This window comes from Kosakonia sp. H7A, from assembly GCF_003028445.1.
Lineage (GTDB): Bacteria > Pseudomonadota > Gammaproteobacteria > Enterobacterales > Enterobacteriaceae > Kosakonia > Kosakonia radicincitans.
This window is the reverse complement of the sequence record NZ_PYTZ01000008.1, coordinates 1-56,041: the sequence shown is the minus strand read 5'-3', so window position 1 is coordinate 56,041 and position 56,041 is coordinate 1. Positions and strand designations below refer to the sequence as shown.

At 53.0% G+C, this 56,041-nt stretch carries 58 protein-coding genes and 1 pseudogene (1 of these 59 cut by a window edge); 34 read left to right on the top strand and 25 right to left on the bottom strand.

The annotated features are described in order from the left end of the window. From CWM66_RS21775 to CWM66_RS21765, 3 genes are all read right to left on the bottom strand, one after another. On the bottom strand, positions 1 to 647 hold the 5' portion of the coding sequence (locus tag CWM66_RS21775; protein WP_035890193.1) for a CmpA/NrtA family ABC transporter substrate-binding protein. 610 nt of this gene lie to the left of the window's left edge; only the first 647 of its 1,257 coding nucleotides appear in the window; the start codon lies at positions 645 to 647; its stop codon lies off the left edge, out of view. Positions 648 to 931: 284 nt separating this feature from the next. After that, positions 932 to 2,194 carry a nitrate regulatory protein gene (locus tag CWM66_RS21770; RefSeq protein ID WP_007370485.1) on the bottom strand — a complete coding sequence of 421 codons (1,263 nt, stop codon included), beginning with the start codon at positions 2,192 to 2,194 and terminating at the stop codon, positions 932 to 934. Positions 2,195 to 2,258: 64 nt separating this feature from the next. Next, positions 2,259 to 2,846 carry a TetR/AcrR family transcriptional regulator gene (locus tag CWM66_RS21765; RefSeq protein ID WP_090398564.1) on the bottom strand — a complete coding sequence of 196 codons (588 nt, stop codon included), beginning with the start codon at positions 2,844 to 2,846 and terminating at the stop codon, positions 2,259 to 2,261. A 113-nt stretch (positions 2,847 to 2,959) separates the two neighbouring features. Between CWM66_RS21765 and CWM66_RS21760 the strand changes: the two genes are divergently transcribed. The 12 genes from CWM66_RS21760 to CWM66_RS21705 all read left to right on the top strand — a co-directional run bounded on the left by CWM66_RS21760 (position 2,960) and on the right by CWM66_RS21705 (position 17,223). Beyond that, positions 2,960 to 3,547, top strand: a complete 588-nt coding sequence (locus CWM66_RS21760) for an NAD(P)H-dependent oxidoreductase (RefSeq protein WP_107147284.1) — start codon at positions 2,960 to 2,962, stop codon at positions 3,545 to 3,547. 454 nt (positions 3,548 to 4,001) lie between these two features. Then, entirely contained in the window at positions 4,002 to 5,147 is a 1,146-nt protein-coding gene (locus CWM66_RS21755; protein WP_007370481.1) for a porin, read from the top strand. A 291-nt stretch (positions 5,148 to 5,438) separates the two neighbouring features. Further along, a complete protein-coding gene (locus tag CWM66_RS21750; RefSeq protein WP_007370480.1) occupies positions 5,439 to 5,762 on the top strand; it encodes a PTS sugar transporter subunit IIB in 324 nt (107 codons plus the stop codon). Positions 5,763 to 5,835: 73 nt separating this feature from the next. Then, entirely contained in the window at positions 5,836 to 7,059 is a 1,224-nt protein-coding gene (chbC, locus tag CWM66_RS21745) for a PTS N,N'-diacetylchitobiose transporter subunit IIC (protein WP_107147283.1), read from the top strand. Between the two features lie 76 nt (positions 7,060 to 7,135). Continuing rightward, complete coding sequence (gene chbR, locus CWM66_RS21740; protein ID WP_107147282.1) at positions 7,136 to 7,975, top strand: transcriptional regulator ChbR; 840 nt, start codon at positions 7,136 to 7,138, stop codon at positions 7,973 to 7,975. A gap of 58 nt (positions 7,976 to 8,033) precedes the next feature. Beyond that, positions 8,034 to 9,389: a 6-phospho-beta-glucosidase gene (locus CWM66_RS21735; protein ID WP_072439100.1), complete on the top strand. Its 1,356-nt coding sequence runs from the start codon at positions 8,034 to 8,036 to the stop codon at positions 9,387 to 9,389. A 9-nt stretch (positions 9,390 to 9,398) separates the two neighbouring features. Continuing rightward, a complete protein-coding gene (gene chbG / locus CWM66_RS21730) occupies positions 9,399 to 10,160 on the top strand; it encodes a chitin disaccharide deacetylase (protein ID WP_072439098.1) in 762 nt (253 codons plus the stop codon). 222 nt (positions 10,161 to 10,382) lie between these two features. Then, on the top strand, positions 10,383 to 11,522 hold the full coding sequence (locus CWM66_RS21725; RefSeq protein ID WP_107147281.1) for an efflux RND transporter periplasmic adaptor subunit: 1,140 nt from the start codon (positions 10,383 to 10,385) through the stop codon (positions 11,520 to 11,522). 2 nt (positions 11,523 to 11,524) lie between these two features. After that, positions 11,525 to 14,689 carry an efflux RND transporter permease subunit gene (locus CWM66_RS21720; protein ID WP_035887757.1) on the top strand — a complete coding sequence of 1,055 codons (3,165 nt, stop codon included), beginning with the start codon at positions 11,525 to 11,527 and terminating at the stop codon, positions 14,687 to 14,689. 1 nt (position 14,690) lies between these two features. Continuing rightward, on the top strand, positions 14,691 to 16,127 hold the full coding sequence (locus CWM66_RS21715; protein WP_007370473.1) for an efflux transporter outer membrane subunit: 1,437 nt from the start codon (positions 14,691 to 14,693) through the stop codon (positions 16,125 to 16,127). 88 nt (positions 16,128 to 16,215) lie between these two features. Continuing rightward, on the top strand, positions 16,216 to 16,572 hold the full coding sequence (locus CWM66_RS21710; protein ID WP_007370472.1) for a DUF6515 family protein: 357 nt from the start codon (positions 16,216 to 16,218) through the stop codon (positions 16,570 to 16,572). 69 nt (positions 16,573 to 16,641) lie between these two features. Next, the gene (locus tag CWM66_RS21705; RefSeq protein WP_158262964.1) at positions 16,642 to 17,223 is read left to right on the top strand and encodes a TetR/AcrR family transcriptional regulator; all 582 of its coding nucleotides are present in this window, start codon (positions 16,642 to 16,644) and stop codon (positions 17,221 to 17,223) included. Between the two features lie 11 nt (positions 17,224 to 17,234). On the opposite strand, the gene CWM66_RS21700 is transcribed toward CWM66_RS21705, so the two are convergent. Together CWM66_RS21700 and hxlB are read right to left on the bottom strand one after the other, a co-directional pair. Next, positions 17,235 to 17,789: a TetR/AcrR family transcriptional regulator gene (locus CWM66_RS21700; protein WP_035887750.1), complete on the bottom strand. Its 555-nt coding sequence runs from the start codon at positions 17,787 to 17,789 to the stop codon at positions 17,235 to 17,237. A 149-nt stretch (positions 17,790 to 17,938) separates the two neighbouring features. Continuing rightward, entirely contained in the window at positions 17,939 to 18,499 is a 561-nt protein-coding gene (hxlB, locus tag CWM66_RS21695) for a 6-phospho-3-hexuloisomerase (protein ID WP_007370469.1), read from the bottom strand. 494 nt (positions 18,500 to 18,993) lie between these two features. Here hxlB and CWM66_RS21690 point away from each other — a divergent pair, with 494 nt between their 5' ends. The 4 genes from CWM66_RS21690 to CWM66_RS21675 all read left to right on the top strand — a co-directional run bounded on the left by CWM66_RS21690 (position 18,994) and on the right by CWM66_RS21675 (position 25,097). Then, the gene (locus CWM66_RS21690) at positions 18,994 to 21,747 is read left to right on the top strand and encodes an inverse autotransporter beta domain-containing protein (RefSeq protein WP_158262963.1); all 2,754 of its coding nucleotides are present in this window, start codon (positions 18,994 to 18,996) and stop codon (positions 21,745 to 21,747) included. Between the two features lie 208 nt (positions 21,748 to 21,955). After that, complete coding sequence (locus CWM66_RS21685) at positions 21,956 to 22,585, top strand: YbhB/YbcL family Raf kinase inhibitor-like protein (RefSeq protein WP_007370466.1); 630 nt, start codon at positions 21,956 to 21,958, stop codon at positions 22,583 to 22,585. Positions 22,586 to 22,598: 13 nt separating this feature from the next. After that, entirely contained in the window at positions 22,599 to 23,477 is an 879-nt protein-coding gene (locus tag CWM66_RS21680) for an AraC family transcriptional regulator (protein ID WP_107147278.1), read from the top strand. 279 nt (positions 23,478 to 23,756) lie between these two features. Further along, on the top strand, positions 23,757 to 25,097 hold the full coding sequence (locus tag CWM66_RS21675) for a carbohydrate porin (protein ID WP_107147277.1): 1,341 nt from the start codon (positions 23,757 to 23,759) through the stop codon (positions 25,095 to 25,097). 47 nt (positions 25,098 to 25,144) lie between these two features. On the opposite strand, the gene CWM66_RS21670 is transcribed toward CWM66_RS21675, so the two are convergent. Further along, positions 25,145 to 25,588: an ester cyclase gene (locus CWM66_RS21670; protein WP_071921318.1), complete on the bottom strand. Its 444-nt coding sequence runs from the start codon at positions 25,586 to 25,588 to the stop codon at positions 25,145 to 25,147. Between the two features lie 118 nt (positions 25,589 to 25,706). On the opposite strand from CWM66_RS21670, the gene CWM66_RS21665 reads away from it, so the two are divergent. From CWM66_RS21665 to CWM66_RS21650, 4 genes are all read left to right on the top strand, one after another. Further along, complete coding sequence (locus CWM66_RS21665; protein ID WP_107147276.1) at positions 25,707 to 26,624, top strand: LysR family transcriptional regulator; 918 nt, start codon at positions 25,707 to 25,709, stop codon at positions 26,622 to 26,624. Positions 26,625 to 26,962: 338 nt separating this feature from the next. Next, entirely contained in the window at positions 26,963 to 27,160 is a 198-nt protein-coding gene (locus tag CWM66_RS21660) for a hypothetical protein (protein WP_186298767.1), read from the top strand. Between the two features lie 3 nt (positions 27,161 to 27,163). Beyond that, positions 27,164 to 28,090 carry an AEC family transporter gene (locus CWM66_RS21655; protein WP_071921320.1) on the top strand — a complete coding sequence of 309 codons (927 nt, stop codon included), beginning with the start codon at positions 27,164 to 27,166 and terminating at the stop codon, positions 28,088 to 28,090. Positions 28,091 to 28,343: 253 nt separating this feature from the next. Continuing rightward, complete coding sequence (locus CWM66_RS21650) at positions 28,344 to 29,609, top strand: MFS transporter (RefSeq protein ID WP_107147275.1); 1,266 nt, start codon at positions 28,344 to 28,346, stop codon at positions 29,607 to 29,609. Positions 29,610 to 29,673: 64 nt separating this feature from the next. On the opposite strand, the gene CWM66_RS21645 is transcribed toward CWM66_RS21650, so the two are convergent. The 6 genes from CWM66_RS21645 to CWM66_RS21620 all read right to left on the bottom strand — a co-directional run bounded on the left by CWM66_RS21645 (position 29,674) and on the right by CWM66_RS21620 (position 33,645). After that, positions 29,674 to 30,186: a GNAT family N-acetyltransferase gene (locus tag CWM66_RS21645; RefSeq protein WP_107147274.1), complete on the bottom strand. Its 513-nt coding sequence runs from the start codon at positions 30,184 to 30,186 to the stop codon at positions 29,674 to 29,676. Between the two features lie 250 nt (positions 30,187 to 30,436). Further along, a complete protein-coding gene (locus CWM66_RS21640) occupies positions 30,437 to 30,748 on the bottom strand; it encodes a hypothetical protein (RefSeq protein WP_035887746.1) in 312 nt (103 codons plus the stop codon). Positions 30,749 to 30,872: 124 nt separating this feature from the next. Further along, positions 30,873 to 31,415, bottom strand: a complete 543-nt coding sequence (locus CWM66_RS21635) for a GNAT family N-acetyltransferase (protein ID WP_107147273.1) — start codon at positions 31,413 to 31,415, stop codon at positions 30,873 to 30,875. A gap of 151 nt (positions 31,416 to 31,566) precedes the next feature. Beyond that, entirely contained in the window at positions 31,567 to 32,322 is a 756-nt protein-coding gene (locus CWM66_RS21630; RefSeq protein WP_072439084.1) for a trans-aconitate 2-methyltransferase, read from the bottom strand. Positions 32,323 to 32,557: 235 nt separating this feature from the next. After that, a complete protein-coding gene (locus CWM66_RS21625) occupies positions 32,558 to 33,085 on the bottom strand; it encodes a GNAT family N-acetyltransferase (RefSeq protein WP_107147272.1) in 528 nt (175 codons plus the stop codon). Continuing rightward, on the bottom strand, positions 33,082 to 33,645 hold the full coding sequence (locus CWM66_RS21620; protein ID WP_071921324.1) for a helix-turn-helix domain-containing protein: 564 nt from the start codon (positions 33,643 to 33,645) through the stop codon (positions 33,082 to 33,084). Before CWM66_RS21620 ends, CWM66_RS21625 begins: the two co-directional genes overlap by 4 nt. Positions 33,646 to 33,942: 297 nt before the next feature. On the opposite strand from CWM66_RS21620, the gene CWM66_RS21615 reads away from it, so the two are divergent. The 4 genes from CWM66_RS21615 (at position 33,943) to CWM66_RS21600 (ending at position 36,282) form a co-directional block, all read left to right on the top strand. Continuing rightward, the gene (locus CWM66_RS21615) at positions 33,943 to 34,503 is read left to right on the top strand and encodes a cupin domain-containing protein (protein ID WP_199200060.1); all 561 of its coding nucleotides are present in this window, start codon (positions 33,943 to 33,945) and stop codon (positions 34,501 to 34,503) included. Positions 34,504 to 34,640: 137 nt separating this feature from the next. Continuing rightward, positions 34,641 to 35,069 (top strand): RidA family protein, encoded by a 429-nt coding sequence (locus CWM66_RS21610; RefSeq protein ID WP_071921326.1) that lies wholly within the window; start codon positions 34,641 to 34,643, stop codon positions 35,067 to 35,069. 118 nt (positions 35,070 to 35,187) lie between these two features. After that, a complete protein-coding gene (locus CWM66_RS21605; protein WP_197685249.1) occupies positions 35,188 to 35,679 on the top strand; it encodes a PaaI family thioesterase in 492 nt (163 codons plus the stop codon). Positions 35,680 to 35,847: 168 nt separating this feature from the next. Continuing rightward, on the top strand, positions 35,848 to 36,282 hold the full coding sequence (locus tag CWM66_RS21600) for an NUDIX hydrolase (RefSeq protein ID WP_007370446.1): 435 nt from the start codon (positions 35,848 to 35,850) through the stop codon (positions 36,280 to 36,282). 80 nt (positions 36,283 to 36,362) lie between these two features. Here the strand turns inward: CWM66_RS21600 and CWM66_RS21595 are convergent, their stop codons facing one another. Both CWM66_RS21595 and CWM66_RS21590 read right to left on the bottom strand, forming a co-directional pair. Further along, positions 36,363 to 36,797 (bottom strand): carboxymuconolactone decarboxylase family protein, encoded by a 435-nt coding sequence (locus CWM66_RS21595; RefSeq protein WP_007370445.1) that lies wholly within the window; start codon positions 36,795 to 36,797, stop codon positions 36,363 to 36,365. Between the two features lie 27 nt (positions 36,798 to 36,824). Then, positions 36,825 to 37,259: a GNAT family N-acetyltransferase gene (locus tag CWM66_RS21590; RefSeq protein WP_007370444.1), complete on the bottom strand. Its 435-nt coding sequence runs from the start codon at positions 37,257 to 37,259 to the stop codon at positions 36,825 to 36,827. Positions 37,260 to 37,348: 89 nt separating this feature from the next. On the opposite strand from CWM66_RS21590, the gene CWM66_RS21585 reads away from it, so the two are divergent. After that, positions 37,349 to 38,767, top strand: a complete 1,419-nt coding sequence (locus tag CWM66_RS21585; protein ID WP_199200059.1) for a PLP-dependent aminotransferase family protein — start codon at positions 37,349 to 37,351, stop codon at positions 38,765 to 38,767. A 61-nt stretch (positions 38,768 to 38,828) separates the two neighbouring features. On the opposite strand, the gene CWM66_RS21580 is transcribed toward CWM66_RS21585, so the two are convergent. After that, positions 38,829 to 39,704: a LysR family transcriptional regulator gene (locus CWM66_RS21580; RefSeq protein ID WP_107147271.1), complete on the bottom strand. Its 876-nt coding sequence runs from the start codon at positions 39,702 to 39,704 to the stop codon at positions 38,829 to 38,831. A 131-nt stretch (positions 39,705 to 39,835) separates the two neighbouring features. Between CWM66_RS21580 and gstA the strand changes: the two genes are divergently transcribed. After that, on the top strand, positions 39,836 to 40,441 hold the full coding sequence (gene gstA, locus CWM66_RS21575) for a glutathione transferase GstA (protein ID WP_107147270.1): 606 nt from the start codon (positions 39,836 to 39,838) through the stop codon (positions 40,439 to 40,441). A 37-nt stretch (positions 40,442 to 40,478) separates the two neighbouring features. Here gstA and CWM66_RS21570 read toward each other — a convergent pair whose 3' ends face one another. Both CWM66_RS21570 and CWM66_RS21565 read right to left on the bottom strand, forming a co-directional pair. After that, positions 40,479 to 41,384: an NADP-dependent oxidoreductase gene (locus CWM66_RS21570; RefSeq protein ID WP_107147269.1), complete on the bottom strand. Its 906-nt coding sequence runs from the start codon at positions 41,382 to 41,384 to the stop codon at positions 40,479 to 40,481. 454 nt (positions 41,385 to 41,838) lie between these two features. Next, positions 41,839 to 42,297, bottom strand: coding sequence for a helix-turn-helix domain-containing protein (locus tag CWM66_RS21565; protein WP_035887737.1), 459 nt, complete (start codon positions 42,295 to 42,297; stop codon positions 41,839 to 41,841). A gap of 61 nt (positions 42,298 to 42,358) precedes the next feature. Between CWM66_RS21565 and CWM66_RS21560 the strand changes: the two genes are divergently transcribed. Together CWM66_RS21560 and CWM66_RS21555 are read left to right on the top strand one after the other, a co-directional pair. Further along, positions 42,359 to 42,595, top strand: a complete 237-nt coding sequence (locus tag CWM66_RS21560; RefSeq protein WP_007370438.1) for a tautomerase family protein — start codon at positions 42,359 to 42,361, stop codon at positions 42,593 to 42,595. A 195-nt stretch (positions 42,596 to 42,790) separates the two neighbouring features. Then, a complete protein-coding gene (locus CWM66_RS21555) occupies positions 42,791 to 43,030 on the top strand; it encodes a hypothetical protein (RefSeq protein ID WP_035887735.1) in 240 nt (79 codons plus the stop codon). A gap of 105 nt (positions 43,031 to 43,135) precedes the next feature. Here CWM66_RS21555 and CWM66_RS21550 read toward each other — a convergent pair whose 3' ends face one another. The 3 genes from CWM66_RS21550 to CWM66_RS21540 all read right to left on the bottom strand — a co-directional run bounded on the left by CWM66_RS21550 (position 43,136) and on the right by CWM66_RS21540 (position 45,188). Next, positions 43,136 to 43,432 carry a hypothetical protein gene (locus CWM66_RS21550; RefSeq protein ID WP_107147268.1) on the bottom strand — a complete coding sequence of 99 codons (297 nt, stop codon included), beginning with the start codon at positions 43,430 to 43,432 and terminating at the stop codon, positions 43,136 to 43,138. 277 nt (positions 43,433 to 43,709) lie between these two features. Next, complete coding sequence (locus CWM66_RS21545; RefSeq protein WP_007370434.1) at positions 43,710 to 44,093, bottom strand: RidA family protein; 384 nt, start codon at positions 44,091 to 44,093, stop codon at positions 43,710 to 43,712. A gap of 207 nt (positions 44,094 to 44,300) precedes the next feature. Then, positions 44,301 to 45,188 carry a LysR family transcriptional regulator gene (locus tag CWM66_RS21540; RefSeq protein WP_107147267.1) on the bottom strand — a complete coding sequence of 296 codons (888 nt, stop codon included), beginning with the start codon at positions 45,186 to 45,188 and terminating at the stop codon, positions 44,301 to 44,303. 95 nt (positions 45,189 to 45,283) lie between these two features. Between CWM66_RS21540 and CWM66_RS21535 the strand changes: the two genes are divergently transcribed. Beyond that, positions 45,284 to 46,342: an SDR family oxidoreductase gene (locus CWM66_RS21535; protein ID WP_107147266.1), complete on the top strand. Its 1,059-nt coding sequence runs from the start codon at positions 45,284 to 45,286 to the stop codon at positions 46,340 to 46,342. A 264-nt stretch (positions 46,343 to 46,606) separates the two neighbouring features. Here the strand turns inward: CWM66_RS21535 and CWM66_RS21530 are convergent, their stop codons facing one another. Continuing rightward, a complete protein-coding gene (locus tag CWM66_RS21530) occupies positions 46,607 to 47,560 on the bottom strand; it encodes an alpha/beta hydrolase (RefSeq protein ID WP_035887727.1) in 954 nt (317 codons plus the stop codon). Between the two features lie 71 nt (positions 47,561 to 47,631). Between CWM66_RS21530 and CWM66_RS21525 the strand changes: the two genes are divergently transcribed. Continuing rightward, positions 47,632 to 48,573, top strand: a complete 942-nt coding sequence (locus tag CWM66_RS21525; protein WP_007370429.1) for a LysR family transcriptional regulator — start codon at positions 47,632 to 47,634, stop codon at positions 48,571 to 48,573. Positions 48,574 to 48,778: 205 nt separating this feature from the next. Here the strand turns inward: CWM66_RS21525 and CWM66_RS21520 are convergent, their stop codons facing one another. Then, positions 48,779 to 49,351: a TetR/AcrR family transcriptional regulator gene (locus CWM66_RS21520; protein WP_007370428.1), complete on the bottom strand. Its 573-nt coding sequence runs from the start codon at positions 49,349 to 49,351 to the stop codon at positions 48,779 to 48,781. A 131-nt stretch (positions 49,352 to 49,482) separates the two neighbouring features. Here CWM66_RS21520 and CWM66_RS21515 point away from each other — a divergent pair, with 131 nt between their 5' ends. Next, on the top strand, positions 49,483 to 50,892 hold the full coding sequence (locus tag CWM66_RS21515; RefSeq protein WP_007370427.1) for an amidase: 1,410 nt from the start codon (positions 49,483 to 49,485) through the stop codon (positions 50,890 to 50,892). Positions 50,893 to 51,183: 291 nt separating this feature from the next. On the opposite strand, the gene CWM66_RS21510 is transcribed toward CWM66_RS21515, so the two are convergent. Both CWM66_RS21510 and CWM66_RS21505 read right to left on the bottom strand, forming a co-directional pair. Then, the gene (locus CWM66_RS21510; protein WP_035887723.1) at positions 51,184 to 51,561 is read right to left on the bottom strand and encodes a hypothetical protein; all 378 of its coding nucleotides are present in this window, start codon (positions 51,559 to 51,561) and stop codon (positions 51,184 to 51,186) included. A 297-nt stretch (positions 51,562 to 51,858) separates the two neighbouring features. Then, positions 51,859 to 52,452, bottom strand: coding sequence for a TetR/AcrR family transcriptional regulator (locus CWM66_RS21505; RefSeq protein ID WP_158262962.1), 594 nt, complete (start codon positions 52,450 to 52,452; stop codon positions 51,859 to 51,861). A 171-nt stretch (positions 52,453 to 52,623) separates the two neighbouring features. Between CWM66_RS21505 and CWM66_RS21500 the strand changes: the two genes are divergently transcribed. From CWM66_RS21500 to CWM66_RS21490, 3 genes are all read left to right on the top strand, one after another. Further along, positions 52,624 to 53,400 carry a cyclase family protein gene (locus tag CWM66_RS21500; RefSeq protein ID WP_107147265.1) on the top strand — a complete coding sequence of 259 codons (777 nt, stop codon included), beginning with the start codon at positions 52,624 to 52,626 and terminating at the stop codon, positions 53,398 to 53,400. A gap of 72 nt (positions 53,401 to 53,472) precedes the next feature. Further along, complete coding sequence (locus CWM66_RS21495; RefSeq protein ID WP_107147264.1) at positions 53,473 to 55,143, top strand: carboxylesterase/lipase family protein; 1,671 nt, start codon at positions 53,473 to 53,475, stop codon at positions 55,141 to 55,143. 51 nt (positions 55,144 to 55,194) lie between these two features. Then, positions 55,195 to 55,722, top strand: coding sequence for a carboxymuconolactone decarboxylase family protein (locus CWM66_RS21490; RefSeq protein ID WP_035887716.1), 528 nt, complete (start codon positions 55,195 to 55,197; stop codon positions 55,720 to 55,722). A 199-nt stretch (positions 55,723 to 55,921) separates the two neighbouring features. Here CWM66_RS21490 and CWM66_RS21485 read toward each other — a convergent pair. Beyond that, a pseudogene (locus CWM66_RS21485) lies at positions 55,922 to 56,041 on the bottom strand (IS30 family transposase); the annotation flags it as partial.

The window sequence follows — 56,041 nt, the reverse complement described above, 5'->3', positions numbered from 1 at the left end:
CAGTAGCCGACCATGTTGCCGATCTTCATGTTCATCACCATTTGCGGCGGCGGCACCACCACGCTGCGAATGTCAGTGAGCGGGTTGATGCCTGCGCTTGCCAGCCAGTAGTTGAGCCACATGGCGTGCGTGCCGGTGGGAAAGGTCTGGGCAAAGGTATAAGTGCCTGCCGGGCTGGCGGCGATATGTTTTTGCAGCGAGGCTAAGTCATTAACGCCCGCCTCGTGCAACTGGTTCGCCAGCGTGATCCCCTGCCCGTTCTGGTTGATGGTCATCAGCGCCGCCATCTCGGTTTGCGGCCCGGAAAGCCCCATTTGCAGGCCGTAAAGCTGGCCGTAGAGAATGTGCGACGCGTTCAGTTCGCCGGAAACCAGCTTGTCGCGCACCGCGGCCCAACTGGCTTCTTTGCTCGGCACAATGGTGATGCCATATTTTTTGTCGAAGCCTTTAACAGCGGCCATCACCACCGAGGCGCAATCCGTCAGCGGGATAAAACCGACGCGGATTTCGCTCAGTTCCGGCGCATCCGAGCCTGCGGCCCATGCGCGATTGATCACCCCTGGCAATAGCAGGCTGCTGCCCAGCGCCGCGCTGCCCAGTAAAAACTGCCGACGGGAAACCGTCATACCTTTGTTGCCATCGCTCATTGCCACCCTCTTGCTCACCGTTGCGGATGCAAAAAAAAAAACGGCGTCCATAAGCCTGTGCAAAGCTGCACGCTTATGGACGCCGTTGTCCGGTTGACGCAGCACCGACCGCCATTGGCCGATAGTGCGTCTTAATTAATTTCTCAATGGATAAAGCAAGGGCTGTGCCAGAATGCGTGATCACGCTGCAACAGGCGAAATTTCACGCGTTGCGCAAAATTCACCCGTTTGCCGGGCACGTTTTCGCACTGCCGGAGAGCACATTTCGCACCCCGGATGTGCAGCTACTCCTTAGGGGGTAGAGGAAAAACATCCGCGACCGCCAGCATCGCGCCGGCGATCTCCACCAGCTTTTTGTTCTGATTCATCGCCATGCTGCGCAGGGTTTTATAGGCCTCTTCTTCGCTGAGCTGGCGATGCTGCATCAGCAGACTTTTGGCGCGCTCAATCTGTTTGCGTTCGTTGAGCGTTTCCCGCAGCGCCGCCAGTTCGGTATCCAGCGCCTGTAAGCGGCGTGACTGCTGCTGCACCAGCGTTAACAGTGAACGCCCGAGCTGTGGGCGCACGCCGCCGCTCTCCAGCCAGCCGTGATTGTCGATAAACACCGAATAGCGGCTCTCCTCCTCTTCCGGCTGCGGCATCAGGCTTTCGATATCGGCCTGCTGCTGATGGCTGGCCTGTTCAGCGGCGGCAATGCGCGCGCGGCAGTGCGCCATCAGCGTTTGTGCCAGCGCATCTTCCTCGATTTTCATCGCATCAATGCGCTGCGTGGCGAGCGCGAACCAGCGCAAACCGCTGTCCGCCGCAAATCCTTCACGCCCGGTACAGGCAATACGCCGCAGTCGCTCAAACTGGCTGTCGGTCTGCATCTGCTGCCAGCGCAGCCGGTGCGGCTCATCAGCAAAATCGGCAAAGGTGGCGAAGCAGCGCTCCTGTCGCTCAATCAGATCGAGCAGCTTTTGCCGGGTTTCTTCGCTGAATTGCCCGGCGGCAAAGGCGGCAGCGGCAATGGCCCGCTCCTGCCCGGCAAACTCTTTCCCCTGCATAAAGCTGAACATGGCGATCAGCGCACGGGAGATGTCCGGTTCGGCGGCGGTATCAGTGAGTTCAAACACCAGCGACAACAAATGGCGAATGATGTCGTTAAAGAAGCTCATCGCCTGCGGCAGCGGCAGTTTGCGCTGGCGGATTTGCTGGCGCAGCGCGGGCAGCAGGCTGAGCGCGTAAATAACGCTGGCAACGTGGCTGAAGAGGCGGCTGGCCTGCGGGCTGGCGGCAATCTGGCTCTCCAGCGTGTCGAGTTGCGCCAGCAGCGGCGCCTGCGCCCCGGCAACGTCGCGCGCGCGTTGGGATAGCTCATCGGCAAACTGCCCTTCAGCCGCGCAAAGAAACATATTCGAGGTGCCGCGCTCGCGTTGCAGCATATGCACCAGTTGGCTGATTTTGCCTACCAGTTCACCGCGTTGCAGCAGATAACGCAGGCTGTTCAGCTCACACTGGCGTGATGCCAGTAAAAAACGGATGGTGGTTGATGAGTTGGCAATCATGCGCGTGCTCCCCGGAAGTCATGCCGGGTTAATGCAAGCAACGCGCCAGGACGAAAAATCCGCGTTATACGCTGGCCTGCACCATCGCCATAATCACCGCTTTCAGCTCCTCTTTGGCTTGCGCCTCGGTGATGGCGCCCTGCACCGCCGCCCATGACAGCCCTTCCGCCGCGCCGAGCATGGCCCACAAGGCAGCATCACGTAACGGTTTTACGCAAAATGGCGTGAACAGTGCGCGGCACTTCTCAATGAAATCGGCGGCATACTCCTGGCGGATTTTTTCCAGCTCCGGCGTGCCCGCCAGCGCTGCCAGTACGCTGGGCATTTCACGCCCTTGCAGCAGTACGCATTCGATATAGGCGGTGGCGATCACCGTCGCCCGTGGCGCCAGTTCGGCTTTGGTAGTGCGCAGCGCATCATCCATTTTTTGGTTCTGCCGCTGATCGTATTCACGATACAGCGCCGCCAGCAGACCAGAGCGGCTGGTGAAATGGTCGTAAACCACGGGCTTGGTGACACCGGCGAGTTCAGCAAGATGGCTGAGCGTCAGCGCTTCCGTGCCTTCATCACGAATGATTTGCCAGGCCACCGCCACCAGTTGAGTAAAACGCGCTTCCCGCGTGAGTCGCTGCCGTGTGCCTGTTGCGGTCATCCTCTTTCTCCGTTGACAAGGTTATATACCAAAGGTAACTTACTATTGGTAGGTTACTAATGGTATATAAGATTACGTCCGTTCATCGCGGATGGCAACCGAGGAGGTTTCATATGCACGCTTTGATCGTGGTATCGCACCCGCTGGAGAGTTCATTAACGCACGCTCTGGCGCAGGCAGTCGCGGAAGGTATTCGCCAGCAGGGGCAACACTGCGCGGAAATCGCCGACCTGGCGCGAGAAGGGTTTGACCCGCGCTTTTCAGAAGCAGATGTCGCCGCCTTCAATCAAACCGCGCCGCTGCCCGCCGATGTACTCGCCGAACAGGCGCGTATCGCTAACGCCGATGCACTGGTGCTGGTGTTTCCTATTTACTGGTGGACAATGCCGGGGCTGTTAAAGGGCTGGATCGATCGCGTCTTTAGTAACGGCTGGGCCTATGCGGATAGTGGTGAAGGTAAAGTGATTAAAAAGCTCGGCCATTTGCCAATCCATCTTGTGGCGCTGGGCGGTGCCGACCGCCGCACCTTCGAAAAGCATGGTTATGCGCAATCGTGGAACACGCAAATCGCGCACGGGATTTTTGATTACTGCGGCGCGCCGGTGCTGACCAATGCCACGCTGATGCTGCCGGATCTCGGCAGCGCGGAAGCGGCGTTACAACAGGCCGTTGAAATTGGCCGCAACGTCTTTAACCGCTGAGTTTTAGCCGCCGCTCTCCGGCGGCTAAATATTTATTTGGGAGATTTAACAGATCGCTGCGGAATAACTATTTCACTCGCCCCACCGCGAAACATTTCAGGCAAAAAAAAACCGAACATGACTGTTCGGTAAGATATTTCAAGCGCGTTAGTACTACCAGATCTCATTATTGTCCGCACGTTTTACTCTCTGTCAGCAACAAAACGCTTAACAATCTGTGCCTTTATTATGGGCACATATCATTATTAGCAAAACGAGCTTTTTTTCTTTAAAGCGAGAAAAATTACCGCCAGACATGTATTCAGACAAATATAAAAAACAGAAACCAGACGTTACGTTTATATACATTTAAATAAATTAAGCGCACGAATCTCTAATTTTGGAAACAGAACTGTCATATTCGTAAATTACTATGCCCGCGCTAATAGTGAGTAGCATTCCCGAGGAAAAATAAATGAATACTAAATTAAAAATGCTGACAGCCTCGATCGGTGCAGCAGTGGCATTGATGTCTTTCGCAGCGCAGGCAGAAATTACTCTGCTGAAACAGGATCCACAGGCCGACGACCCGCTGAGCCGTCTGAACTTTACCGTCGGGGGGTCTATCCGCCCGCAGTTCGATAACGCGATGGGCAACAGCGACAAAGGCTCGTACAAACGTAACGGCTACGATGGCGGTACCCGTTTTCGTTTCTCCTCCGACTACTATCTGTTTGATGATATTAGCTGGATTAACTATTACGAACTCGGCGTGAACATTCCGGCACTTTTTGACTGGGATAATCACTATGCCGAAGGCACACGAAATACGACCCGCCGTATGCTCTACACCGGGCTGAAAAGTAAAACCTGGGGGACGCTCACCTACGGTCAGCAGAACAGTATTTATTACGATGTCGTGGGTGCGAAAACTGATATCTGGGATTACGACATGAAGGCCCAGGCGCCGGGCAACGGTATCAACGGCGACTACGACGGCTCTTATCGCTCACGTAATATGCTCAAATATAAGAAAACCGTTGGCGACGCGGATATTTATGTCTCTTACCTGTTCAATGATTCCGACTATCTGCCGGGCAACGGCACGCGTTACAAACGTAAAGGCGGCGGTTCACTGGGTGTCGATTATCACCTGACCGATACCCTGACATGGGGTACGGCGTGGAACTACACCCGTGCGGAAATGCGCCTGCCATCAACGGACGACAGCAAAAACTACGATCAGAACATCCTCGGTACCGCGCTGAGCTGGACGCCGGATAACTGGACCTTCTCCTTCGGCGGCGGCTGGTATCAGAACTTCCTGCTGACCAAAAAATCCGACGTGCAAAACTACTTCGCGGGCGATGCGTGGGGGATTGAATACTTTGCCGGTTATAAAATCCCGGTGGGCCAGTACGCGCTTAAATATGTTCAGCCGTACGTGATGGGCGACCGTCTGCAATACACCACTGGTCGCGATTATCAGCGTATTGATAACGGCGTCGGTGTGACTTTCCAGTTGGATTATGGTTTCCGTGTCGATTACGAACACGTGTTTACCTCCAGCAGCGACAACCTGAGCGACATGAATATCGTGCGCCTGCGCTACGACTTCTGATGCACGCCTGCCCCCGGCCTGGGGGCATTTCCTCTCCTGCCACCGCCCCTCTCATCACCAAAGCACAATTTTTAACGATCTATTTACGAAAATGTGAAGATGAACATAGCGCCAGGTCAACCACAGACAATTTTGGCAAGTTGAGAAATATCCTAAGCCGGAAGCGTGCCTTATACTTGTTTCGGACGCAGAAAAAAGTTCTCCCGCTTCGCGGGGCAGCCATTGCAGGAAGCCCTAACGCAGCCTGCATAGGATCTGGCCGACAGAAAATCGCATATTGAGGGACGCATAATGGAAAAAAAACGTATTTATCTGTTTTGTTCAGCGGGTATGTCAACGTCGCTGCTGGTGTCAAAGATGCGTGCGCAGGCGGAAAAATATGAAGTACCGGTCATTATTGAAGCATTTTCTGAGTCTCTGGCCGCAGAAAAGGGGCCGCAGGCGGATGTGGTATTGCTCGGCCCGCAAATTGCGTGGAAGTTAGCGGACATTCAACAATTGCTGCCGAATAAACCAGTCGAAGTGATTGACTCGCTGCTGTACGGCAAAGTTGATGGTCTGGGCGTGCTGAAAGCGGCCGTCGCTGCCATTAAACAGGCCGCCGCCAATAATTAACGTCTCTTATTACTGAGTTATTCCCTCACACTGCGCCGCAATAACCTGTTGCGGTATTTAAGGGTATTTTTCTATGAGTAATGCGATTGCTTCACTTGAAAAGATACTTCTTCCTTTTGCGGTTAAATTAGGAAAACAGCCTCACGTTAATGCGATTAAAAATGGCTTTATTCGTTTAATGCCATTAACGCTCGCGGGTGCGATGTTTGTTTTAATTAATAACGTATTTTTAAGTTTTGGCGAAGGATCGTTTTTCTATTCGTTAGGCATCCGCCTGGATGCCTCGGCCATTGAAACGCTCAACGGTTTAAAAGGTATTGGCGGCAACGTCTATAACGGCACGCTGGGCATTATGTCGTTAATGGCGCCGTTCTTTATTGGTATGGCGCTGGCGGAAGAACGCAAAGTTGATGCGCTGGCCGCCGGGTTATTATCCATTGCCGCTTTTATGACCGTCACACCTTATAGCGTCGGCGAAGCTTATGCCGTTGGCGCAAACTGGTTAGGCGGGGCGAATATTATTTCCGGGATGATTATTGGCCTGGTAGTCGCCGAATTGTTTACCTTTATTGTGCGGCGCAACTGGGTGATTACGTTGCCGGAGAGCGTGCCCGCTTCGGTGGCGCGTTCGTTTTCCGCGCTGATCCCCGGCTTTATTATTCTGTCGCTGATGGGCATTGTCGCCTGGGCGCTGACGCATTTCGGCACCAACTTCCACCAGCTGATTATGGATACCATCTCCACGCCGCTGGCCTCGCTCGGCAGTATTGTCGGCTGGGTGTACGTGCTGTTTGTGCCGCTGCTGTGGTTCTTTGGTATTCACGGTTCGCTGGCGCTGACCGCGCTGGACAGCGGCATTATGACGCCGTGGGCGCTGGAAAATATCGCCGTTTATCAGCAGTACGGCTCCGTTGATGCGGCGCTGGCCGCTGGCAAAACGTTCCATGTCTGGGCCAAGCCGATGCTGGATTCGTACATTTTTCTGGGCGGCAGCGGCGCGACGCTCGGGCTGATTATCGCCATCTTCTTCGCCTCCCGGCGGGCGGATTATCGCCAGGTGGCGAAACTGGCGCTGCCTTCCGGCCTGTTCCAGATTAACGAACCGATTCTGTTCGGCCTGCCGATTATCATGAACCCGGTGATGTTTATCCCGTTTATTCTGGTGCAACCGATCCTCGCCGCCATCACCCTGCTGGCCTATTACAGCGGCATTATTCCACCGATCGCCAACAAAGCGCAGAACGTGATTGATCAGGAAGAGAGCGAAGAAGATATCGCCGCGGCGCTGAAGTTCTGAAGCCAGGGCGGTGGCTTGAGGTAAGTGCGCTTATCCTTAAGCCACCGCCCGATGTAAAACGCGTAAGGAGTTAACCATGCAGCCACAGATCAACACGCAGGGAATTAAAACGGTTCGCGAGCAGCAGCTCTTCAACGGTAAAAATTTCCATGTGTTTATCTACAACAAAACCGAGAGCGCGAGCGGGCTGCATCAGCATGATTACTATGAATTTACACTGGTTCTCACCGGCCGTTACTACCAGGTGATCAACGGAAAACGTGTGCTGCTGGAGCGCGGCGATTTTGTGTTTATCCCGCTCGGCTCGCACCATCAAAGTTTTTACGCGTTCGGCGCGACGCGCATTCTGAATGTCGGCATCAGCAAGCCGTTCTTTGAACAGCACTATCTGGCGCTGCTGCCCTTCTGCTTTGTCGCTTCGCAGGCCTATCGCACCAGCAATGCCTTTATGGCCTATGTCGAAACGGTCATCGCTTCGCTGAATTTCCGCGAAAACGGGCTGGATGAGTTTATCGAAGCCGTCACGTTCTACGTGATTAACCGGCTGCGCCACTACCGGGAAGAGCCGGTCATGGATGACGTTCCGCAATGGCTGAAAACCACCGTCGAAACGATGCACGATAAAACGCAGTTTGGCGAAAATGCGCTGGAAAATATGATCCAGCTGGCGGGCAAATCCCAGGAGTATCTGACCCGCGCCACCCGCCGCTATTACCGCAAAACACCGATGCAGATTATTAATGAAATCCGCATCGATTTTGCGAAAAAGCAGCTGGAAATGACCAACTATTCGGTGACGGATATTGCCTGGGAGGCTGGCTACAGCAGCCCCAGCTTATTTATCAAAACTTTCAAAAAAATGACCTCATTTACGCCCAATAACTATCGCAAGCGATTAACGGAAATCAATCAGTAAGGTGACGGGCGCGTTTCATTGCCCGCTGTCATTCATGACCGAATTCAAGGGAGAATTTATGAGCCAGAAATTAAAAGTCGTCACCATTGGCGGCGGGAGTAGCTACACCCCGGAATTACTGGAAGGTTTTATTAAGCGCTACCATGAATTACCGGTTTCTGAATTATGGCTGGTCGATGTCGAAGAGGGGCAAGAGAAGCTGGATATTATTTTTGCGCTCTGCCAGCGCATGGTGGAAAAAGCGGGTGTACCGCTGAAAGTCTATAAAACGCTGAACCGCAGGGAAGCATTGCAGGGCGCAGATTTTGTCACCACACAACTGCGCGTCGGTCAGTTGAAAGCGCGCGAACTCGATGAGCGGATTCCGCTCAGCCACGGTTATCTGGGGCAGGAGACCAACGGCGCGGGCGGTTTGTTTAAAGGGCTGCGCACCATTCCGGTGATTTTCGACATTATTAAAGATGTGGAAGCGATTTGCCCGAACGCGTGGGTTATCAATTTCACCAACCCGGCCGGAATGGTCACCGAAGCCGTTTATCGCCATACCGGTTTTAAGCGTTTTATTGGCGTCTGCAATATTCCCATCGGCATGAAAATGTTTATCCGCGATGTGCTGAACCTTGCCGACAGCGACGAACTGGCGATCGATCTGTTTGGCCTCAACCATATGGTGTTTATCAAAGATGTGCTGGTCAACGGCACGTCGCGCTTTGCCGAACTGCTCGACGGCGTCGCGTCCGGCAGGCTGAAAGCCTCGACGGTGAAGAACATTTTCGACCTGCCGTTTAGCGAAGGGTTAATCCGCGCGCTCAATCTGCTGCCCTGCTCTTACCTGCTCTATTACTTCAAGCAAAAAGAGATGCTGGCGATAGAGATGGGCGAATATTACAAAGGCGGCGCGCGGGCGCAGGTGGTGCAGCAGGTTGAGAAGCAACTGTTTGAGCTTTATAAAGATCCGGCGCTCAAAGAGAAGCCGAAGGAACTGGAGCAGCGCGGTGGCGCGTACTACTCCGATGCCGCCTGCGAAGTGATCAACGCCATCTATAACGATAAGCAGGCCGAACACTATGTGAACATCCCGCATCACGGACATGTAGAAAATATCCCGGCGCACTGGGCAGTCGAGATGACCTGCATTCTCGGGCGCAACGGCGCGACACCCCATCCGCGCGTGACGCAGTTTGACGAAAAAGTGCTTGGGCTGATTCACACCATTAAAGGTTTCGAAGTGGCCGCCAGCAAGGCGGCGCTGAGCGGTGAATTTAACGATGTGCTGCTGGCGCTCAATCTCAGCCCGCTGGTGCATTCGGATCATGATGCGGAACTGCTGGCGCGTGAAATGCTGCTGGCGCATGAAAAGTGGCTGCCCAACTTTGCTGAGTGCATCGGCAAGCTGAAAGCGTCACCGCGTTAAGGAACGGCTATGGAACGCTTATTGATTGTTAACGCGGACGATTTTGGTCTCAGCAAAGGGCAAAACTACGGCATTGTCGAGAGCTTTCGTCACGGCGTGGTGACGTCCACGACCGCGCTGGTCAACGGCGCGGCGATTGAGCATGCGGCGCAGCTGAGCCGTGAACTGCCCGCTCTTGCGGTAGGTATGCACTTTGTACTGACGCTGGGCCAGCCGTTAACGCCTATGCCCGGCCTTGCCCGGCAGGGCGAACTGGGAAAATGGATCTGGCAAATGGCCGAAGCCGATACATTACCGCACGCAGAAATCGCCGAAGAACTGGCGAGCCAGTACCAGCGCTTTGTTGCGCTTTTTGGCCGCGAACCGACGCATCTGGACAGCCATCACCATGTGCATATGATCCCGCAGATCTTGCCGATTGTGGCGCAGTTTGCCGCCGTGCGCGGGTTGCCGCTGCGCCTCGATCGCCCGGCAGGATTACCCGCCAGCGATTTGCCGGCTGGGCTTCGCAGTACCGAGGGTTTCAGCAGCGGCTTTTATGGCGAGGCGATTTCTGACGCGCTCTTTTTACAGGAGCTGGATGCCTCAGCCGCGCGCGGCGAGGATTCGCTGGAGATGATGTGTCACCCGGCGTTTGTCGATAACACCATCCGCCAGAGCAGCTATTGCTACCCGCGTTTAACCGAACTGGAGGTGCTGACCTCGCTGTCGCTGAAATACGCCATTGCTGAACGCGGCTACCGGCTCGGCAACTTCCGCGATCTGACATAGCGCCTTTTGCGGCGCGCGCTGCGCCGCATTTCCCCGCTGGCCGCGACCTTGGCTCAGCCTTTCATTCGAAATTTCACGCACTCTTTTCATGGATTTCGCACCTTAAACGTATCCGCCTGTAAGCAAATATCCTTTATATCTTCACTTTTCCTCGTATATTTTTTCGCCTTCATTTTGCTATCCTCCCGCATGAGAATGAACGTTCATTACTGAGGTTTGCAAATGGCATTGAAAAGAATAATGGTGGCCGTACTGGCATGTCTGATTGTCGCCTGCGACCAAAAACCGGAAACGAATGCAGGTGCGATGGCAATGCAAGTTGGCGTGGTCACGCTGAAGGCCGAACCGGTAACACTATTCAGTGACCTGACAGGACGCGTCACTGGCACCATGGTTTCTGATGTTCGCCCGCAAGTCGAAGGCATCATCAAGAAACGGTTATTTAAAGAAGGAGACGATGTTGTCGCGGGCCAGGTGCTATACGAAATTGACCCGGCAACGTATCAGGCAAGCTACGATGAAGCCATCGCCCAGTTGCAGAATGCAGTGGCGATTGTTAACAGCAGCAAACTGAAAGCCGAGCGTTATGCCGCATTGGTGAAAGAGAATGGCGTATCTCGTCAGGATGCGGACGACGCCATGGCCACCTACAAACAAAACGTGGCTTCCGTCGCGCAGTATCGCGCCGCCGTGGAGAGCGCCAAAATCAACCTCGGTTACACCAAAGTCAGAGCGCCGATTTCCGGTCGCATTGGTATTTCCTCCGTTACGCCTGGCGCGCTGGTCACCGCCAGCCAGACCACGGCGCTGGCAACCATCCGTACCCTTGATCCGATTTACGTCGATTTAACACAATCGAGCACGCAACTGCTGAAACTGAAAAAACAGCAGTTGCAGAACAGCGATAATACGGTTCCCGTTACCGTGACGCTGGATGACGGCAGCCAGTATCAGCATCCTGGTAAACTGGAGCTGACCGAAGTCTCTGTTGATGAGTCCACCGGCAGCGTGACGCTGCGCGCCGTCTTCCCGAACCCGGAACACGATTTGCTGCCGGGCATGTTTGTGCGCGCTACCGTCAGTAACGGCGTGCGCAGCGAAGCGATCCTTGCGCCGCAGCAAGGGATCACGCGCGATGCCAAAGGCAACGGCACTGCGCTGGTGGTGAATAAAGAGAATAAAGTGGAAAGTCGCGAGGTGGTTACCGACCGGGTGATCGGCAATAAATGGCTGATAACTCAAGGGTTACAGAGCGGTGACCGGTTAATTACCGAAGGCACCAGCAAAGTGCAGGCTGGCATGACAGTGAAAGCGGTGGAAGTCGGCGCTACCGAATCCAGTGATGGAAACGGAGGGAAGTAATTATGCTGGCTCAGTTTTTCATCCGTCGCCCGGTCTTTGCCTGGGTTATCTCGATCGTCATTATGCTGCTTGGCATTATCAGCATTAATAATCTGCCGATCGCGCAGTACCCCGATGTTGCGCCGCCGCAGGTCAGGATCTCCGCCACCTATACCGGTGCGTCTGCGGAAACCCTGGAAAGCAGCGTAACGCAGGTGATTGAACAGCAGCTGACCGGCCTGGACGGCATGCTCTATTTCTCCTCCTCCAGTACCGCGTCCACGGGCCAGGTCAAAATCACCGTTACCTTCCAGCAGGGTACCGACCCGGATATTGCGCAGGTGCAGGTGCAGAACAAAGTCCAGCAGGCGGAAAGCCGCTTACCGGATGCGGTCACCTCGCAAGGCGTGACCGTGGAGAAAGCGCAAAGCGACTTCCTGCTGGTCATGGCGCTGTATGACAAGACCAACAAAAGTACCTCTTCGGATGTCTCTGACTACCTGGTCAGCAACATGGAAGATGTGCTGGCGCGCGTTAATGGCGTGGGCCGCGTGCAGGTGTTTGGTTCGGAATATGCGATGCGTATCTGGATGGACCCGAACAAGCTGGCCGCTTACTCGCTGATGCCTTCCGATGTGGAAAGCGCGCTGGAAAACCAGAACACCCAGGTCTCATCCGGGCAGTTAGGGGCACAACCGGCCAGCGGCGAGCAGCAACTGGTTGCCACCGTGCGTTCGCGTTCGCGTCTGCAAACGCCGGAACAGTTCCGCAATATTGTGCTGAAAACCAAAACCGATGGTTCCGTTGTCCGCTTAAGCGATGTCGCCCGGGTTGAAATGGGCAGCGAAGATTACAGCGCCAACGTACTGGCCAACGGCCACCCGGCAGCGGGTATCGCCATTCAGTTGGCCTCCGGCGCGAACGCCTTATCCACCGCAGAACGGGTTAAAAACACCGTCGATGAGTTCCGCAGTACCATGCCTGCCGGTTACGCCATTGACTATCCGCTCGACAGCACCGACTTCGTCAAAATTTCCATTGAGGAAGTGGTGAAAACCCTCGCCGAAGCGATCGCCCTTGTGGTGGTGGTGATGTTCCTGTTCCTGCAAAACCTGCGCACCACCTTGATCCCGACGATTGCCGTGCCGGTGGTGCTACTGGGAACCTTCGGCGTGCTGGCGGCCTTCGGCTACTCCATCAACACCCTGACGATGTTCGGGATAGTGCTCGCCATCGGTTTGCTGGTCGATGACGCCATCGTGGTGGTGGAAAACGTCGAGCGTGTGATGCGGGAAGAAGGGCTGCCGCCACGGCAAGCGACAGAAAAATCGATGAAGGAGATCACCGCAGCGCTGATCGGTATCGCCATGGTGCTTTCCGCCGTGTTCCTGCCGATGACCTTCTTCAGCGGTTCCACGGGGGTGATTTACCGCCAGTTCTCCATCACCATCGTCTCGTCAATGGTGCTGTCGGTGATCATCGCGTTAACACTCACCCCTGCCCTGTGCGCCACGCTGCTGAAGCCGCACGATCATGAAAATGCCGGTAAAGGTTTCTTCGGCTGGTTCAACCGCAGCTACGAGAAAATACAGGAGCGTTACCACCAGCGCGTGGCGAAAGTCCTGCATGGTCCGGGCCGTTATCTGGCGCTGTACAGCGTGCTGTTAATCGGCTGCGCAGTGATGTATATGCGCCTGCCGACCGGCTTCCTGCCGACCGAAGACCAGGGTTACATCATGGTGCAGTACACGCTGGCGCCAGGTGCCACGGAAAACCGCACTCTCGAAGTGCGTAAACAGATCCAGAACTACTTCCAGACCAAAGAGAAAGATAACGTCAACGTCAGCATGCTGGTCGATGGCTTCAGCTTTGCGGGTAGCGGGCAGAACGCCGGGGTGGGCTTTATCTCGCTGAAAAACTGGGATCTGCGTAAAGGTACAGAGAACAGCGCCGATGCGATCGCGAAGCGGGCAATGATGAACCTCTCCTCGATCCGTGATGCGCAGATCTTCGTGCTGACGCCGCCGTCGGTTAGCGGCCTGGGCCAGTCGAACGGCTTCACCTTTGAGTTGCAGGCGCGCGGCGGCACCGACCGCGATACGCTGCTGAAACTGCGTAACCAGTTGTTGGCCGAAGCGGCGAAGGATCCGACGCTCTCCAGCGTGCGCCCGAACTCACTGCCGGACTTACCGCAAGTGCAGGTCGATGTGGATGACGTGAAAGCGCAGTCGCTGGGGGTCTCCGTCAGCGATGTCAACAGTACCCTCAGTTCAGCTATCGGCGGAACGTATGTGAATGACTTCTCGGATCGTGGACGGGTGAAAAAAGTCTACATCCAGGGGGATTCAGCCTTCCGCAGCAAGCCGGAGGATATCGATAGCTGGTTCGTTCGCGGTACCGACAGCGATGGCAACAGCACCATGGTGCCGTTCTCGTCGTTCGCTTCTGCGCACTGGATTTATGGCGCGGATGCGCTCTCCCGTTATAACGGCCTCTCTTCCTATGAGATTCAGGGGCAGTCCGCGCCCGGCAGCAGTTCCGGGGAAGCGATGAACACCATGGAGAAACTGGCAAAAGCCCTGCCTGGTGGAGCCACCACCTATGCGTGGAGCGACCTCTCCTACCAGGAGCGCCTGGCCGGGAACCAGGCCATGTCGCTGTATGGTATTTCGCTGATTGTTGTCTTCCTCTGCCTGGCGGCGCTGTATGAAAGCTGGTCAGTGCCCTTCTCGGTCATGATGGTGGTTCCGCTCGGGGTATTTGGTTCCCTGTTAGCCATTACGCTGCGCGGGCTGGAGAACGATGTCTACTTCCAGGTGGCGCTGCTGACCATCATCGGCCTGTCGGCGAAGAACGCGATCCTGATTGTGGAATTCGCCGAGGAAAACTACCGGCGAGGCGAAAACCTGGTGGCGGCGGCGATTCACGCGGCCAGCACGCGTTTACGCCCGATCATCATGACATCGCTGGCGTTCACCGCCGGTGTACTGCCGCTGGCTATCTCAACCGGCGCGGGCGCTAACAGTCGAATCGCCATCGGGACGGGGATTATCGGGGGGACAATCGCCGCCACCTTGTTGGCCATTTTCCTTGTTCCTCTGTTCTTCGTGCTGGTCAGACGCGTATTCCCTTCCGTGCCGGAGGAGTACAAAGCAGTGCGCGAAACGACAGAAAAATCAGGAGAATAAGATGTCAGCAAGACTTTTAGCAGCATGCGTACCGTTTCTGTTAGCGGGCTGTATTTCGCTGGATCCCCACTATGACAGGCCAACCTCGCCGGTCAGTGGCCAGCTTCCTGCCGGGGAGGCCTATGCCTCCCTGAAAGGCACTCAGGGGAATAACTATCGCGATATCGACTGGCAGCAGTACATTCTCGATGACCGCCTGCGCCAGGTAGTGGCGATGGCGCTCGACAGCAGCCGCGACCTGCGGGAAGCAGTCGCCAGCGTGAAATCCGCGCGGGCGCAGTATGGCGAAGAGCGTTCGAACCTCTTCCCGACCATTAACGCGGAGCTGACCGGCACCCGTTCCCGCTCGCTCAACAACACCGGCAGCGGGACGTCTGTCAGTTCCAGCTATGAAGGCGATGCCAGCACCAGCTCGTTTGAGCTGGATCTGTTTGGCAAAAACCAGAGCCTGACGCGCGAGCAGTATGAAACCTGGCTGGGTACCGTCGAAGGGGCGCGCAGTACGCGTCTGACGGTGCTCTACAACACGGTGGATTACTGGCTGACGCTGGCGGCGGATAAAAGCAATCTGACCATTGCGAAAGAGACTGCCGAAAGCGCGCGGCAATCGATGGAAGTCACCCAGGCGCAGCTTCGTCACGGCACTGCGTCAATGGTAGATGTCTCTTCCGCCGCCACAACGTACCATTCGGCGCTCGCCGATGTGGCGAAATACCAGACCAGCGTGGCGCAGGATAAAAACGCCCTCGATCTGGTGGTTGGGCGGGCCGTGCCGGATAACCTGATCCCGGAAAACATTGATGCGGTGGCAAATGCGTTCAAAGAGATCCCGGCGGGCATCTCTTCCGACGTGCTGCTGAATCGTCCGGATGTGCTGGAAGCCGAGCATAATCTGAAATCGGCCAATGCCAGCATTGGGGCAGCGCGGGCGAATTTCTTCCCAAGCATCTCGCTGACCGCCAGCGGCGGCGCGGCAAGCAGCGACCTGTCGTCACTGTTTAAACACGGCGCCGGGGTGTGGTCCTTCTCGCCAAGTATTTCGCTGCCCATCTTCACTGGTGGCTATAACATTTCGCAGTTGAACTACACCAAGGCGCAGAAGGAGTACTACGTAGCGGCCTATGAGAAATCGGTGCAGACGGCCTTCCAGGAAGTGGCCGATGCGCTGGCGCGGCGCGGTACGATTAACGATCAACTCACCGCGCAGAAAAACTATACCAAAGCGGCCGAAGAGTATTACCGGCTGGCGTATCTGCGTTACCGCAATGGTGTGGATACCTGGTTGAACGCGCTTGATGCCCAGCGCACGTTATACACGGCCAGAACCTCGCTGGTCAGCGTGCAGCAGGAGTATTACACCAACCTGATAACGCTGTATAAAGTGATGGGTGGCGGTACAGGGCTGGAAGAGAAAACGGCAGCACTGCAGCAGCGTTAAGACACTGTGTAAGCACCCGGTAGAAGAATGCTCTGCCGGGTGTAAAGAGAGTCTGTTCGATACTTGTGACACACCGGGAAAGGCAACCATGAAAAAACACACCTGCACCTTATTCGTCTTACTGAGTCTTTCATTCAGTACAATAGCGGCACCTTTTGGCGATCCGCACCGCCCAGGCCCCGCGTTGCCGCGCGATAATGCGCCCCTGACCATCTTACCGCCTGCGGCGGAACTGATCGTGATTGGTGGATTAACCTACTACCTGCTGAATGGTCTCTATTATCAAAAACAGGATGGTCGTTATGTGGTGGTCGACAGACCTTCTGGCGGCGCGATGTCGGTGCTGGACTACAACGGCAAACGCTATTACGTAAAAGATGGCCACTATTACCAGCGCAATATCGATGATGAGTACATTGAAGTGCCACGGCCGGCTGGCCTTTAACCTTAATGCTCCTGTGGACAGGCAAAGCGGCCACAGGAGCAATATTTACCCGTCCGCAGGTAACTTATTTTGGCGACAAACAAACAAGAGCAACGCGTAAATGAACGCCGACAAATAATCATTGAAGCGGCAAAAGCCTGTTTCAGCGAGCACGGCTTTCACGGGTGCAGTATGGCCGAGTTATTCAGCCGGTCGGGTTATGGCGCGGGCCAGCTTTATCGTGATTTTCACAGTAAAGAGGCGCTGATTAATGAGGTGGTAAAAAGTGTCGCGGCCCAATGGCGAGCGTTTTTATTTCGCCAGCTACGATCTGATACGACGCTGAGCGATCTTCTTAATATTGAATCCGCTTTCTGGTCCGGCTGGAGTCAGCGCGAACACGCGTTATTACTGGAAAGCTATTCGGAAGCCTCAAGAAATGAACAGGTGCGCAAAATATTAACTGATGAAGAAGAACGAACCATTAGTTATCTTGCCGGAAACGCCGAACTCCTGAATAGAGAAACGCAGCAACCGTTTAGCCGGGCACAAATTCGTCTGCTACTGACTATTATCGATGGCTTTATTTGTCGGGTGGTTTACGATCAGCAACTCAATGAAAATGAGCTGCTGCGTCTTAATACGTTGATTTTTAGCAACCCGAACGCCTGAAGGAGACTAAATTATTTCGCATGCACCAGATTATGCAAAATCGCATTAATCATCTGGCGTAATTCGTCGTCGATGACATAGCCTTTTCTGCCGCACTGCACAATGACGCCATCCAGCAGCATGGTGATGACATAATGGCGGGTACGAATAATCGACTCATCCATTGCCGGGTGTCGCTGTTTCTCGCGCCGAACGATATCATCCTGCAAGGCGTTGTGCGCCTCCGTCACCAGCTTTTTATAGCGCTCGTTGCGGATCGCAGCGGAGGCGATATCCATCAGCATAAAGATATTATCCTGCAAATCCGCCCAGAAAGCAGATTCCTGGAATATATCTAACGGCTGATTCTCATCATGCCGGGGTTTGTCATTTATGTGACTTCGCATATTATTAACAATGTCGGTCACCAGCGCTTCAATGATGCTGTCTTTATTTGCAAAATAGCGATAGATAAGCCCGGCGCTGACATTAGCGCAGGCCGCGATATTTTTAATGGAGGCATTATGAAAGCCTTTTTCTATCATGCAGGTTCTGGCGGCGCGGAGTATAAGTTCGTGACGATTCATTGTCTGGCTCCGAAAATAAATACCATCATATAATGAAATGTTAATATCACCAAGTCAGCTCAAAACAGAATAAAGAATTTACGACCGTCATCACGCAAATAATCGGAAGCGGGAAAATGTATTAACGAAGCGCAACGCGCTCCGTATCATTATTCAAAATCAGCGTGCCGTTTAAACATGCTGTTGCTGGATTCGCCAAGCTGCGCCATCAGTTCAAGAATAATCGCGTCACAGGTAATAAAACAGAGCTGCTCGAAAGCAGAACCCATCGGCTGGGAAAACGCACCTTCAATGCGCGCATTCTCTGTTTTTGCTGTGCCCGGCAAGACCAGTACGCAGTTTGCCATGCGGCCTATGGAAGAGTCGGCGTTCAGGGTAATCAGCGCCACATCCACCCCGCTTTCCACCGCTTTTTGCGCCAGGCTTTTCAGGCTGCCGGTTTCGCCGCTACCGGAACCGATAATCAATAAATCCCCCGGTTTACTGTGCGGCGAAGACATTTCCCCCACCACGCTGACGGAAAAACCAAGGTGCAAAAGCCGGTTGGCGAAACCACGGATAGCAATGCCGCTCCGCCCGGCGCCCTGCAAAAAGATATGGCCCGCTTTTCTGATATGCGCGATAAGCTGCCCGGCTTGCGCGTTATCAATGCTCTGCGCATTTTGCGCCAGTTCATTTAAAATACTGCGGATGTTTTGCTGCACGCCCATTTTCTTTCCTCCTGAAGCCGTTGCCATACCTCAACCAGACACAAGAGCATAGCGGGATCTGCGCAGAAGATAAGCGACAGAGCGTAAAATCTTCCGCTACCGTGATGCCGCTGCGGTTATCTTTTTGCCTCCGCCCAATGAAACAGAGAGGGAAATATCTTCATTAAAAATAGAAAATACGCTTAATCTTTAAAAAAACACGCATCCACAAATACAAAAAACCTCTTCAAAAAAAGTCACCACCTATATTCCAGTCACCAGACAAGAAAAACATATAATAATTTATCGTGATAACACAAAATTATTTATCAGCGATCCACGCCATTTTTAGGATTCTATCTTCTTAATTCAATCCGGAGATGGTGTAAATTCCAGAGCCGTTAGAAAAATAACCGGGAAATAGAGTACAAACTGGATGATTACTGCGCTTTTTACTACCGGGATGAATAATTATTTCTTAGGGACACCTGCCGCAAGGAATGGAGTCATTATTGATGGATATTAAAAAAACCACCTCGGGATTACTGATACTGACGCAGCTATTACCTGTCTGGCATCCGCTGGCACACGCTGCTCTGCCCACTCCCTCTTTAACCACCGACAGCCAAAACAACACGGAAAACCGTTTTTCTGTTGCCACGATGGCCACTGGCGCAGCACTGCAAGCAGATGACCAGTCCGGGGCATTGAAAAACCTGGCGCTGGGCCATTTTTCCGGCGCAGCTAACAGTGAAGTGCAGGCCTGGCTCTCACAGTTCGGCACCGCTCGCGTACAACTGAACGTTGATACCAAAGGGAACCTGGGCAATAGCGCGTTAGATTTCTTGCTGCCACTTTATGATGGCCCGAAGAATATCCTGTTTGCGCAGCTCGGATATCGTGCGCCAGAGGGGCGGCAGACCGGCAACCTGGGGCTCGGATGGCGAACGCTCTACGGCAGCTGGATGTACGGCGCTAATCTGTTCCTGGATAACGACTTCACCGGCAGCAACCGCCGCGCGGGTTTCGGGGCTGAAGCCTGGACCGACTACCTCAAACTCAGCGCGAACAGCTATTTCGGCCTCACGGGCTGGCATCAGTCCAGGGATTTCGCCAATTACGATGAACGCCCGGCGGACGGCTGGGACATTCGCGCCGAAGCCTGGCTGCCTGATTATCCGCAGTTGGGCGGCCGTCTGGTGTATGAGCAGTATCGGGGAAGTCACGTGGCGCTGGTTGATAAGAACAACCGGCAAAATAACCCGCGGGCGATTACAGCAGGGCTGAGCTGGACGCCCGTTCCACTGCTGACAACGGGGGTGGATTATCAGACTGGCAGCGGCATCAGCGATACCCGCTTCTCGCTGATGTTACGTTATCAGCCGGGCGTTTCGCTGCGCGAGCAGCTTAATCCGGATGCGGTTCGTATCATGCGTAGCCTGGCCGGAAGCCGTCACGATCTGGTCGAACGTAACAATGCGATTGTGCTTGATTACCGTAAGCAGGAGATGATTACGCTGGCGTTACCGGCCAGGCAAAGCGGCAATGCCGGCGAAACGATCGCGCTGGACGCCATCGTCACCGCAAAATACGGGGTGAAACGCGTCGAGTGGGATGCGCCAGAGCTGCTGGCCGCTGGCGGTAAAATTAATGTGACGGGCACGACCACGGCCACCGTTGTTCTCCCACCGTGGCAGAGCGGCAACAACACCTGGCCTATTCGCGCCGTGGCCTGGGATAACCAGGACAACAAATCAAACCGTGCCAGCACAGAGGTGACGGTGAACCCGCCGGTCGCCACCATCCAGGGCAGCGATCTTATCGTTACCCGTGATAATGCGCTGGCCGATGGCGCCGCCGCCAACGCCGTGAAGGCAAAAGTGACCGATGGTAACGGCAACCCGCTTGCCGGGCAGACCGTCAATTTTAGCGCCAGTAACGGGGCGAAAATCGTCACGCGCAGCGGAACAACTGACGCAGACGGGGTTGTAGAGACGACGCTGACCAGTACCCTGCCGGGAAGCACCATCGTCACCGCTTCGCTGGCCAGTGGTGCAGCAACGTCAGTAAAAACTACCTTCACGTCGTCAACCAGCGCGATGATGAACAACATGATGGTCACGCGCAATAATGCGCTGGCCGATGGTAATTCTGCCAACGCCGTACAGGTGGAAGTGACCGACGGTAACGGCAATGCCCTTGCCGGAGAAAGCGTGACCTTCACCGCCAACAAGGGCGCGCAGGTTACGACGGTGACCGGAACGACGGGGGCAGACGGGCTGGCCTGGGCCACGCTGACCAATACCGCCGCAGGAACCACGACGGTAACGGCGGCGTTAAGCAATGGCACCACAACGTCGGTGGATACCCACTTTACGCCGGTTATCAGCTATATCGTGAGTAGCATGACCGTCACGCGCAATAATGCGCTGGCCGATGGCAGCGACAAAAACAGCGTGCGAATAGTGGTCACCGACAACAACGGTAAGCCACAGGCTGGACAGAACGTTACCATCACGGCGAATAATGGCGCAGTGGCTTCAGCATCAACCGTGACGACAGACAGCAATGGCGCTGTAACGGTCGACCTGACCAATATTCAGGACGGCCCCAGTACGGTAACGGCAACGCTGGACAACGGCACCCGCCGCCAGGTTGATGTGGAGTTCGAATCCCGTGTGGCGCGGGCGCAGGTTAACCTGATGACCACCAAAGACAATGCATTGAGAGACGGCGTGGATCAGGATGAAGTGGAAGCCACCGTGCTGGATATCAAAGGAAATCCAATCGCTGGCGTTAACATCACTTTTAAAACCCAGGATACGCTCAGCCAGGTGCTGGGCACCCAGGCGACGACCAATGCCAATGGTAAAGCCAGAACAGAAGTGGTATCGCTTGCAGCGATAAAAAATACGGTTATCGCTTCTCTGGATAATGGTAACGAAGCGACAAGTCCGGTGAATTTCCTCATGCTGCAAAGCATGTTCAGGATGATCACGGATTATTCTCCGGCTAACGGCGTGGATCAGAACGTCTTCGCGGTGAAGTTGATTCGCCCCGATAACGGGCAACCTGTCGCCGGTCAGACGCTAACCCTGAGCACAACGGATCCGATGACCTTGTCGACAACCCAGACCACGACGGATGCTAACGGAACGGCAACCATCAGCGCGACCAGTACGGTTGCTTCCGGTACAGCGGGCTTCAGCGTCCGGGTCAGCAATGTTGCCTGTTGCAGCATCACTTATGACGGTATTCACTTCAACTAACCGCAGCGCATCCGATAAGGGCGGAAATCGCCTTACCGGTTAACGCTCCTCCTGGTGACGGACAACATGGCGTTTGTCCGTCACTTTTTTGCGCCTGATACTGTCATTTTGACCGGATATGGACGCCAATTGACTGGATATGTTGCTGTCTGAAATCCGCCACGGGGTAACATATCGCTTTCCCGCGACGTGAGATAAGGATGCAGAGATGAAACTGTTCAGCCAGAACTTCAGTAATGGTGATGTTATTCCCGGAAAAAACGCCTTCGCCGTGCCCGCCAGCGAGGGGCATATTACGTTGTCGCAGAATGCCAGCCCGCATCTTGCCTGGGATCAGATCCCACCAGGGACGAAATCACTGGCATTGCTATGCCACGATCCGGATGTTCCTTCCCGCGGCGATGATGTTAATCAGGAGGGGCGCGTGGTTTCCAGCACGCTGCCACGCATCGATTTTTATCACTGGGTTTTGCTGGATATTCCCGTCACGCAGCAGGAACTGGCAGAATCGGCTTTCTCTTCCGGCGTGACGCCAAAAGGAAAAACGCTCGCCAGCTTGCCAACAGGTTATCGCCACGGCATAAACGACTATTCGCTGTGGTTTGCCAGCGATGCGCAGATGAGCGGCGACTATTATGGCTACGATGGCCCGTGCCCGCCGTGGAATGATGAAATCGTCCATCGTTACGTGTTTACGCTGTATGCGCTGGATGTGGCCAGCCTGCCGGTTGATGGCGCATTGACAGGACAAAATGTCCGTAAAGCCATAGAATCGGTGAATGTCCTGGCGCAAGCTGAATTGACCGGACTCTACTCGCTTAACCCGACGGTTCGTTAATCAAGGTTCCACTATGCTTCAGCCCCCGATGGTAGAAAAAGAATCACATGAGCTGCTGAATATCCAGCCCGCCGGGGGCAGCTTCTTTTCCGCACCGCGTTTAATCCATCGGGATAATCTCTGTTCACTCTCCCGACCGCTGCTGCGCAATAGCCAGAGCACAAAGGATTTTTATTTTCCGCAGGCCACCCTGATTATTATTTTGTCAGGTTCGCTGGTTCTGCATACAGGTCATTCAGCGCAAATTCTGACGCCATCAACGCGCGCATGTCTTATCGCACAAGATACCTGTATCGATATTGAAAAATATCCTGACGGTGATGGTCAGCCTTTCCAGTCATTATTTCTGACGATCTCAGCAAACGTTATTCGCGAGTTTGCCAAACGCTATACCGACGTTATTTCCCGCACCAGTTCTGTTACTGAAATCGCCGTTATTCCGTTGAAGAAAGCACTTATCGATTCGCTTTTTACTTTACAGGCGAGCCTAAACCGACCGGAACTTGATGATAACCGCCTGACGTTACGGCTGCTGGATCTGCTGTTGGTGCTGGCGGAGCACGGCCACTGTTTTTTACCGCTGGCGAAACGCTCTGTCACCCTGCAACTCCGGGAATTATTGCAAAAAGCGCCGGAGCAACACTGGACGGTGAAAGAGGCGGGAAAACGGCTGGCGATGAGTGAATCAACATTAAGACGCCGACTGTCGGATGAACATTCCCGCTTCGAAACACTGCTGCTGGAAACACGTATGATGCATGCGATGTTCCTGCTGCAAACCACCTCCTTCACCCTGCAATGGGTCGCAGAACAGTGCGGCTATCTCTCTTATGCACGATTTGCGGAGCAGTTTAAAAAACGCTTTTCGACGCCGCCTTCCCGGGTCCGCTAACGTTTTTTTTCACCCACGCGAATTATTTGTAAGAGATATACCGGGCAGAAAGGCGCTTTATTCCTCTTTTTTTGCCGCCGGGTTGAGGGTTATTTCGGCACGGCTTACGCAAAGTCATTCACTAAAAATAGCAAATGAAAATACTGTGAAGCTAATTTTGTGCTGACGATCATATTTTTTTGGCAAGATAATTTTACTCGCACAAATTTATAAAACTCAGAATTTGCAGTTATTACACTCAAAATTCCGAACAACTCCCCTTGCCTAAGAACAAACATTATGAAATATATAAAAACAGTGGTGAAACAACCTGTAATATCTGCTTTAGCCGGAGCCTTATTCCTTTGTCTGCAACCCAGCCTTGCCCATGCGGCGGACGCCTTCAGCGCCGATTCCCCGTGGATGTTTGGTGACTGGGGCGGAACCCGCACCGAGCTACAGAAAGAGGGTGTCGATTTCCAGGTGAATTACACCATGGAAGCCGCATCAAACCTGGCTGGCGGCTATAACACCTCAACGACGGCGCGCTACAGCGATCAGCAGGTGTTCGGCGTTAATCTCGATCTGCAAAAACTGCTCAACTGGCAGGATGCCGAGTTCCAGTTAACCATCACTAACCGTGACGGGCAGAATGTCGCCGATCAAGTGGCCGATCCGCGTACCGGCATGCTCTCTTCCCCGCAGGAAGTGTACGGCCGCGGGCAGACCTGGCGTCTGACACAGTTCTGGCTACGTAAAGGCTTCTTTGACGATGTGCTGGATGTGAAAGCCGGGCGTGTGACCGTAGGCGAAGATTTCGATAATTTCGACAGTAAGTTCCAGAACCTGGCGTTCGGCAGCGGCCAGGCGGGTAACTGGCGCGGCGATCACTGGTACAACTGGCCGGTTTCCCAGTGGGGCGGTCGCGTGCGTATTAACTTCACGCCGGAAGTCTTTATGCAGGTCGGTTTCTACAACCAGAACCCGTATAACTATGATCGCGGTGACGGTTTCCGTTTTGAATTCAACCCGACCGAAGGTAACCTGGTTCCGGTAGAACTGGGCTGGAAACCGCTGCTCGGCGCGGACAAACTGCCGGGGAATTATCGTCTTGGTTACTACTACTCCTCGACCAACGATAATGTTTACGGCTCATGGCGCGATGGCAGTTATCAGGATACCGCCCACTCTTACGGCGGCTATATCCTCGCCCAGCAACAACTGACCGCGCAGGGCGGCTCCAGCGATCGCGGTATTACGCTGACCGTTCAGGCGGTGATGAACGATCACAAAACGTCAAAAACCGACAACTATCAGTCGATTGCGCTGACGTGGAAAGGGCCGTTTGACGCGCGTCCGCAGGATGAAATTGGTATCGGCGCAGGCCGTATCCATATCAACTCCTCCTACACCCGCCTGCTGGACGACGAGAACCGCTTCAACGGTGAGACGGACTACAACAGCCTGGCCTATCTGCCGATTCAGGACGGTTCCGAGTACGACTACGAAATCTATTACAACATTCAGGCGACGAAATGGCTGCAAATTCGCCCGAACCTGCAATACATTTCCGCACCGGGCGCAGTCAGCCAGGTTGATGACGCCTTTGTCGGCGGCGTGACGGCGAACATCAACTTCTGATCCCCATAAAAGCAAAAATCCACGCTACGGCGTGGATTTTTTTGCGCTTAAGGCAGAGAAGGCGTCTTGCCCAACTGCATAAACAGCCCGAGCCAGTCTTCCATATGCCAGGTTTTTGTCACGCGCTCACCGTTAAGTTCGTGCATCTCATGCAAACGGATGCGCACAAATTTCCCCGTCGCTTCCATCCCCATAAACGTTCCCTGATGCGTCCCGGTAATCTCCGCGCGAACGGCAATCTTACCGGGAAGCTGCATCAGATCCTGAATGACAATCTGCACATCGGGAAAAGCCGCGATAAAGCTTCTGATGATGGGTTTTAGCCCTTGCGGCCCGGCTGCCTGGCCGGGAGCCAGCGGAATATCCTGCCAGTCTGGCGTCACCGCTTCATCGAGCAGATCCGGGTTTTGCAGGCTAAACGCCTGATAGATTTTTTCTACGGCCTCGCGCTCGCGCACAAGACGATTCGCTATTTCATTATGGTCTGACATCACTACCTACCTCGCAGGCTGACGGTTTTGCATTGGTTTATTTGCCGTACGCCGCTAGTATCACATTCGCGATATCAATAAATAAAACAAATATAAGATATAGAGGAGTATCCGTTTTATGGATTTTAGAGGGCTTGATCTGAATCTTCTCGTCGCCTTTAACGCGCTGATGGAAGAGCAGAATGTCACCCGCGCTGCCGGTAAGGCGTCAGTCAGCCAGCCAGCAATGAGCGCCGCGCTTGCACGTCTGCGTAGCCATTTTGCCGATCCGCTGTTTATTCGCAGCGCCAGCGGATTACTGCCCACGGCGAGAGCGAAAGAGATCCATGTGCATGTCGGCCGCGCGCTGGACGAAATAACCCACCTGCTGGCACCGGAAGAGGCGTTCAGCCCGCAGAATCGAAGCATGGCCTTCACACTTGGCATGTCGGAATACCCGCTGATGGTGTTCATGCCGACGATTATGCGCGCGGTCAGCCAGCAGGCGCCGGACGTAACGATCCATGTGCGCACCTTTGTCGATCGCGATCAGTCCGTGGCGATGCTTGATAGCGGCGAGGTCGATCTGGTCATCGGTATCGTGCCAACCCAGGCGGAAAAACGCATCCTGTCGCAGCCTTTGATCCGCGATGAGTTTGTCACTCTCGTACGTCGCGACAGCGATGCCGCCCGTGACGGCATGACGCTGGAACGCTATCTCGCCATGAAGCACATTCTGGTCTCGCCCGAAGGCAATCACTACGGCCTGGTGGATGAGCAGCTCCGCAAGCAGGGGCTCAGCAGAATGGTGCGCCTGACGCTGCCCACGATGTCGGCCGTCTCGCGGATTATTGCGCAGACCAGCTATGTTGCGACCGTGCTTCGGCGCAGCGTGCTGGCGGATGAAGCCAATGACAATGTTGTACTGCTCAAGCCGCCGCTGGCACTGCCGGAGATTGCGTTTCACCTGCTGTGGCACCGCCGCTCGGATGGCGGTAACGCGCACCAATGGCTGCGGAAATTAATCCATGCGCAATTCAGCACGTACGCTGAATGAATTGCCGCCGGTCACAACATATCCCATAACGGCTGGCGCAGAAGAGATTCTCTGCGCTGCAACATCTACCACACGAGTTGAGCAACAGGAATAAAAACGCTCGCCCGAGAAAATCATCGTCTGTCACCATAAGACAAAACGCATTATTTATATTTCTTGTGATAACAACTGATATTTATTTTCGGGATTTTAATTTCTGATATTCAGCAAAGCAGTAACAGCAATGCTGGCAGGCAATAATATCAGATTTACTCTGATATATAATCAAAAGATATATAAAGGCAAAAATTATCATTTAAAAGCAAGTCAAAAAACTGTCATAAAAAATACACACTCACTTGCTCGCAACTCTGGCGCTGCTTCGTCCTGCAGCATTAAGTATTGAAGGTCTTATCGCCGCTCCCGTGGCCTTATTTATCTACCGGGCGGTGGGGAATTTACTCTTCCGCCGGGCAAGCGCGCCGCTTTATGAACGTCTGCTGACAGGTTTTATTGCCATTTACGGTCTGCTGGTACTGACGAAAGGATACATTTGAGAAATGATGACGACGCTGTCTTCGCTTGCACCGGTGATGTTCCTGATTGTTATGGGATTTGTACTGCGGGCCAAAAACCTGCTTGATCATCAGTTCTGGTTGCCCTGCGAAAAGCTCAACTATTTCTGGCTGTTTCCGGCGCTGATGTTTTCTCAGGTGGCGACGGCGAGCCTGAATGATTTTCCGGTCAGGCCAATAGCATGGTCGATTCTGGGCGCCGTGGCGATTGGCGCAGTGTCACTCTGGTTGTGGCGAATATGGCGAAGCCAGCCGGGAACCGTCTTTTCTTCCGTTATTCAGGGCGCGCTGCGCCCTAACACCTATATTGGCGTTGCGGCGGCGGCGGCCACTTACGGCACTACCGGGTTGACGGTCACGTCTATCAGTATCGCGGTGGCAATTCCCCTGCTGAATGTCGCGTCTATCATCATCCTGATGCATTACGGGCAGGGCAAAAGGCCTGGCGTATGGCAGATAGTCAGAGCACTGGTACGTAACCCGGTGATTATCTCAGTGGTCGCGGGGCTGGCGTTTAATGTCAGTACGCTCAAACTTCCGGATATGATCGGCAATATTCTGCATATTCTCGGCGGCGCATCGCTGCCGCTGGGCTTGCTGGCGGTTGGCGCAGGGCTCGATCTTAAAGCTGCGCGCTCGGCGCACGGGCCGGTATTACAGTCGTCGTTTGTGAAATTATTACTGGTACCGCTTATCACGCTGTTTATTGGCGTTGAATTGGGTATTTCCGGGCCGGTACTGGCCACCGTCGTCCTGTTTAATGCCCTGCCCTGTACGCCTTCCGCCTATATCATGACCAAACTTCTCGGCGGCGATCATCGGCTTTCTGCCGGGATTATCTCCGTGCAAACGGTGCTGGCGGCGGTGACCATTCCCTTTATTCTGATGCTGACCCAACTGTCACCGAACTGAGGGATAAATCCGCTTCATATCTGGCCCAGATCTCTTCCTGCCACCGGGTAGAATTAAAACGTGCACAGATTCCGCCGGTTTTCCCTCTGCGTCATTCCACAATAAATAGAATGAAATTAGCGGCTGAATAGCTATCAGCAAATAAAATCGCCCGTTAAAAACCGGGATTGCTTATGCAAAACAAACATAACAACACGCTGTTTTCCCTGCCCGGTTTAGTGTGAATATAGCCATTAATAGCGCAGGAGGAAGAATGAGCGTGGATTCAGGTTCCATTGAGAAAGAAAGTTCGCCGACCGTCGAGAAACCGCAGAGCCGCAAAGTGCTGGGTGCAACCGGCCTTGCTCACCTTTTCCATGATGGTGCGACGGATATGCACTATGTGCTTTTTGCCCTCTGGCAGCAGCAATTTGGGCTTTCAATGGCGCAGATCGGTTTACTGAAGATGCTGTTTTCTGGTGCGATGTCGGCGTTTCAGATCCCATCGGGAGAACTGGGCAGAAAATACGGCGAGCGGAAAGTGTTAATCGGCGGCACGCTGCTTTTAACCGTCGCGCTGCTGCTGTATGGAACGTCAGAAACGCTGATACAGCTCATGATATTGATTGTGATCGGCGGCCTTGGCGCCAGCGTTCAACATCCGCTCTCCTCCAGCTTTATTACGCGGTTTTATCCCCCTCAGCGCGCCCGTATCGCACTCAGCACCTACAACTTTTTCGGCGATGTGGGTAAAGGGATCATCCCCAGTGCGCTTTCTGCCTGCCTGTTGGTTATCACGTGGGGAACCGCACTGCAGTTGATTGCGCTTTTGGGTTTCCTCGTTACTCTCGGTCTCTATGTGTTACTGCCTGCGGATGGCAAAAAAACGCCCCAGGTGGCTACGCTGGCGGGCAAAGAGGCGACACAGCAGAAGCAACAGGCCTCCTCCTGCGTAAAACTTCCCGAGCCGCTTCGTAAACGTGCTTTCACTGCGCTGTGCGTGATTGGCAGTATCGACAACGCCACGCGTACCGGCACGCTGACGTTCCTTCCCTTTTTAATGGCCGCAAGGGGAGCTTCTGCAACGCAAATTGGCTTTGCGCTGACCTTAATTTTTATTGGCGGGGCATTTGGCAAACTGGTTTGCGGGGTGCTGGCAACAAAACTCGGCGTAATTAAAACCGTCGCAGCCAGTGAGATCATTACGTCGGCCATTGTACTGGGAATGACGGTTGCCCCTTTACAGGTAAGCTGGCTGCTGTTGGTTCCGCTGGGTATCGCGCTGAACGGAACGTCGTCCATTCTGTATGGCAGCGTAGCCGAACTCGCCAGACCGCATCAGCAAACCCGCGCATTTGCTATTTTCTATACCGCATCGTTGGGATGTGGCGCGCTTATGCCGCTTATCTATGGCCTGGCGGGTGATGCGATTGGGGTGAAACAGACATTAATCGTTGTTGCACTGCTGGTACTTTGCATATTGCCTTTGCTCATTCCCGTCAGGAGCGCGACAAAAATGACCGGACATCCGCCGCGCTAATGAAAGCCATCGAGAGATACGCTGAGAGCAGGAAGAAAGCGCAATCGGGTATAGAAAAGGTGACTCAATACACCAATTGCATAGCAACCCGGCGCAGCGGTGCCAGCCCGGAGATCGTTTCTGCTGCCAGTAAGTCTTTTAGCCGTGGCGAGAGGGCCTCTTCTTGCACAATTTCGAACCCCAAAGAGGCATAAAAAGGGGCGTTAAAGGGAGCATAACGATCGGTCGTCAACGAAGCGCCGGTTAAACCGTGAGCCTTACCTTCAGCCAGAAGCGCATTTATCAGCCGTCGGCCAATTCCCTGCCGCTGCCAGTCTGGATGCACATCTGCTTCGGCGATATGCAGCCAGTTCGCCGTAATATAAGCCCCGGCGAAACCAACCGGGATCTCCTCTGCTGCGAATGCCGCGAAGAGAATTCCTTCCTTGCTCAACCTGCTGAAATCATCCAGGCTGCCCGCAACCGGCTCACCTGTCACCGCGCCGGTGACACGCAATGTTTCAAACGAGGCGAGTTCAATCGCCCTTAATGCCGCCAGATGCTCGCTCTGTGCCGGTTTGATAGTGATATCTGTCATCGGGTTATCCTTATGAACATGGCAGGTAATGTTGTCGTCTCCTTTCAGTGATGGAGACTTAAGCGTCGCCACGTAGAATCTTGCGACCTCTCCAGGCCGACCGGTTTCAACACGGTGCTTGCCCTTTCCTGACTTACCGGCAGACAGGCGATAAAAATAAGTCGCGCTGCCGGATACGCTGTGTCTTCGGATGCGGAGCCATTCGGATTTTATAGCAAATGGGTAACTGACCGGTGGCCCGCAAACAAGGTTAAAGCGGTGAAATGGCTTCCACGTCATGCTGGAAAACGTAAGGGTCGGAAAGCAGCTCAAATTCTTCATCATCCGGATAAGTTACCGCCACATGATAGTTTTCTCCGGCAAACTCCCGCACCGACTGCAGATCCTGCCAGTAAGTGGCCAGAAAGAAATGCGCCCACTCTCCCTGCACTTCCATGCGCACGAACGCGCCTCGATTACCCTCTATGCTCCTTGCGTGCTCGACTCCGGTTTTCTCAAGGTGTTTCGCGAAACCTTCTGCATGTTTAAGTGGAACACAGCCGTGCCAGGTTCTTACAATCATGAGCTTTCCTCTCTTTATGCTAAAAATATAACGCGAAGACCGGTTAGTTCCGAAGAACAGTAATTTAACGTGATCGCCAACAGGTCATTTTGGTAAGCGACATGAGTGTATATTGTTGGGGGAATCACTCTGGAAATACAAATGAGTTCAGGACATGATCCTGCCAGACACCGTTTATTTTCAAATAGGATTCGGCATATCCCTCTTTTACAAACCCCAAACGTCTTAATGTATTGCTACTGCGTTCGTTATCCGGGAGATGATTGGCCATTATCCTGTGCATGCCATAGTTTTCACGCACATAACGAAGAGACTTCTCAAGGGATTCATGCATTAAGCCTTTACCCTGACAATCATGATCCAGTGAAAAACCTAAGTAGCATGCCTGAAAAACACCAAAGATGAAATTAGTGAAGTTAATACTGGCGATAATGCGATCTTCATTTTTTAACGTCACTACAAGGTTCAGACACTTTCTATTCTCGTAATCGTTTAGTGAGTTTATTATTCTTTGCGATATATTTTCGAGTGTAAAATAGCCTTCATCACGTAATGGTTCGAACGGCGCTAAATGGGACTTGTTATTAAGCAGATAACGCTGAAAACTTTCTGCAAGATCGGTGACAAGCAAATGCACATCAGTTCGCTCGGTAGAAAATAACTTCATAATTTATCCATACACGAAAAGGTGGGAGGGAATAGTATTAACAAAAATAACGGGATATTTACAGCGATTCGCAATGGGGTATCTTCGATTATCGATCGTGCACGCTTGCTGTGGTGACAAACAAAAAAGGCCGCTGTTGCGGCCAGATAATTCAGTTTGCAGGAAGATAAGTGGCACTGAATGCATGAATATCGAAATTCACGGCTATCGGCTCAGAGCCACCGATGGACATCACTTTTTCCACAAAATTGTTGCGGTAAGTTTCGCCACCTTCCAGTTCAATAAAACGACTGGCATAGCTTGTTGAGAGGAAAAATAGCGCCACTTCTTCTGCACTCAGAAACAGGATATTTGCAAAGGCTTCACGCCTTGCATCCTGCAAATGCGGGCAATCACGCATCAGCTCAAGCGTGTCATCGTATTGTATTAAACGGGGATCGCGATGGGCAGCCCAGTGTGTTACCAGCTCTTTTTCAATGAAGTCCCGTAACGGGCCATAGATTATCGGGACATCATATCGGTAAGCGCAAAAAAGCCCCTCCGGGCGCAACCAGTTTTTCAGGTTGGCCAACACCGCTTTACGATCCATCCAGTAAAAAGAGGTGGCGCTGGTAATCAGATCAAAGGCCCGTCCGGGAGAAAACGTTTCTGCCGGGGAAACGGTGAAGCTCAGTTCCGGATAGTTAACCCGCGCCCGTTCAATTAACGCCTCCCCTAAATCGCATCCTTCCACGTAACTGAAATAGTCTTTAAGGCGAATGCTGGAGACCCCGTTACCACAGCCAATATCCAGTGCGGCACTGGTCGCGGGAGCCCGTTCGGCAAGATAACGATACAGAGCCTGTGGATAGGTAATCTTGCTTCTGATTTTATCGTAAGCATTTGCATTCTTGTTGAACTGTTTCACGCGATATTCTCCAGTTACCCTCTTCACACCGCCCTGCCAGTATATTCAGTGCAGGAGAGATAATGCCCTCCATATTATGGCACGTGCTATTGGCGATATAACGATTCCGACAGGCTGCTCGCTTCACACTTGAGGTGAATGTACGACACGGTTATTTTTTCAGTTTATTTCTGTGCACCGGTAATTTTTTTCGCATGACGATCAGTATTAACGCGAAAGGTGCCAGTTAATATCATCAGCCAGCGGACGCATTAATTTTGTACATAAACGTTGTGCCGTGTAAGGTGTTTTCTATCGACCTCGCATAACAAGGTATTACCCCGGCTATCTGCCACCCCAGGGAAAGATATAAATCGCTGGCCACATCTCCGGTTCGTGTATCAAGTACGAGTAAAGAGATGCCTTTTTTCCAGGCCATATCTTCTGCCCGACTCATTAATTCTCTGGCAATCCCCTGACGACGAGCCTGCGGATGAACGAGGAGTTTGGATATTTCAGCGCGATGGCGACCGTTAGGAATGCCGCAATAGTTAATGATGACGGTTGCAGCTAAAAAACCATTATCGCGGGCGACTAATAACTCGCAATCGTGGCTGGCAAGACTATAAATTTTATCTTTCCAGAAACGGTCAATAGCCTGCCGATCATCGGGATCGGTAAAACCGACACTGGCTCCATCTCTTACACAAGACTGCAATACGTCACCTAATTCTGGTAAAAATTGATGCGCCTGTATAGCACTGAGAAGTTCATATTCAATCATGATTTACATATCACCAAAATATAATGTGCACCGAGGCTCTGATGAGCGCTGAATGATGAATAACCTGATAAATGGAAACGCAAACTGTCGCCTTCTTTCAAACTCCATTTTTCAGTGTTCATCGTAATAGTTAATTCACCTGCATATAACCATAGATATTGCTCAAGCCCCTGAACGGGAGGGCTTGAATATTCAATGAAAGCGCCAGGGCGCAATTTTCCCTCGATCATCTCGCATTTGAACTGACTGGAAGGCGGTAATAACATGCGTCGCTCAAATCCATTGAGTTCATCCTGCCACAGAGGTTGCTGCTCTGCCCTGAACAGATTATCTGCTGCCTGTTCAATCTCGCTTAACAGCCGGGACATCGTCATTCCGTATACAATACAGAGTTGGTTGAGAACCTCCGCTGTCGGGCTGACTTCACCCCGTTCAATCCGTGATAAGGATGCCCGGCTAATGCCCGACGCAGTGGAAAGCTCGTCAAGTGACCAATTGTGTTGTAAGCGCAGCGCGGCCAGACGGGCGGCTAACCTTGCTCTGTAATCCTGGTTGTTCATGTCTTTTCTCTTATCTGAGATATTATTCCCATAAAAGAGAGATTACTGATTACTGAAACCCTGTCAAGCGCTATTGCAAAAGGGGCATGTCATGCTGCGGGTTGATGTTAACTGCGTTCATCAAAGGCAAATGTCCTGGTATTTCTGTTAATTCTTGACCCTATGGGGTGGGTCATTATGGCGATATATTGCAGCCTTAACACCGCCGGACAAATTGATGGCGCCCGGTTGAAGGCGATCAACACTCTGTGATTTCCGTCTGTAACGCTAGTTACGGCATTTCGTCATGAGGTTCCCGTGTTTACACAGCCTGATTCATCCTTCTCGCAGAGAAAGACACTTTTGCATTTCAGCCCTTTCAGGCGGCTTATCATCATCGCCGCTGCAGGTGCGGCATTGCTTTTCGCGGGTGATATTGCATTTGTATATCATTCGGGCGCTTCAGCGCCGGCCATGCATCATAATGACCAACACGCTTTGACGGGTTTACAGATGTCCGGTATGTCCGGTGCCATGGATACCGCGCGCCCTGAAACGAGTATCAGGCCCGTTTCCTGTGAAACTTTGCAGGACATTCCCGGCAAATCCATCACCGTAGCGGTGGTTGACTTTCCGCCAGACGCTTATACACCGCGGCATCGTCATCCGGGTTCGGTTTTGGCGTTTGTCCTGAAAGGCACGTTGCGCTCGCAAATGGAAGGAGGTGCGGCTGAAACTTATACAACAGGGCAAACCTGGTTCGAGCCGCCTGGCGCATTACACCTTTTTGCCGAAAACGTCAGTAAAACGGAACCTGCCGAATTACTGGCTACCTTCATTACCGACAGTGATTGTGGTGCGCTGGTGATACCTGACTGAATATTTCCTGAGTCAGAAACATCCCAGTCTGGAATATAAAAATAATCCCCGCTCACAGGTGGTTGTCAGCCGTGTATTCTGCCCCATGTGTGAATACGTTATCCCGAATGCAGGAACGGTAAAATACAGGTGATATTATGACTGAGCATATAACAAATCAGCCGGGTGGAAATTATGTTCCCGTCATCATCCATGACGGGCTGGCTTATGTGAGCGGGCAACTCCCGCGCAAAGGTGAAACGCTACTTTATTCAGGAAAAGTGGGACAGGACATTGATCTTCCCGCCGCCCAACAGGCCGCTGCTTTTTGTGCAGACCTCTGTATTGCGGCAGTGAGTGAGGCCGTAGGCGGCGAGGCTAATATTATCCAGGTGATTAAAGTCGTAGGGTATATTGCTTCTGCCCCCGGTTTTATCCAGCAAAGTCAGGTAATGAACGGAGCATCCGATCGGCTCGTCGCGAGGCTTGGAGCAAGGGGCACGCATGCCCGCACTTCGGTAGGCGTAGCTGAATTACCGCGCGGCGCGCCTGTTGAGCTGGAAATGATAGTCGCAGTGCGAAAGTGAGAAAGGCCTGCCGGAAAAGTCTCACCTGCAACTTTTATATCGCAGAGACATTTCTGATTGGGGGCAGATAATCGCGCTGCCCCGCTCTATTTCCGTCGTGACGGCATTTATTTAGAAGATGATGATGAAAGAAAAGTCCGTTTATATACCCGTCCTCGAATTTTTACAGCGCCAGTTGCAAGGCACACTGGACGATACGATGACAACATATATGAATTATCCCACAGCCATCTCAGGGCTGCTGGGTTTCAGCATTGTGGATATTGGCGAAGCAAAGGCGACGCTGATGCTTGATGCCGATTCGGCACGTCATGGAAATCAGCAGGGCACTGTCCATGGCGGCTTATTATGCGAACTGGCAGACGCTGCAATAGGAACCGCGCACTCCACTTTAATGCAGAAGAATGAAAGTTTTACAACGATAGACCTTAATGCCACTTTTCTTCGTCCTGTCTGGCGTTCGCGTTTATTAGCTACCGCACATGCTGAGCATCGTGGCAAAACGATCAGTCATTACCGATGTGAAATATCTCGCGAAGATGGTAAGGCCGTCGCCATTATAACCAGTACGGTATTAACGCTAACGGGTGAAAAAGCCCGGGGAAGATAAGTTCTCCGTTATGACAGATAAAATATGAGACGCTGTGTCGTTAATAATTAACGTACAGGTGTTTATATTTTGAAAAATTGGCGAAAAGTGGATACAGGGGTTATTAACAGCGATCTTCATGCGGTTGGGACATCTCCACCGCCGATATTTCTTGCAAAGGAGTACCACATGTATCCGATACCGTCGGCCAGACCCATTGCCGCTGTCCTGGCTGTGGTGGTGCGTGAAAAACACGTTCTGCTGGTAAAACGGAATAACCCGCCGGACGCCGGTATGTGGGGCTTTCCCGGTGGGAAAACGGAGATCGGCGAAACATCACTCGCCGCCGCTCAACGTGAGCTTTATGAAGAAACGGGTATCGTGGCAGACCCGGAGCGGATACTCACGGTGGTGGACGCGATTGCTAAAGATGATAACGGCGATGTGAGCACGCACTACGTTATGGTTGCAATACAATGCCGGTACGTGAGTGGCGAGCCAGTTGCAGCCGATGACGTAAGTGAAGCCCGCTGGGTGAATATTCAACATCTTCTGCAGGACAGCGACATAATGAGTGAAGGCGTGTCGGAGCTGGCCATACTCGCCTCCGGGGGAGCAGCCTGAATTCCTGCGAACAGGCGCGGGGCATAAGCAATATGCTGAATATTCACCGTTCCGGCGCATCCCTGAGCCGGACGTCATGATTACTGACGCATGCCGATCGCCAGACGGTTAAAGGCGCTCATCAGCGCGATCGCAAAGGTCAGGTCGGAAATTTCAGCTTCGCTGAAATGCGCCTGCAGAGGAATATAATCATCATCAGGCGCATGCGTTTTATCTACGTGCGTCAGAGACTCCGCCCACGCAAGGGCGACACGCTCACGTTCGCTGAATAATTCGCTGACGCGCCATCCCGCCAGGCTATCCAGTCGTGCAGCGCTTTCACCGTCGGCGCGCAGGGCTTTGGCGTGCATTTCAAGACAAAATGCGCAGCCGTTAATCTGCGAGATCCGCAGCCAGACCAACTCTATCAGCGCTTTCCCGAGACTGCTTTTACTCAGCGCTTTTTTGGTCGCAGCAAACCCGTTATAGGCCTCCGGGGAAAGGGTGAAATAGGGTAAACGTTGTGGGGTGCTCATCAGGTTATCTCCGGTTATTAAAAAACGTCATGCCAGGGTCTGACGAAAGTGCATGCCTGCCGCCAGCAATCCCTGTCGATAGTAAAAACGTTGTCCCAGCGCATTGCCTAAAGCGGTATCCAGCACCAGGTGAGTACAATTCTGATCGCGCGCCTCTGCGCGCAGGGCATCGATTAATTTCGCCCCCAGTCCGTGGCTGCGGGCACAGGGTGCAGTCACAAGGTCATCAACGTACAGAAAGCGCCCGTACAGCAGATTTTCCGCAACCCGATAGCCCGCCAGGGCCAGGAGCTGTTGATCCTGCCAGACGCCTTGCAAGCAATACCCTTGTTCAGCCTGACGATGGACGCGCGCGATAAAGCTCGCGGCATCGGTCAGGTGCGGTCGCAACTCGCGCATTAATGTGTACGCGGCATGGAGCGCCAGTTCGCTTTCAACCTTGTATAGTTCAAATGTCGCCATTCGTTCCCCCTGTCTGATGGCTGCAATATATCGCCGACATGACCCATGCTACAGTGACAAGAATTATCTAAATTACCAGGACAAATGACGTGAAAGCACAGATGCTGAAATCCAGCTGGCAGCCTGACAAACCACTCTATTTGCAGCTTTATCAGCGCTATCGCGACGCGATCACGACCGGCCGGCTGAGCCCGGGGGAGCGTGTTCCATCAATACGCAATCTCGCCAGCGAGCTTCACGTCGCGCGGGGAACGGTGGAAATGGCTTATCAGATGCTGGTTAGCGAGGGCTACCTGGTGACGAAAGGCGCGGCGGGCACCCGGGTCTCGCCCCAACTGGCGAGGCTGCCGAACGCCGGAAACCCGCCGCAGCACAGAACCTCAGGTGAGCAGCCTTATCAGGTGCGCCAGACGGGGGATATTTTACCGTTTCAGCCAGGTGTACCGGCGCTTGATGCATTCCCGCGTAAAATATGGTCTCGCCTGTCGGGGCAAACGCTGCGGATGATTGAGGCTACGATGATGAATTATCCCGATCCTGCCGGATACGCACCGCTACGGGAAGCCATCGCTACCTATCTGGGCATTTCCCGTGGGATCGCCTGCGCGCCGGAACAGGTCTTTATTACCACCGGCTATCAGGGAGCGCTGGAACTGCTGTGTCGTACCGTTTTACGGACAGGCGACAGCGGTTGGTATGAAAATCCCGGTTATTTTCCTGGTCGATACGCTCTGCAACAAATGGGCATGACGCTGACCCCCGTTCCGGTGGATGAAGAGGGGCTACAGGTCGCTGCCGGACAGCAGATGGCACCCAATGCACGGTTTGCGGTCGTCACACCTTCACACCAAAGCCCCACTGGCGTCGCACTGTCTCTCCCCCGACGTCTGGCGTTGCTGGCGTGGGCGAACCAAAAAGATGCCTGGATCATTGAGGATGACTACGACAGTGAATTCCGTTACCACGGGCATCCGCTACCGGCCCTGAAAAGTCTCGATCATGAGCAGCGTGTGCTTTATACCGGAACCTTCAGTAAGGTCCTGTTTCCCGGCTTGCGTCTGGCCTACCTGGTGGTGCCCCCCGCTTTGCAACAGACCTTTCACGAGGCGGTTAATCACTGGCCTGGACCGGGATCAATTCTGCCGCAAGCGATGGTGGCGGCGTTCATGCAACAGGGGCATTTTGTCCGCCATTTGCGCAAAATGCGCCAGTTGTACGCCGTCAGACGCGGTTATCTTGTGGAGGCACTTGAAAGCATTATCGGCTCCTCTCTGCGCATCCAGCCGCAGGCCGGGGGAATCCAGGTTCTGGCCTGGCTGAACGAACATCAGTGCGATAAAACGCTGGCGACAGCGGCTCAGGCCGCAGGGCTTGGTGTCAGGGCGCTCAGTGACTGGGAGGCAGGCACCCGGCAGCAGAACGGGCTATTGATGGGATTTACCAGTTTTACCAGCGCGGAAGAAGCACAAGCTGCAGTGAAACGTTTGGCAGCACTATTAGCGCCATAAGGTCGCCTGCTGGCACGCCTGCACGTGCATAAATCACATTACGCATTAACCTTGCCGCCGATCATCCCCCTCTGCGCAGCCCTTTCAGTAATGCCTGTGTCGCAGCAGACGATTTTCCGCATGGCGAACAAACCAGACCAAATTCACGCTGTACAGCAGGTGTCACCGGCACCACGCACAAGCCGCGTAATTCAACCGACAGGGCAGATTCAGGGACCAGCGCGACACCCATCCCTTCCCGCACCAGCAGGCAGGCGCTGCTCCAGTCGCGCACTTTCACGCGTACGTCAGAGAGCTGCAAACCTGCCTGTTCCATCAGACTTTTTCCATTGACGACACATCCGCCTGTGGCGAGAACAAAGGGTTGGTCTGCCAGTTTTTCCAGCGTTATGCCGCTCGTACCGGCATGACGTCCCAGCGGATGACTGGCTGGCATTACTGCTACCCATACATCCTGCCCTAATATGACGTCGGCTCGTCCTGGTAACGGGTTCATTACCACGCCCAGCTCAACGGTGTCTGCGGCAAGCCACTCCTCGACTTCCTCGTCCGTACCTTCCAGCACCACCACTTCCATGCCCGGGTGCAGGCGCTTAAAGTCGCGCAGCAGTCCAGGCAACAATGTCGATGTCACGGAAGGAAAGCTGGCAAGGCGAATGCGGCCGCCCTGTAAACCCCGGCTCTCATCCGCCAATACGCGGATCGCGTTAAGCCGCGCCAGCATGCTCCTTGCATGCCCGACAACCTGCTCACCCAGCGCAGTGACACCGATATGCCGACGCTCACGCGTAAATACCGCGAATCCAAGTGAAGCTTCCAACTGGGCGATAGCCTGGCTGGCACCGGACTGAGTCATTCCAACCTCCTCAGCGGCACGCGAGATATTGCTGGCATCTGCCACTGCGACCAGTAAGCGCCAGTGCAAAAGATTCATCATAAGTATCAGTAGCTCAGCTAATAGCTAATTTATGAAACATTAATTTTACAGCGCGAGACGCTTTAATCACAGTGTATTGAGGATCGCGCTGAATGTTACGCGACAGCTTTTCAATTTACCGGAGAGAGAGCATGAAATTGTATTACGCCCCGAACACCTGTTCACTTTCACCACACATTGTGCTGCGTGAACTCGGGCTGGCGTTTGAGCTGGTCAAAGTGGACAACAGGAGCAAACTCACTGCGGACGGACGCGATTTCCGGACCATTAACCCTAAAGGCTATGTCGCTGCACTGGAACTGGATAACGGGCAGATACTCACCGAAGGCCCGGCCATTGTGCAGTACCTCGCCGACATGAAACCGGAAAGCGGGCTGGCGCCGCGAGCGGACAGCTGGGCGCGGGTGCGTCTGCAGGAGTGGCTGAACTTTATCACCAGTGAAATACACGCAGGCTCAGCACCGCTATTCAACACCACGCTGCCGGAAGAGGTCAGAACGGTTTTTCGTGAGAAGCTCTTCCGGCGCTTCGATTTCCTTGAGGATACACTCAACGATAAACCCTATCTGACCGGTTCGTCGTTCAGCGTCGCTGATGCCTACCTTTTCACCGTGCTGGGCTGGTGTAAATTCTTCTCCTTCGAACTGAATCGCTGGCCCGCCCTGTTAGCGTATAAGAGAAAGATCGATGCGCGTCCTGCTGTGCAGGTGGCATTACTTGCAGAAGCGTCGCAATAAGTTCGCAGAGGTTTCGGTGAGCGCGTGCGTTGCATTCTCAGCGAACCTTGATGATCAGTTTGCCGGTGACGTGCCCTTCTGCGCTCACCCGATGTGCTTCTGCCGTCTGCTCCAGGGGGTATACGCCCTGAACAGGAAGTTGAAAAAGGCCATGCGCACAGAGACGGGCAACTTCTGCAAAGGCAATTTCCGGTTGCTCTGGCGGCCCATGGGAAAATTTCGCGCCATATTGTTCTGCTGAAAAATCCGCGACGGAAAGCACATGAGCAGGGTTTCCCACGATGGCAATCAACTCAGCGATAACCCCGGATCCCGCAACGTCAATAGCGGCATCGACGCCCATGGGGGCTAACTGAGTTATTCGTGCCTTCAAGCCAGGAGCGTAAGTCGTAGGCACTGCGCCTAATGAAGCGAGATAAACATGCTTAGGAGAACTTGCGGTGCCAATAACGTTAATGCCGCGCAGACGTGCCAGCTGAACTATCGCTGTGCCTACGCCCCCTGCCGCCCCGCTAACCAGCAGAGTCTGCCCGGCTTCGATGTTCACTTCATCCAGTGCCCGGGTGGCAGTATCAACAATAACAGGCAAGCCGGCTGCCACTTCAAAAGAGACGGCAGCGGGTTTGACCGCCCAGTGGGTAAGAATGGCTTTCTCCGCGACGGTGCCATCGCCAAAGCCAAATACTGCATTGCCAATGGCAACGTCACAAACGCCATCGCCAATCTCATCCACAATGCCGCTGGCTTCCACACCGACCGTGAGCGGAAACGTGATCTCTTCGAATGCCCGATACTGGCCTTCTCTTCGTTTCCAGTCAGAGGGGTTCACACCCGCACAATGCACCGTAATGCGGATCTCTTCGGGTCCAGGATGTGGAACCGCTATTTCCTCGACTTTCAATTCGTCAGGCCCGCCGAAAGCGTGATAACGGATTGCCTTCATCTTGTGACTGTCGCCGGAGCGCAAAGGATGAGAAAAACCCGGAAGTGAACTGACAGATAAAGCGGGTTTAGAACTTGAGTTTGACATAGATGCGCTCCGTTTATCGTATCGCTACGCAAGGGTAACGATAAGTGCTCCCGCCATTTCATGGCAGTAAAGCCGTTGATTTCGAAGACGCTGGTCAAACTGTGAGGACACAGACTCGACGTATGCGCGATCACTCCAGAAACAGAAATGATCGTTTTTCGCGACGTTGTGTAAGCCTATTCAGGCCAAAGTTTGCTGTCAAGTGTACCTGCGCGGCGGCGCTTTTCTATCGTCAATCGGGGTTATTGTTGATAAGTCCTGACGTTTGTACTTCGCTGTGAGTTCAACAGTTCAATGCAACGCTATCCTTAATCAAGAGGGACGTTGATAACATTGTGATATGTTACTTTATGGGGAGCAGGCCAAATTAGCTATCAAGCGCTGTTATCTGAACATTTTTAGGATCAACAATCTTACCGCCTGCGGTGACAAAGGCGCTATACAGCACTTCTCCACTTTCTTTATCCGTTAAGGCGATATGCGGTGAGTCGTGCAGTATGTTTTTATGACCCCACTCCATCATGGAGAAAAGAATTGGCGCAAGGCTGCGACTTTTGGCTGTGAGAACATATTCATACCGTTCACGTACCCCTTCTTCTTGATAGGGGATTTTGCATAGTAGATCGAGTTCAGTCATTTTTTTTAATCGGTTTGCCAATGTCTGCTTCGTGATTTTTGTATGAGCACGTATAGTTTCAAAGCGGGTGACCCCATAAAATGCCTCCCTTAGAATCAACAAAACCCATTGATCTCCAAGTAGTTCTGCTGACGCAGCAAGCCCGCAAAGCTCAGGTAGCAGGTATGGTAATGATTTATCTTTTGACATGTATGCATTTGCCTCTTAACCTGGGTATGATTTTAATACCCAGCTATTTAAGGAGAATACAATGCCCTTCGTAAAAGTGCAAACCATTAAAGGAATTATGAATTCGGAGCAAAAAAATGAACTGCTACGTCGAATGACTGATCTTATTGTTGAAATTGAGGGGAAAGGCGATCCTGAATTCCGGCGATCGGTATGGATCCTGATTGACGAGCATGAACCGGAGCAGTGGAGTCTTGGGGGAATACAGCCCACATCTGAAATGATTGCTGCAAAATTCGCATCACCACAGCAGTCCTGACTTGTTTGTAGTAATTCACATTTAGTCATGAATAATCGGCGGACAGTATGAATATCCGCCCCTTGCTCTGAGCGGACATATCTCCCCACCAGGCCGACGCCTTCAAGCCAGCAGCGGATGTTACCTGCACCTGGGTGCGCTAATCACAGCACCACGGCTAAATACCTGAAGAACTCCAACAGTGAATAACGCTTTATGCAGGCTGTTTTCCCGAAAGAGATGAAGTGGCTTGAAAATGCTGTTCAAAACCAGCCACAGCAGCGTCCTGAAGTTGTGTCAAAGGACTTTCCCGGCAATGAAAACGATGGAGCTACTGGCCAGGGCATTACCAACTGGGTTTACCGGAGAGTGGGTTGGCAGTTCATTGCAGGAAGCGGCATTATCAGCGGCACGTTATTCGCGGTTTTCTTTGTTCCACTATTTTTATCGTGGTAACAACTTTTTTGACAGGCGTTTAAGGTTGTTAAAGGGACGAAAAGAGTAACGCCAATCTGATAAGTGTTTGTTTAAAAGCCCCGCAAGGGGCTGAACAAACGTTAACTATGGTGCCGGGGGAACTGGCGGCGTGGGCACGGGCGCCAGTTCCCTCACTTCCAGCCGGACTTCATAACGCCTCCCATTTTCCAGCGCCGGAAGATTTTTAACCACATTGTTTAACGCCTCGACCGGGGTGGTGGTTTGCTGGACAACACCATACACGAGTGGCGCAGGGCCCTGTATGGGCGGGCTATCCCTTTGTAAAGGCGGCGGTTTTATATCGCCCTCTGTTGCAGCATTAACGGAAAAAGTGCAAACCATAAAGGCAGTGGCAAATAATGTCTTCGTTAATTCTCTCATGCTGTTCTCCACGTTTTGGTTAAAAAAGCTTCACCAGAGGGAAAATAGCCCGCCAACAAGAAGGGAATGTGAACGCGTTTCGCAAGAAAGGAAAATAGCCAGACAACATCGCGATGTCATTGCCAAAAGCGGCGTCGTGGCAGGCGTTTGTATCACCTGCGTCACGCTTTTGGCTTCCCAAACGGTGGTGAGCGTCGCATAGAGGCCGTAGTTGCTTGTATCCGATGCGTTAATCGGCGTGTACTAATCAACGGGGAGCATGTCACAAGCCTGAAAATTACCTTTTAGCCACAATTCGCATTTCCACAAGCGCATTTTCTGGAATGAATTCTGATACGCCAATGGCGGACCATGCCGGGTATGGCGCCTTTATATACTCATCTTTTACTTTAGAAAAAACGTCTATATGTTTTTTGAGATCAACGTGAAAAGTGGTCATCTCAAGTATATTTTCATAGCCCAAACCGGCCGCTTTCAAATAAACACCCAGCTTATAAAACGCATCATGGAATTGTTCTTCAGGATGCTTACTTATTGGTTTGTCCTTGCGTGCTGCGGTAACACCTGAAAGATATACTGTGCCATCTGCTTCGATGACGGGGGAGAAATGCCAGTCATTGAAATAATGCTGAAACTCTTCAGGAACTATCGATTTTTTCATGGTTTTCTCAAATGGATGACTGAATAAATGCCAGCATGTACCAAACCATTATGCCTGGCCAGGACCACAGACTTACCAGATAGTTTGACATAATAAAGTGCCTGATCTCACCTGTCAGCATATCGCACATGCCAGCCCTTAATGTTGGCCGCTTTGTACCGAAAATTTATGCTGTGCAGAATACAACAGGGCCAGGCTTATCGGCCCTCAGCACATTCCTGTTATCTGTGGCAGTAACTGCTTTATCACTTCCACAACGCTTCTTACCCGTTGAGGTATAAAACGGGCATCCGGGAAAACCGCGTAGAGGAATCGGTCTGGCAGTCGCCATTCAGGCAGAACGGGAACCAGCAAGCCTGACTGCACCGCTTCAGCAGCAAGGGGAAGCTGCATACCACCGACACCGATGCCTGCCTGGATCGCCTGCAGCAGCCCTTCGCTGGTATTGGCCCGAAACACGGTATTCACCATCAGATTTATTGTTTCATCACCTGAAACTAACCGTAGCGGCGCATCAGGCGCGATACCACTAAACCGGATATGTGGCTTCTGAGCCAGCTCATCCACTGAATCGATGTGTTCAAATTCCGGGGCAGCGTAAAGCGCCGTCGCAATGCGGCCCAGTACGCGCACGGCATGTGACTCTGGCGGCTCGCTCGCCAGCCGCAGCGCAACGTCAACCCCTTCGCTGACCAGATCGGCAATGCGATCATCAAATGAAAGCTCAAGATGTAACTCTGGGTGCGCCTTTTGCAGGGCCAGAAGATGAGGAAGAAAAAGCCGACCTAAACCGCTCGGCAACTGCACATGGACGCGGCCCTGCCAGTGCTGGCCCGCAGGATTGAGGTTGATTTCTGCTTCCCGCATCGCGTCCAGCAAAGGCTTCATTTCACGCCTGTACTTCTCTCCCTGCTCAGTAAGCGCCATTGCACGCGTCGTACGGCGCAGCAAAACCACACCAAGCTCTGCCTCCAGTGCGGCAATTTGCTGGCTTACGGCAGATTGCTTCACGCCAATCTGGCGTGCGGCGGCTGAAAATGAGCCAGCTTCGGCCACACGCAAAAAGGTGACGATCGCATTGAGCTTGTTATTCATTTAATGATTTCACTTATAAGTGCCATCAGTTACAGGGGATATGAGCGGAAAAATTAATATATCACACTCTCTCCGTCACTTTATCTGGAGAAACCATGAATATGACTCACACAAACAACGTCGCGCTGGTCGCCAGTGCCAAAGGGATTGTCGGTAGCCAGCTCGTTAAAACGCTGCTGCACTATGGCTGGGAAGTGATTGGCCTGAGCCGCAACGCATTACCGCATCCGCAGAATATCCCACTCGTCACCGCTGATTTGCTGGATGCAAAGCATACTGCGCAGGCACTGCAGCCCTTAAGCAAGGTCACTCATCTCTTTTACAGCGCCTGGATAAACGCGGAAAACTGGACGGAAATGTTGGAGCCCAACGTCACGATGCTGCGTAACCTGGTCTGCCACACGGCGATGATTTCATCGTTAAAAACAGTGAGCCTGATACAAGGGTATAAAGTCTATGGCGCCCATCTTGGGCCTTTTAAAACCCCTGCGCGTGAAAACGATCCCGGCGTTGCGGGAGCGGAATTTAACGCGGCACAACTCGCCTGGCTCAGCGATTATCAGCGAGGACGAGCATGGCACTGGAATGCCATCAGACCGGGCGTGGTGGGTAGCGCCCTGTCGGGCAATACCATGAATCTTGCGTTAAGCATCGCTCTGTACGCTTCGCTTTGTAAGTCACTCAATCTACCGCTCCGTTTTCCGGGTTCGGAACAGACCTGGCGCAGTATTGTTGACTATACGGACGCCGAGTTGCTCGCCGATGCCACCCTGTGGGCCGCCACCTCATCATCCGCAGAAAATCAGGCTTTTAATGTGAATAACGGTGATGTCTGGAGGTGGAGCGAACTCTGGCCTCTCATTGCTCGCTGGTTCGGGCTTGAATGCGCGCCGCCCGTCAGACTTTCATTTCAGCAGATGTTCAAAGATTATCAGCCAGCCTGGCGCGAACTGGCCCGGCACCACCGTCTGGTAGAGACGGACATTTTGCAGGTGAACGACGGGCAGTTTGCCGACTTTGTTTTCAGTTGGGATTACGACATGTTTGGCGATGGCAGCAAGCTGCGCCGCGCAGGGTTCTGGCGCATGCAGGCTACGGATGAGATGTTCTTCAGTCTGTTCAGACAGTTCAGAGCCGCGCGCATTATCCCTTAACTCACCAGCATTTCCCGGACAGGGCCGGAGTTCAGATAGGTACATTCTCAGGCCCTGAACAACTCGCCTTCGTATAAGAAACAGCCCAGACCCGGAAGCATCAAGCTCAGGGAATTGGGACCAGCCCTTTTCGCGCCTTCAGGAACATTGCCACTTTCAATCATTCCGGGGTCGTTGTCGAAGAAAAGCATGGATCTTCCATCATTAAAGCGCCCTTAATGTTATTAGGGCGCTTTTCATTAGGTATGTCTGAACGCATCAAATTTATGGCATGGACGTCGCGTCGTCGGATTCATTATTCTCAGATAAAACATCCTTCAGGAAACGCATCGCGTTACGTAGAGCCTGGTCGGCTTCGGGCAGTGTGCCGGCCAGCAAATGCCAGACATGGAACATACCCGGCCAGACTTCGAGTGTCGTGCGTACACGCGCTTCCCCTAAGTTTGAAGCGAGTTTCATCGCACCACTCAGCATGACCTCATTCTCGCCGATCTGTATAAGCGTCGGGGAAAGCCCCTGCACATCTGCATAAACGGGTGAAGCATCAGGATGTGTTGGTAGCTCACCGGCAAGAAATTCCCTCGCTAATCTGGTGAGAAAATCGATGCTACAAAGGGGATCGATGCCATCACGGACGGTAGCAGACAGACCGCTATGGGTCAGATCTGCCCAGGGTGAAAAAGCCACTCCCGCAGCCGGGAGCGGAATACCCGCGTCACGGGCCTTACGCATCATTGTAATAACCATTGCACCACCCGCTGAATCACCAACGAGAACCAGATTTTTAGGGTTGATACCCCTGTCGAGTAGCGCACGATAAGCTGAAAAGACATCCTCTATCGGCGTCGGGAAAGGAAAATCAGGAGCCTGCCGGTAGTCCGGGACATAGACTGTGGCGTTTAACGCTGTGGCAATACGGCCCGTTAACCCCCGATACGCCTCCACACCACCATGCACATAGCCGCCGCCATGAATGTAAAGCACCACACTGCTTCCAGCATGTTCATGTCTCTCGCCGACCATTGCCGACATATTACCTAGTGTGAGTGTTTTCCAGGAGACGCCACTGACAGCAGGAAAGATTTTCTCCAGGCCCTGCATATATTGTTTACGCACATTCGGCCAGCAATCTTCAGACTGACCATAGAGCTTCTGAACTACCGGTCCAGCAGCCGTGATCCATCCATCCAGAACATTTTGCGCATTTTTCGACAACATTGTTGTGCCCTTATTTAATGGAAATTCTACAATAAAACTTTAACCAATTTATTGACGAAAAAGGTTCCCCAATGACGGGTAGAAAAATCGCTTCGACAAAGCTTGCTGGCTCTGCTCTGGATATTGGTGCACTGCGGGTCTTTGTTGCCGTTGCTGAGGCGGGAAGTTTTGTCGCCGGGGGTAAGGCCATGGGGTTAACGCGCTCTGCTGCAGGTAAAGCATTAGCGCGGTTAGAAGCCTATCTCGAGACAAGGCTTTTTCAGCGCACAACGCGTCGCTTATCTCTCACCACAGAGGGGCATGAATTCTTTAACCGTTGCTGCAGGCTACTGGAAGACTTAGAAGAAGCCGAAGCCAGTATCCGCCAGAATTCACCATTGCCAAAAGGCCTCCTCAGACTCACCGTGTCAGAGGGATATGGAAAAATGGTGATATTGCCTTTTATCCAGGCATTTATAGATAACTCACCGGGTATTAGCATTGAAGTCAGCTTCAGCGATCGGGTTGTAGATCTTATAGAGGAAGGCTTTGATCTTGCTATTCGGGTAGGCGATGGCGCTACGAGTCATCAATATATAACACAGGTTATCGACAGAACGCGGCCGCAATTGTTTGTATCACCTGACTATCTCAAACAAAGGGGTAAACCGGAATCACTTGCTGATCTTAAAGATCATCGCCGTCTTGTCTATGGTTTGGGAACGGCTTCTACTGGATGGAACTTAGTGGATAAGGAGCATGGGCGAATAACGCTGAACGGCAGTAACCATGTCAGGTTTGACAGCGGAGATGCAATACGCACAGCGGCCATAGCTGGATTGGGTATCGGGTATTTGCCCTCCTTCATGATTGACAGGGATATTGTGGAAGGCCGATTAATACAACTGCTGCCTGCAACACAAGGTGAAGAAATTGCTATCCATGCTATTTATCCCAGCCGTAGACATCTCTCTCTTCGCGTGCGGGCTTTCATTGATGGTCTTAAAATTTTCCTGAGTAACATTAAAAATTGACTGTTTTTGCCCTTAGAAAGCAATGCCCTGGCTGAGCGCTATGTCCTGACAAGACTGCCCGCAGATACAAAGGATTTACGCGTCAGGAAAGGACTGCGCCGTGCCACTTGAAATGCTCTTTGCGGATATCGGCCAGCGTGTCAGTCCGCTTTGTGCCAAAGCGGACATGAGTTAATGCACAGGTTTATTTAAATCACTCAAAAATTCAGGCCCGGACGGAAGGAAGCAGACCCGCAAGCCTGTATCCCTCGATGAGTTCATCAAAGAGCTTAATATCGTTCCGGCTTCTGGCCATCAACTGAGCGCCAGCGATAGCGGAAAAAATCGCACCTGCCCGGGTTTTGCTGCCTTCTGACTCTGTGATACCCGCCTCCAGCAGTTGCCCTGCCAGCCAGTCGATGTTGACGTCGGCAAACTTCTGAACTTCCACCTTCACCGCCTCAGGCAGGTCATCGTATTCGGCAGACATAAAACTGCCCATGCAGAGCCGGTTTCCACTCTCCAGCGATCGGCGGAATATATGCGGGTAGCGGTTCAGACTGCTTAACGCGTCGCCTGCTGATTCCCTGAGCATTTCAAGGTCACGCGCCGTGTCTTCCCAGTAGCGCTGAGCCACCGCCGCACCGAGCTCGGCCTTGCTGGGAAAGTGATAGTAGATGCTGGCCGCCTTGATCCCTACCTCATCCGCCAGTCCGCGAATGTTCAGACCGGTGTAACCATGAGCCTGGGCCGCCAGACGGGCTGCGTTAAGAATTTCATCCCGGGATGTTTTGCTCATCGTTTTATTCCTCGCAGAGTGTGATGCAGTAATTCTAACATTTGTTAGGTAGATATTGACAGTCTTGTTGTGAGGGGGTTACGCTCAACCTACCAACTGTTAGGTAGTTTTTTTTACTGAGAGGATTTACCATGAGCAAAGACATTTTTTATTCAGATGCCACCCGCCTGGCGGACCTGATACGTAACCGCGACCTTTCCCCTGTCGAAGTTATGCAGGCGCATATCGACCGTATTGCCGCCACTAATCCGGACATCAACGCTGTCGTGTCGCTTGCAGAGGACGCCATGAAACAGGCTGCCGCTGCAGAATCAGCCGTCATGAAAGGTAAAGAACTTGGTCCCCTGCACGGAGTCCCTTTTACCGTCAAGGATTCCATTGATACCGCAGGTGTACTGACACAGCGCGGCTCACCCATTTTTAAAGGTCGACGTCCGGATAAGGATGCAACCAGCGTGGCGCGTCTTAAAAAGGCGGGCGCTATCCTGCTTGCAAAAACCAACCTGCCGGAGTTTTCGTACTGGATTGAAAGCGATAATCTTCTGTCCGGCCGCTCAAATAACCCCTGGGATCTGACCCGTACGCCCGGCGGTTCAAGTGGCGGCGAGTCCGCCGCTATCGCCGCGGGCATGTCCCCTCTGGGGCTGGGCACTGACCTGGCCATATCAGTACGTGGACCGGCTGCACAGACCGGCATAACCTCCATGAAAGCTACGCACGGTAGCGTGCCTATGACGGGCATCTGGCCGCGCGCACCTCGCCGGTTCTGGCACGTAGGCCCTATGGCCCGTTCAGTGCGCGATATTGCCCTGGCTTTTTCTCAGCTTGCAGGACCAGACGGCCATGACGCTTTCTCCAGCAATGCGCCAGCTTATTCTGATGGGCTGCCGCTGATGGCATCCCGTCCGCTGCGCATTGGCTGGATGACCGGTCCAGGCTTTGGTCCGGTTGATCCGGAAGTGGCAGCGGTGGTGAAGTCAGCAGCGGATTCACTGAAGGGACCGGGCGTGGTCGTAGAGCACGTCGGTATTCCTGCGCTGGAGCGGGATTTTGCGCTGGACGTGTTTAACCGAATCCACGTTATGGAGATGAAGCCTGCATTTGCTGCGGCAACGGCTGGTCGAAGCGCTGATGAACTTTACAAGATGGCAAAAACGATGCTGTCACTGCCTGATACATCCATGTCTGAATTTATTGATGCAGAGCAGGCTGCTGAAAGGTTGCGTGACGGGTTTGCGGAATACTTTTCACAGTATGATGCGCTTATCACGCATGTTCTCCCCATTCCGGCTCACAAACACGGCGTGGAGAAATTTATCATCGACGGTCAGAAAGTGGATGCCACTTATCTGCAGGGTGCCACGGTACCGCTAAACGTGACGGGCCTGCCTGGCGTGGCGCTGCCGTTCGGTAAAAGTCATGAAGGATTGCCCATCAACGTGCAAATTGTGGGTAAATGGCACGATGAGCGAACCATTCTTCACATTGCTTCCCTGCTGGAAGCCGTCAGCCCTGTAAAAGGCTCTCATCCGTCACTGTAGGAATGAAAAAGTCCCGCGGATACTGCGGGGCTTAGCTCTGAGGGCAGCCAAATTTCGCTCAGGACGAAGTGTCAAATCTTTCGCCGCGATGGTTGACTTTGGCAGTGCTGAGGCATTTTCTCGCACATTTTTGCGTAAATTCGGCTATTCGCCGGACAGTGCAAATTGCGCGGAGGCAATAACGAGGAAAGCGATCGTGCGGCAGATCTGGAGTGATGGCATGCTTAATGAAGCCGGGTCTGTTGTCACCTGCCATGCAAGCCGTTTTACATTGGCACGATACAATATGATTCAGCGATTATTCTCGCTGGCTTGTTGTAACCGAAGCTTCACCAATGCCTGATGGAATTCGCCGACTGTCAGGTCCCGAACCGTCGAATCCGGGATCCCTCGCAGCCTTGCAAAAAAACGGGAAATCCCGAAAAGATCTAAGCCCTCCGAGGAAAAGAGAAACTCATTATCTTTCATAGAAAAGAGAGTCCTTAAATTATGCTCATCCGTTTCAAAACAGACGCCAAAAACCTTCTCTGCTTCCTGTAAAAGCGCCACACCGTCATCACCAGTAATATGGAGATCGTTCTCAATGTACGAATTCTCATCGATAGGGTGTTTTCGCAATCCTGCATACTCACGGATAAAGCTGATAACGTCTGGAAGCGTTGGACTCATTGGTATGGCTCGTAATGAAAGATACCTTGAGAATAGCCGTAAGATAGGACGGGATTCAATCTGTGAATCGCCCAGAATCTACCGTGCCCCACTTCTGCTCCTGGCTCAAAGTTCCTGCACCTGAATGGCCGCTCTGTGCCACGAGCAGACATTGAACATGTCTGCTTCTATTAAAGTAATGGGGTGGCTCATAACAAACTTAGCTTGAAAGGAGTGAACCGGCTTAGCGAACAGGGGCTCACTACCTGGAATGGGAGCATAGCTGCGTGTCCGCTCTCTATGGATAGATCGTGTGGCTTAAGCATAGCGGCTTAAAAACGTCCTGACCGCTTCCTGTACCACCCGCTCGCGTTGAGTGATATTCGCTTCATCCTTAAGCCCTAACACACGAAACCACACCAGAGGCTCATTAATCATTCCTACGAACTGGCGGGCTGCCAGATCCGTATCTTCCATTTTCAGATGACCGGCGGCGTTCTGCTGGGCAAGGTAACGAATGAGCGAACCCAGGGCGGGCACTTTACCTAACTCCAGATAGTTTTTGGCCAGAGAGGGAAAACGTTCGCTCTCGCGAACAATCATCCGGGCGAGTTTTATGGAGGTATCCGCCGCCCAGAAATCCGCGATGGCCAGGCCAATTTGCATCAATCCCGTTTGCGGATCGGCCATGGCTTCCTGCGTGGTAGAGAGTTGTACAACGGGTAAACGTGACCAGAAATACTCAATAGCCTGTTCGAACAACACTTCCTTCGTTGAAAACTGATTGAACAAGGTGCGGCGGGATACCCCGGCGCCCGCAGCGATGTCATCCATGCTTGCCGCGTCGTAGCCCTGCGTCAGCAGGACGTTCACGGCCGAATCCAGAATTTTTTCAGCAGACGGTGTTGCCATAGTGTTTTTTTTCACCATTGTATTTGACTTTTTATCAATTGCACTGCACAGTGCAATGCATTGGCAGTTGCACTGTGCAGTGCAACTATAGAACTAAACCAGGGATAATCCAATAGCGTCACCGCATTCCGTCTCCTGTTGGGTTGTTCTGGTGAGAAATGGAGAGCAGTAATGAAACAGCGCATCATCGATCTTTCCGTCACTCTGCAAAACGGCATCCCCTCCGATCCGCCGCCGTTTTTACCTGCCATTGATTACCATAACCATGCGGCAGGCGCGCTTCAGCTTGCCGCGATGTTTCCGGGGCTCAGTCCGGATGACTTGCCGGAAAAAGAGGGCTGGGCGGTGGAGTTCGTCAATATGAGCACCCACGCGGGCACACATATGGATGCGCCATGGCACTACCATTCCCACATGAAGGATGGCGATCGATCTCTGACCATTGATGAAATCCCCCTGAGCTGGTGTATCGGTCCGGGGGTGAAGCTCGATTTTCGCCACTACCCCGACGGCTATGTCATTGGTCCGGCGGATCTGGATAAAGAATTCGCCCACATCGGCCATACCCTCTCTGCGGGAGACATCGTCTTGATCAACACGACGGCGGGCGATCGCTACGGCCATGAGGATTACCTTGAACGCGGCTGCGGCGTGGGGCGAAGCGGCACGCTTTATCTGACGCAAAAAGGTGTACGTCTGGTTGGCACCGACGCCTGGAGTTGGGATGCGCCGTTCGCTTATACCCGTGCGCGTTATCAGCAAACGGGCGACTCCTCCCTGATCTGGGAAGGGCACTATGCCGGAAACGAAACGCCCTACTGCCAGATTGAAAAACTCTCCGCGCTGAATTCATTACCGGATAACGGATTTACGGTCATCAGCCTGCCGATAAAAGTCCATCGGGCCTCGGCCGGTTGGTGCAGAACCATCGCATTAGTCGATGAATAACCCTTCACTCTCTTCATCACGCTCAAGCCGACACCGGCGAGAGATCGCCATCATTGAAAATAGAGGTGCTCCATGCATACAGAAACTCGTTCCCCCATCGTCACTACCCGGCAGGGCCGGATTCAGGGTCTGCGCGAAAACGCGCTGGATATTTTCCGTGGTATCCCTTATGCCCGGCCCCCGGTCGGTTCGCTACGGTTTCGCAACCCACAGCCCCTTTCTCCCTGGGAGGGGATCAGAAACGCGGTGGTTTCGGGACCGGCGTCCTTTCAGATGAACCTGAACAACACACACACCGTTATGGAGCAGGTTAAGCGCATCGCCCCCGGCGTGCCGGGCGTCCCTGCCTGGCCCGCTTACGTGGGGAAAACCTACCATCACGAAAATATCAGCGAGGACTGCCTGTACCTTGATGTCTGGGTCCCGGAGAATGCGGGCAGAAAAAAAATGCCGGTCTATGTGTATTATCACGGCGGCGCCAACGCGGTCAGTTCGGGATCGTTTCATCTGGAAGACGGCGCCAATCTTGCCCGGCAGGAAAATATCATTGTCGTCCGGCCCAATTACCGTTTAGGGGCGCTGGGCTGGGTGCATTTTGGTTTAATCAGCGATGCGTTTCCCGAAGCCATCAACCTGGGTTTGAAAGATCAATTCGCCGCCTTGCAATGGGTGCATGAGAATATCGCCGCGTTCGGAGGAGATCCGGATAATGTCACTATCGGCGGCGAATCCTGCGGCGCGACCGCCGTCTCGCATCTGCTGACTTATGCGCCGGCGCGGAAATTTTTCCGTCGGGCCATTATCCAGTCATTATCGCCTTTCAATGTCTGGTGTACCCAAAATCAGGCGCAGGCGGTCCGGGTGGCGGAGAAATATCTCTCCTTACTGGATATCTCGTCCCCTGAAGCGCTCGCCGACATCGATCCCGAACGCTTTCTGGCGATGCAGAATGTTTTAACGCGCTTTTTCCATCCGGACAAAAATATCGCCTGGCGCCCTTTGGGTGGCGTGGTTGACGGCGAATGGATCCCGGAACACCCTGCTGAATATCTCTCCAGCCACGCGGCTGCCGATACGGTCAACGAGTTGATGATTGGTTTCGCCAAAGATGAATGGCAGTTTTTCCGCGGTCATACCGAAACCCTACGTCATGGCAGCGTACAGGATGTTCTCGACGTCCTGACGCCGATTTATGGCAGTGACGGCGCTCAGCAACTGTACGAAGGGTATAAAGAACTCTATCCGGAACATCGGGAGCCGGGACATATTCTCTCCGACATTATGTCTTTTGAGTTCTTTAAGTTTTCATCGTTAAAAATAGCCAGACACTTCACCCGGTTAGGTGTGCCGACCTGGCTTTTCCAGTTCAGCTACGATCTCCCGGGATGGAATGGGGAGCTACGGGCGGTCCACACCGGCGATATGCCGTTTTTGTGGCGTAATTACGACCCGGAGCGACTGTCGCAATGGCCAGCATTCGATGGGATCGATATCGATGAACTCAAACACAGTGCCGGGGCCATGGGGAACTACTATGCCGCCTTTATTCGGCATGGGGGCGAAGATCTCTGGCCGAAATTTGATGAGGAAAATCAGGCCATCCTTCGTTTCGGCAAAGAGGTGATTCCGCAGAAGCGACTGCTTGAGCAAGAGGAAAAGCTCTTTTCTGCTGTAGGTATCGATAGCGTACGCCAGCTTGAAGAAAGGCTGAGTCAGTATCTGGAACAAGCGTTTCAAGAATAAAGGCCGAAAAACTGGCCATCGCCAGTCTTTCCCTCCAAAAGGGGCACAATCATGGCACGTATTACCTTACCCGAAGTCGATTCCCTCACACCTGAACAACAGGATCTCTATCAGCGTTTCCCTGCCAACCTCACTCGCGCCTTATTGCGCACCGGCGCGTGTACGGACGGCTATCTGACGCTAGGCGCCTCATTCCGACAGGGGCATCTTTGCGCCAAATACAGAGAGTTGGTGATTTTACGGGTCGCCGCGCTTAGCCACAGCGCGTATGAGCGTATGCAGCACGTCGAAATAGCCAGACAGAGCGGCTGGCGTGAAAGCGATATCGACGCCATTGAAGATGGCGATATTCAGAAACTGGACGGTAAAACACAGGCTGTGGTCCGTTTTATCGACGAATGTGTGAATCATGTCAAAGTGACGGGCGTAGTGTTTCATGCGCTCAGGTGTTATTGCAGCGAGGAGGAAATAGCCGAAATCACGCTATTGATCGGGCATTACATGATGACGGCACGCTTCCTTGAAACGTTGGAAGTTGAACTGGATGAGAGACCGACGTCATGGGAAAAAATGGCCTGAGGCATTGAAAATAAAACCGGGCATAGAACAGGATCCCATAGACTGTAGAGCCTGGCGGGCTTCTGGGCGGCGGATAACATCGTGAAATCGCCCCTGGGCTGCTGAGACCAGCACTATAAATATCCTGAGGAGCGGACAGCGAAGCATGTTCGCTTCTCGCTCTAAGCGGGCTTCAGACTGTCCGCTCTGTGCTGTGAGTTCAACCGATGGATGCAACACATTGGTTAAAACGCTCTGCGGGTGATTCAAAGTCCAGCGTTTTTCTCGGCCTTTCGTTGAGCTGTCTGGCAACACTGTTAAGTCTTTGCTGGCTGTGAAC

Bases quoted from the DNA above. Each gene is read 5' to 3' on its own strand.
- CWM66_RS21770 (WP_007370485.1), bottom strand. From the start codon at position 2,194: ATGATTGCCAACTCATCAACCACCATCCGTTTTTTACTGGCATCACGC.
- CWM66_RS21765 (WP_090398564.1), bottom strand. From the start codon at position 2,846: ATGACCGCAACAGGCACACGGCAGCGACTCACGCGGGAAGCGCGTTTT.
- CWM66_RS21760 (WP_107147284.1), top strand. From the start codon at position 2,960: ATGCACGCTTTGATCGTGGTATCGCACCCGCTGGAGAGTTCATTAACG.
- CWM66_RS21755 (WP_007370481.1), top strand. From the start codon at position 4,002: ATGAATACTAAATTAAAAATGCTGACAGCCTCGATCGGTGCAGCAGTG.
- CWM66_RS21750 (WP_007370480.1), top strand. From the start codon at position 5,439: ATGGAAAAAAAACGTATTTATCTGTTTTGTTCAGCGGGTATGTCAACG.
- chbC (WP_107147283.1), top strand. From the start codon at position 5,836: ATGAGTAATGCGATTGCTTCACTTGAAAAGATACTTCTTCCTTTTGCG.
- chbR (WP_107147282.1), top strand. From the start codon at position 7,136: ATGCAGCCACAGATCAACACGCAGGGAATTAAAACGGTTCGCGAGCAG.
- CWM66_RS21735 (WP_072439100.1), top strand. From the start codon at position 8,034: ATGAGCCAGAAATTAAAAGTCGTCACCATTGGCGGCGGGAGTAGCTAC.
- chbG (WP_072439098.1), top strand. From the start codon at position 9,399: ATGGAACGCTTATTGATTGTTAACGCGGACGATTTTGGTCTCAGCAAA.
- CWM66_RS21725 (WP_107147281.1), top strand. From the start codon at position 10,383: ATGGCATTGAAAAGAATAATGGTGGCCGTACTGGCATGTCTGATTGTC.
- CWM66_RS21720 (WP_035887757.1), top strand. From the start codon at position 11,525: ATGCTGGCTCAGTTTTTCATCCGTCGCCCGGTCTTTGCCTGGGTTATC.
- CWM66_RS21715 (WP_007370473.1), top strand. From the start codon at position 14,691: ATGTCAGCAAGACTTTTAGCAGCATGCGTACCGTTTCTGTTAGCGGGC.
- CWM66_RS21710 (WP_007370472.1), top strand. From the start codon at position 16,216: ATGAAAAAACACACCTGCACCTTATTCGTCTTACTGAGTCTTTCATTC.
- CWM66_RS21700 (WP_035887750.1), bottom strand. From the start codon at position 17,789: ATGAATCGTCACGAACTTATACTCCGCGCCGCCAGAACCTGCATGATA.
- hxlB (WP_007370469.1), bottom strand. From the start codon at position 18,499: ATGGGCGTGCAGCAAAACATCCGCAGTATTTTAAATGAACTGGCGCAA.
- CWM66_RS21690 (WP_158262963.1), top strand. From the start codon at position 18,994: ATGGATATTAAAAAAACCACCTCGGGATTACTGATACTGACGCAGCTA.
- CWM66_RS21685 (WP_007370466.1), top strand. From the start codon at position 21,956: ATGAAACTGTTCAGCCAGAACTTCAGTAATGGTGATGTTATTCCCGGA.
- CWM66_RS21680 (WP_107147278.1), top strand. From the start codon at position 22,599: ATGCTTCAGCCCCCGATGGTAGAAAAAGAATCACATGAGCTGCTGAAT.
- CWM66_RS21675 (WP_107147277.1), top strand. From the start codon at position 23,757: ATGAAATATATAAAAACAGTGGTGAAACAACCTGTAATATCTGCTTTA.
- CWM66_RS21670 (WP_071921318.1), bottom strand. From the start codon at position 25,588: ATGTCAGACCATAATGAAATAGCGAATCGTCTTGTGCGCGAGCGCGAG.
- CWM66_RS21665 (WP_107147276.1), top strand. From the start codon at position 25,707: ATGGATTTTAGAGGGCTTGATCTGAATCTTCTCGTCGCCTTTAACGCG.
- CWM66_RS21655 (WP_071921320.1), top strand. From the start codon at position 27,164: ATGATGACGACGCTGTCTTCGCTTGCACCGGTGATGTTCCTGATTGTT.
- CWM66_RS21650 (WP_107147275.1), top strand. From the start codon at position 28,344: ATGAGCGTGGATTCAGGTTCCATTGAGAAAGAAAGTTCGCCGACCGTC.
- CWM66_RS21645 (WP_107147274.1), bottom strand. From the start codon at position 30,186: ATGACAGATATCACTATCAAACCGGCACAGAGCGAGCATCTGGCGGCA.
- CWM66_RS21640 (WP_035887746.1), bottom strand. From the start codon at position 30,748: ATGATTGTAAGAACCTGGCACGGCTGTGTTCCACTTAAACATGCAGAA.
- CWM66_RS21635 (WP_107147273.1), bottom strand. From the start codon at position 31,415: ATGAAGTTATTTTCTACCGAGCGAACTGATGTGCATTTGCTTGTCACC.
- CWM66_RS21625 (WP_107147272.1), bottom strand. From the start codon at position 33,085: ATGATTGAATATGAACTTCTCAGTGCTATACAGGCGCATCAATTTTTA.
- CWM66_RS21620 (WP_071921324.1), bottom strand. From the start codon at position 33,645: ATGAACAACCAGGATTACAGAGCAAGGTTAGCCGCCCGTCTGGCCGCG.
- CWM66_RS21610 (WP_071921326.1), top strand. From the start codon at position 34,641: ATGACTGAGCATATAACAAATCAGCCGGGTGGAAATTATGTTCCCGTC.
- CWM66_RS21605 (WP_197685249.1), top strand. From the start codon at position 35,188: ATGATGATGAAAGAAAAGTCCGTTTATATACCCGTCCTCGAATTTTTA.
- CWM66_RS21600 (WP_007370446.1), top strand. From the start codon at position 35,848: ATGTATCCGATACCGTCGGCCAGACCCATTGCCGCTGTCCTGGCTGTG.
- CWM66_RS21595 (WP_007370445.1), bottom strand. From the start codon at position 36,797: ATGAGCACCCCACAACGTTTACCCTATTTCACCCTTTCCCCGGAGGCC.
- CWM66_RS21590 (WP_007370444.1), bottom strand. From the start codon at position 37,259: ATGGCGACATTTGAACTATACAAGGTTGAAAGCGAACTGGCGCTCCAT.
- CWM66_RS21580 (WP_107147271.1), bottom strand. From the start codon at position 39,704: ATGATGAATCTTTTGCACTGGCGCTTACTGGTCGCAGTGGCAGATGCC.
- gstA (WP_107147270.1), top strand. From the start codon at position 39,836: ATGAAATTGTATTACGCCCCGAACACCTGTTCACTTTCACCACACATT.
- CWM66_RS21570 (WP_107147269.1), bottom strand. From the start codon at position 41,384: ATGAAGGCAATCCGTTATCACGCTTTCGGCGGGCCTGACGAATTGAAA.
- CWM66_RS21565 (WP_035887737.1), bottom strand. From the start codon at position 42,297: ATGTCAAAAGATAAATCATTACCATACCTGCTACCTGAGCTTTGCGGG.
- CWM66_RS21560 (WP_007370438.1), top strand. From the start codon at position 42,359: ATGCCCTTCGTAAAAGTGCAAACCATTAAAGGAATTATGAATTCGGAG.
- CWM66_RS21555 (WP_035887735.1), top strand. From the start codon at position 42,791: ATGCAGGCTGTTTTCCCGAAAGAGATGAAGTGGCTTGAAAATGCTGTT.
- CWM66_RS21550 (WP_107147268.1), bottom strand. From the start codon at position 43,432: ATGAGAGAATTAACGAAGACATTATTTGCCACTGCCTTTATGGTTTGC.
- CWM66_RS21545 (WP_007370434.1), bottom strand. From the start codon at position 44,093: ATGAAAAAATCGATAGTTCCTGAAGAGTTTCAGCATTATTTCAATGAC.
- CWM66_RS21540 (WP_107147267.1), bottom strand. From the start codon at position 45,188: ATGAATAACAAGCTCAATGCGATCGTCACCTTTTTGCGTGTGGCCGAA.
- CWM66_RS21535 (WP_107147266.1), top strand. From the start codon at position 45,284: ATGAATATGACTCACACAAACAACGTCGCGCTGGTCGCCAGTGCCAAA.
- CWM66_RS21530 (WP_035887727.1), bottom strand. From the start codon at position 47,560: ATGTTGTCGAAAAATGCGCAAAATGTTCTGGATGGATGGATCACGGCT.
- CWM66_RS21525 (WP_007370429.1), top strand. From the start codon at position 47,632: ATGACGGGTAGAAAAATCGCTTCGACAAAGCTTGCTGGCTCTGCTCTG.
- CWM66_RS21520 (WP_007370428.1), bottom strand. From the start codon at position 49,351: ATGAGCAAAACATCCCGGGATGAAATTCTTAACGCAGCCCGTCTGGCG.
- CWM66_RS21515 (WP_007370427.1), top strand. From the start codon at position 49,483: ATGAGCAAAGACATTTTTTATTCAGATGCCACCCGCCTGGCGGACCTG.
- CWM66_RS21510 (WP_035887723.1), bottom strand. From the start codon at position 51,561: ATGAGTCCAACGCTTCCAGACGTTATCAGCTTTATCCGTGAGTATGCA.
- CWM66_RS21505 (WP_158262962.1), bottom strand. From the start codon at position 52,452: ATGGCAACACCGTCTGCTGAAAAAATTCTGGATTCGGCCGTGAACGTC.
- CWM66_RS21500 (WP_107147265.1), top strand. From the start codon at position 52,624: ATGAAACAGCGCATCATCGATCTTTCCGTCACTCTGCAAAACGGCATC.
- CWM66_RS21495 (WP_107147264.1), top strand. From the start codon at position 53,473: ATGCATACAGAAACTCGTTCCCCCATCGTCACTACCCGGCAGGGCCGG.
- CWM66_RS21490 (WP_035887716.1), top strand. From the start codon at position 55,195: ATGGCACGTATTACCTTACCCGAAGTCGATTCCCTCACACCTGAACAA.